Genomic DNA, 48333 nt, shown 5'->3' on the forward strand with positions numbered 1-48333 from the left:
AAACGCATATGGGCGCCACGTTCCGTAGGTGAAATTTCCGTTTCTATTCCGTTATCAAACTTAACCCGATAGTAATGTGGTTTGCCCACTTCGTTGCGATGGCTGAAACGACCGGCCCGTTCATCTTCCGAAACACGTAACTCGCCCACAATAGGCATCAATGAAAAAACGGCGTAATCATTCATCCAGGGGCTACATTGATGTACTTGCTGGAAACCTCTGATACTTGATGACGCGTATTTATATTTCCAGCCATCACCGTTTTTACCGGTCTGTGCTGAAAAAAAGTGTTGACCGAAAGGTAAACCGATTGTTGGATACGTGTTGCCGTAAGATAAGCCCGGTTCAGAATCCGTACCCTGCAACGTATTTACGTATTGCACAAGATCGGGTTCTTTCGCACCTGAAGCTATAGCCAAGCTAACAAAAAGAAAAAAGAGCAACCCAGTAATTTTCATTTGTCTATAGTTGATTAGTTAGTATAAGATTCAATTAAAAGTGCAAACAAATGCACATCCTTATTTACCCTTAAAGACACATTGCTTCTTTAAAAGGGGTAATGTATGCATATAATAATTTACTGATGGGTAGGCAGGGGCTTTAGATACAGCTAAAAAGATAAGCCGTTAAAAATTGATATTATACGTGTTTTTATTTTCGCACATCACAAAAGTACTATGCGTACTTCCTATACTTTTCACCGAACCCAGTTTATTGAAAACAAAATCCTGATAGTGCTTCATATCGCGCGCATAAACCTTTAACAGAAAATCGTAATCACCTGAAATATTGTAACATTCAACCACTTCGTTCAGTTGCATAATATCCTGCACAAAGTCACTGCCTATACTCTTATCGTGCTGTTTAAGCTTAATGTTGCAAAAAATAATCAAACCGTAATCAAGCTTTTCCGCATCGATCAACGCAATATATTTCTTTATGTATCCATTTGTTTCCAGTCGCTTTACCCGTTCAAAAACAGGTGATGGCGAAAGGTTTACCTTCGTTGCCAGTTCCTTAATCGTGAATTTAGCATCTGCACCAAGTAATTTGAGCAATTGAATATCCACATCGTCTAGTGTTTCCATAGAATAATTTCCTTTTAGGATGCTATTTTAAATATAGAAAAAGCTTAATATTCCAAAATATAGGCAAATATAGATTTTTATTCTTAAGTTACCCTATTTATAAAGCATTTAAAACTTAATATGTAGATTTGTACAGAATTTAGTCCTTTAGCCGATTAGATTTATTAAATAACAGTTCTTTTCTTTACTTATCAACCGGAAGGGGTTTTCGATGAAAATCGGGATTAAAAGGGAATCGTGTGAGAATCACGAGCTGTCGCGCAACTGTAAGTAACACACAAAGTTTCCGTCAATGAGGTCCACTGTCCGTCAAGAGGATGGGAAGGACGGCCGAAATGTTATAAGTCAGGAGACCTGCCTTTTACCGGATAGACAATGCTTTCGCGTAATAAAGCAGCGCTGATCTGAATTTTCGATGGCCGATAGTAATCTGCCTCAAGGGATGAGTATGGCTTTTTTTTCGTGGAAGTCTTGGAAAGTTTAGCAAAGGCACTTTTAATGGTTTTATTAAATTCATAAAAGAAATGCTGACGCAAAATCTCGGTTACCCGCGAATTGGTGGCCAAAGACAATTAAAAAAAGCCTGTGAGCAATATTGGGCAGGTAAAATTGATCGCAATGAACTCAATCAAGTAGCACGTAAGATCAAAGAAGAAAACTGGCAAACACAACGTGATGCCGGTATAGACCTTATCCCCTGCAATGACTTCAGTTTCTACGATCAGGTGCTCGATATGAGTCTGTTATTAGGCGTAATTCCACAACGTTATTCTGCCGTTTTATCCGATGTAAAAGGCAATAAGGAAATCGACCTTTATTTTGCCATGGCCCGCGGCTATCAAAAAGATGGTCTGGACATTACCGCGATGGAAATGACAAAATGGTTAGATACTAATTATCATTACATCGTGCCGGAATTTACCGCAGATCAGGACTTCCGTGTTTTCTACGAGAATATATTTGCCGAACATTACGCAGCCAAACAATTGTTGGGTTCAAAAGCAAAGCCTGTTTTACTGGGTCCTGTCAGCTATCTCTTGCTGGGCAAGGAGAAAGAAGCCGGATTCGAACGAATTGATTTGATCAAGAAATTAGTTCCTGTGTACATTGAGATTATCAACAGACTTAAACAACAAGGCGCTGAATGGGTTCAATTAGATGAGCCGTGCCTCGTTCTTGATCTTTCAAAGAAAGAAAAAGAAGCCTTTGATCTCGCTTACCGTAGCATTGCCAATCGTGTAAGTGGTGTTAAGCTTTTGCTAGCCACCTATTTTGACGCCTTGGCAGATAATACAGCATTAGCCGTCAATCTTCCTGTTACGGCCCTTCATATCGATCTGGTACGTGCACCGGAACAACTAGAAGAAGTATTGGCGCTGGCTCCGGCACACCTTCAACTTTCCCTGGGTGTAATTGACGGACGTAATGTTTGGAAAAATGATTATGAAAAATCATTGCACCAAATCGAAAAGGCCGTGGGAAAACTGGGTGCTGATCGTACAATCATAGCTCCCTCCTGCTCGTTGTTGCATAGTCCGATCGATCTAGACTTAGAAACTGCACTTGATCCGGAGATAAAAAACTGGATGGCTTTCGCGAAACAGAAGTTAAAAGAGGTCAGTGATTTACGGCAGATCATCAAAGGTAACGATGAAGCATTGCACATCAATAAACAAGCCATCGAAAGTCGCCGGTCATCAAGCAAAGTACATCAACAACAAGTAAAAGACCGTGTAGCGGCCATTACCGATGCAGATGCAAGTAGGTTAAGCGCCTTTCCCATTCGCCAACAAGTGCAGCACGAACGCTTTCAGTTACCATTGTTCCCAACCACCACCATTGGCTCCTTCCCGCAGACCGATGATATACGGCAATTGAGAGCTAACTTTAAGAAAGGTGCTTTAAGTTCAGCGCAATATGAAAAAGCCATCGAACAGGCCACCATCGATTCCATCCGTTGGCAAGAAGAAATAGGTATAGACGTGTTGGTGCATGGCGAATTCGAACGTAACGATATGGTGGAATATTTCGGAGAACAGTTGGATGGATTCCTGTTTACCAAAAATGGCTGGGTACAAAGCTACGGTAGCCGTTGCGTAAAGCCACCTGTTATTTTTGGTGATGTAAGCCGTCCGAATGACATGACTGTACGCTGGAGTCGTTTTGCTGCCGAGCAAACCGATAGGCCAATGAAGGGCATGTTAACCGGCCCGGTAACCATTTTGCAATGGTCATTTGTACGCGACGATCAGCCACGTGAAGTCACTACCAACCAGATTGCCTTGGCCATACGCGATGAAGTAGTGGCTCTCGAACAGGCGGGTATCGGTGTCGTACAGATAGACGAGCCCGCCATCCGTGAGGGGCTTCCCTTACGGATAGCCAAACGCCCTCATTATCTCGATTGGGCCGTAAAGGCCTTCCGCATCTCGGCAAGCGGCGTTCAAGACCGCACCCAAATACACACTCATATGTGTTACAGCGAATTCAATGACATTATCGAACATATAGCAGCCATGGATGCCGACGTCATCACGATCGAAACGTCCCGTTCGCAGATGGAGCTCTTGCAAGCCTTTGCCCATTTCGAATATCCGAATGAAATTGGACCCGGCGTCTACGATATCCATTCACCTCGCGTACCAAGCACAGAAGAGATGGTATTGCTGTTAGAAAAGGCAGCCGAATTATTACCTGCTCGTAATCTTTGGGTAAATCCCGACTGTGGATTGAAAACACGCAAATGGCCCGAAACCAAAGCTGCCCTGGAAAACATGGTAGCTGCAGCGAAACAGGCACGCGAACAGATTAATGTAGAAAATATAATCTAAGAATAAAGCGGGCGATGTTGCCCGCTTTATTAATTTTCGAAGATTAGATGATGACATATATTACGCGAAGGGCTTATTTCAATGCAGCTCATCGGATGTATCGAGATGACTGGACGAAGGCAAGGAATGAAGAAATATTCGGCAAATGCGCCAATCTTAATTGGCATGGACATAATTACGAGCTTTTCGTTACGGTTAAAGGTGAAATTAACGAAACAACAGTTTACCCGATCGACTTGAACGGACTAAAGGCCATTATCCACGAACAGGTAGTCGAAAAACTCGATCATAAAAATCTGAATCTGGATGTAGATTTTCTACAAGGAAAAATGGCCACAACAGAAATACTTTGCATAGAGATCTTTAAATGTTTAAAAGAACCGATTGAAAGGCATCAAGGCGTTTTTCTCCACTCAGTTAAACTCCATGAAACAGAAAACAACGCTGTTGAGTATTTCGGGGAGTAGAGAACGCAGAAATCTCGAGATCAACACATTATACTATGTTTCTAAATAAGATTAAAACCGGGGTGTCCGGCATTCTGACTTACGGCATTACACCTCCAAAAGAGGAAACCAGTACGCAGCGCATTGCTGAGATAGCGGAGAAAACCGTTGCACGCATCAAATCCCTGGATCTTGATGCGCTCATCGTTTATGATGTACAAGATGAATCTGCCCGTACAGCCAGTGAAAGGCCCTTCCCCTTTTTAAAAGCCTTAGATCCTTTTGACTTTGCACAACAATATCTCCAACAACTCCCCATTCCGAAAATCATCTATCGCCCTGCGGGGAAATACCGATCGGAAGAATTGTCAACTTGGCTGAACAAACTCAACAGGCATAACTTCTTTCCGGTTTTTGTAGGCTTACCGGCACCCGATTTTCCGGTCAAAACAAGTTTACCTGAGGCATACAAGCTATGGAGTCAATTGGCAGATCAGTCTGTAATGGGTGCCGTAACAATTCCCGAAAGACATGCCGCATTAAACGACGAAGATAAGCGCATATTGGACAAGCAGCGCTGTGGGGTATCTTATTTTATCTCCCAGTGTATCTTTGACGTAGATTATGCAAAGCAACTTATCGAAGATCTCTGTTATACCTGCAAAAAGGAAAACAAAAAAATACCTACCCTCCTCTTCACACTGAGTGTCTGCGGTTCAGAAAAAACATTGCGTTTTATGGAATGGTTGGGTATCCACATTCCTCAAAAATTAAAGAAAGAACTGTTGGAATCGGCCGATATGCTAAAAAGTTCTGTCAACATCTGTCTTGCAATCGCATCCACTCTGATGGAATTCTGTACAGAAAACTCGGTTCCGTTTGGCTTAAACATAGAAAGTGTGGCCATTAGAAAAGATGAAATCGAAGCATCAATTTATATAGTAGAACAGATCGCAGCGATGCTGGATGAAAATGGTATTCGAGCGAGTATCATCTCATCAGAAAAGAAGGATACCGGCAATAGATTCTATAAAAAAAAATTAATACCGATTTAACAAAGTAGCGCTATCTTTGATTTGTCTTCCAAGGGCAAGTAGTAATATCCAACCGAGTCACTTCCTCTAGAAGTGACTTTTTTTAACCAGTAAACTCAACCACCCAACGTCTCAACTACTCAATTACTTAACTATCACCGTCTCAACCAAAACCGAACAATAAGTGTTCGTATTCGGACAGTAGTGTAAAGGAAAAAAGGCCCTAAACAAGTCTTATCCATCATTTCTGCAGAATGGCTTTTTATTTGAGCTTAATTTAGCAATTAATAATCAGGCTATGTTTAAGCATTATTTTCGGATTGCGGTACGGTCAATCGCTCGTTATAAATCCTACGCAGCTATTAATATTTTCGGCTTGGCATTAGGACTTGCCTCCTGTATATTAATCTTTCTCATCGTCAGGAACGAGCTCAGTTACGATCAATACCATAAACAAGCAGACAGAACTTATCGGATAACCTCGCTGGGTTTAGATTATAATCCCAGTGTTTCATTTGCCGTCGCCCCTGCCCTTAGAAATGACTTTCCCGAACTAGCGCATGTTTCTCAATACTATTATTGGCGGGAAAGTATGATTGAAATCAACCAGGAGCGTCACATCCTTAAAGATATCGGTGCAGCCGACAATGAATTTGCCAAAATATTTGATTTAACCTGGTTGGCGGGCGATCCCAACACAGCCTTGGAAGCGCCGAACACGATTGTGCTTACACAAAGCCTTGCAAAACAATATTTTGGAGATCAGAACCCGATCGGACAGACCATCCGCATGGATAACGATTGGGAGCTGAAAGTAACCGGCCTTATTGAAGACCTTCCCAGCAATACCCACCTAACCTTTAAGTCGCTGGTCTCCTGGGCAACATTCCATGATAAAACCAGCAATTTTTGGTCCATACAAGGTGGGTACCTGTACGTTACCTTGCCCGAAAAATTATCTGCCGCCAACATCGAGCAGAAACTTCCTTCCTTTATTAAAAAGAATTGGGGCGAAGAAGTCGAAAAAGAAAAAGGCAAATTGTTATTACAGCCGCTAACCGATATACATTACGATCAACAGTATCTCAATCAAACCAGTATGCCGCGTTCTAAAAAGAGCATATATGGTTTAGCAATCGTTGGCCTCTTTATTTTAATAATCGCCTGTATCAATTTCGTCAACATGGCTACCGCTTTTGCTTTAAAACGCTCCAAAGATGTAGGCATCCGAAAAGTCATTGGTGCCAAAGCCATTCAGATCATTAAAAGCGCTCTTGCCGAAATTATCATTCAGGTAATCATCGCCTTAACATTCGCCGTGGGAAGCCTGCTGTTATTTATCCCTTATACCGAACGGTTTTTTGGCACCCGCATCAGTTCCGATCAGCTTTTACAGATAGACGTTTTCATTGGCCTCCTGCTAATTTCCATATGCGCGGTTCTGATCTCCGGTTTATATCCCGCGTTGATTCAATCGCGCTTTAACCAATTACAAATTTTAAAATCGTCTTTCTCAACAGCCGTTAAAGGAACTACTACTTTAAAAAGAGGCCTGATCGGGATCCAGTTTCTGGTGACTCAATTACTGATCATAAGCACCTTTATTGTTGCCAGACAAATGGATTTTTTTCTCAACAAAGACATTGGTTTTGATAAAGAATCCATCATCACTTTTGATATGGGAAAAAATCCCGAAGGATTGCGCCAGCTACTTTCCAGGCAACCAGGGGTTAAGGACTTCAGTTTTGCTTCTGTTGCGCCGGCTTACAATATCAACTATACGCCCTTTTCTGCTCCACACTTAGGTATGAATGAGGTTGATGTAACCGAAATGAAAGTAGTCGATGAAAATTATCTTTCCATGTTTAAACTGAAGATGTTAGCAGGACTGCCTATTGTCAAAAGCACGGGGCAGGACAGCCTCTTAAAAATTGTCGTAAATGAAACCTTTGTAAATCGGTTGGGGATACATAACCTCGAAGATGCCCTGGGCGAGCAGGTGATGGTGAATGATCGCCGTGCAGAGATCCAAGGCGTTATAGCTGATTTTCAAAGTGAATCAAAGCATAAAAAGATCCGGGCTTGTTTTCTTTATTATAATCCCGAAAGGTTCCACCAAGCAAGCGTAAAACTCCAATCGAACAATATAAAAGAGGCGATCGCATCTATCAACAAGGGGTGGTCTGCACTTAATCCCGAATCCCTATTTAATTATGAATTTCTTGATAATAAAATTGCTCGTTTGTACCGGCAAGAGCAAACACTTTATAATACATTCAAGGTTTTCACCTTCATCGCCATCCTTATCAGCTGCGTAGGCTTACTGGGTATGGTCTCTCTAATGGCCGTACAACGTGTAAAAGATATCGGTGTACGCAAGGTACTGGGTGCATCCGTGAAAAATATTGTATTGCTCTTTTTAAAAGATTTCGTTGTTTTAATCGGTATTGCTTTTATCATAGCCGTCCCCATTGCCTGGTATTCCATGCACAGTTGGCTGCAAGAATTTGCCTATCAGATTAACATAACACCCCTACACTTTATTGTCGGATTACTTGTTACGCTCTTCATCGCCGGAACTACCGTTTTTATCCGTAGTTTCATGGCCGCCACCAGCAATCCAATTAAAGCAATAAAAGAAGATTAGGCAGTTTGGTTATTGGTTGTTAGTTGTTAGTTATCAGTTGCGGGTAAACTCAACGATTCAACTACGCATCTTCATTGAAGAGCCATTTGCAATTCTCGCGAAGAAATCAGTATTTTGTTAGATGCCCGGTACCCAAAGTCTTGACGCATTTTATGCGCGCAAATTCGATAAAACTCCACCGCTTCCACCGAGCGGCGCAGGGGATTTTAACGTTTTCCGTTTAGCCGACAGCGGGAGCCGTAGTGCCCCTCCTTCCCCTTATGCTCGTTACGATTTTTACAAGGTCATGCTTATCCGCGGAAAACACCGTTGCCATTATGCTGATAAGAGTATCGCATTTGACGGTAGCACCCTCCTTTTTTTCAATCCGGCCGTCCCCTATCGTTTCGAACGTTTAGATGATCAATCCACCGGGTTCTTTTGTGTCTTTAAAGAATCCTTTTACACCGAAAACGTCAGAAACGGAATCCATGATTTACCGATGTTTGCACCCGGTGGTCAGCCTGCGTACACCTTAACCGAAAAGCAGGAACAAGAGGTAATTAGCCTATTTGAGAAGATGCTGAACGAAATTAACTCCGATTACCGCTTTAAATACGATCTGATGCGCAATTATGTATCCGAACTCATCCACCTAGCCCGAAAGATGGAACCGAGCGAACAGTTATACCATCACCCCGACACCAACGCACGAATCACCGCTATATTTACCGATTTACTCGAGCGACAGTTCCCAATTGAATCACCCGAACAGTATATCAAAATGCGCTCCGCTAGCGATTTCGCCAATAAATTAGGACTGCATGTGAACCACCTCAATCGTGCGGTTCGACTAACAACCGGGAAGACAACCACAACCCATATTGCCGAAAGGATGGCCGCCGAAGCCACGGCATTATTAAAGCACACCAACTGGAACGTATCCGAGATCAGTTATAGCCTAGGTTTTGCACAACCATCGCATTTCACCTACTTTTTCAAGAAGCAGACCAAGGTGACACCTACTTCCCTCCGACTTGTTTGAATTTCGATAGTATCCGTTTGATTCAGGTAAACAGCAGAGCTTGCAGCCATTATATCTTTGTCTTATGAATACAATGAATATGGAAAACAAAAAAGTATGGTTTGTTACGGGTGCATCCAAAGGCCTGGGGCTGGCATTAGTCAAACAATTACTACAAGCCGGGCACCGGGTAGCAGCAACCTCCCGTAATAGCGAAAGCCTGATCAATGCCGTTAATTTTACGGGTGACCGATTTCTACCACTGACAGTGGCCTTGGGCAACGACGAGCAGGTAGCAACCGCCATCCGGCAGACACATCAAACCTTTGGTCGGATAGACGTGGTTGTGAATAACGCCGGTTATGGAATCGGTGGCAGTATAGAAGAACTGACCGACCAAGAGACACGCGATAGTTTCGAGGTCAATGTATTTGGTATGATCAATGTCATCCGTCATGCACTGCCAATCTTGCGCGAACAGCGAGCTGGTCATATTATTAACATTGCTTCCATTGCCGGTATCGCCCCTGCTATCGGTTGGTCGGTTTACGGAGCGGCAAAACATGCCGTGATCGGTTTAAGTGAAGTGTTGGCCGACGATGTAAAATCCTTGGGTATCAAGGTAACCGTTATCGCACCCGGAGCCTTCCGCACTAACTTCCTGGAGGCAGATTCGTTGGTCTTATCGGAAAAGAAAATCGATGCTTACGCAGACATCCGTGCCTCGCATGAGCGTTATTCCAACATGAACGGTCAGCAAGCAGGTGATCCCGAAAAAGCAGCTAAAGTCATGATTGAGCTATCAGAGATGTCGGAGCCTCCTGTATACCTGCTTTTGGGCAGTGATGCCTATTCGCGCGCTTTTAGCAAACTCGATCTGCTCAGCTCAAGTTACAGACAATGGGAAGCTATAACCAAATCGACCGATTATTAATGACCAAGTCATGCATATATCGGATAATAAGATCCTGATTCCCGGCGGCGCCAATGGCGCCGCCATCCAAGATCATTTTAATAGACTGAATCCATCCTCCTTACCCATAGAAAAGTCCGTTTTTAGCAACGAAACAGCTTACCTTTTCTGATAAACTCGCACATAATCCACTTCAAAGCGATTAGGAAAGTGCGTATTTCCCAAATCGCCTCCGTTTATCCCCTCCATTGCCAGGTCCAGCAATATATAATGTGGTTGCTTAAACGGGTTGAAATTACTCCCATCGCGGTTCACCAGTTCATCCAGTGGTACTTTATTTAATAAAATATCATCTACATATAAAGCAATAGCCTCTTCGTCCCAATCCATTCGCCATACGTGAAATTTCGAGGCCCACTGCGAACCCCCTAATTCTTTTACCGCTTTCTTTTCACTGTACCATTTGGCCTGATAAGGCTTCTCCGTCCCGCAGGCAATGTTGGCTAAAATATTACCTTTGTAATATTCCATAATGTCAATTTCTCCATTGGAGGGCCAAGGCTTGGAAACACCTAAAGTCCAGAAAGCAGGCCAAAGCCCATCGCTGATATCAATACGTCCCCGCATTTCAAAACGTCCGTATTGCCAACTATGCAGATCGCGCGTATTCAGAGAGGCCGAAGTATGCGTTATGGTCGGCCTACGCTCATTCCATCGTTTGCTATTGGCAACATAATTTGGATTCGGTTTATGCTCCTTTCTTGCTTCAATAATCAGCATTCCCCCTTCGCACCAGGCATTCTCTTCTTGGTACCATTGGGTCTCTTCATTGCGCACGAAACCTTTTTCAAACTTCCAATTCATCACATTCGGAGCGCCATCCCGATTAAATTCATCAGACCATACCAAACGATAGCCTTCTTTTTCGTAGATTGTATGTTTATCTTGTGCAAAAGCACTGAAAAAACCAATCATAAAAATAGGTGTAAAATATACGTTGTGCTTATTCATTTTGTTTATTTCATTTAAGTCTGCACGATCTACCCAACGAAGTTAGTTATTAGTTACTGGTTATCGGTTGTTCGTATTCGTAATAACAGTCCTAGAAGTACAAATCAACGACTCAACTACCTAACGCCTCAACCACTCAACAATTTAACGTATATTTGTAACTAGAATAATCTGTTATGGAGACATTAGTAATTAAAATACGAGATAAAAATGCGATTAAGCTTATCCAAGATTTAGAATTGCTTAACCTTATTCAAATTGTAAGTGATAAAAGAAAGGCAAAAAAAGCGAAACTATCTGAAGCACTTGTCGGAAGTATTAGCAAAGAGGAAGCCGAAACTTATCAAAAAGCTGTTAAAACAATGCGAGAAGAATGGGAAAGAAGTTCTTATTAGATACCAATGCTATTATTGACTTTTGCTCATCTTTGCTTCCTGCAAAAGGTCAGAAATTAATTGCAAAAATAGTTGACGATGAGCCTATAATCTCTGTAATTAATAAAATAGAACTTTCGTCACTTAACGATATTCCACCCCCTATATTAGCCTTCTTAGATTTAGCTGATATTATACCATTGGACAATGACATTGTGAACCAAACGATACTACTACGTAAGAAATATAAATTGAAATTACCTGATGCAGTCATAGCAGCCTCTGCACTCATAAATGATTATACCATTGTTACACATAACGTAAAAGATTTCAACAATATAAAAGGATTAAAGATTCTTGACCCACACAATTAGTTGCGAGTTATGTTTAGTTATTAGTTACGGGTTATCGCTTGTTCGTATTCGTAATAACAGTCCTAGAAGTACAAATCAACTACTCAACTATTTAACCACTCAACCTTATTTTCATTTTGATAAGAGCCTATCATTTTGATAGGCTTTTTTATTTTTCATCTGATCCTGAAATCAGTATAAAATATTGTAAATAAGACCTTTAAATAAAAAAATCCATTCATGGCATATTATTGGACTATCGTGGGCAAATAAAAAACAAATGAAAAAAATCTCATCGGACGATATGTTCCAGATTATTGCGGCCGAGTTACCGGAAGCGACCGAAGAAATCCAAAAGCCCTCCACAAGGGAAAATCTTGCTGCATTGCTGCAGGGGGTAGTAAACTACCTCAGAGATCGCCTGGCCATGCACGAGATCGGAAAAGTTCGCTATACCATGGCTTTTATGGGATGGGTATATACCACGAGTGACGAGAAGGTTAGAGATCTCGTAGAAAATTTATTTATCCGCTCGTTTAATAGCCTTAAAAGGCACTGTAGCAAATTAGAGTGGGAAGAAATAGAAAGCAGCATCCCACAAAGGTTATTTTCCATCTATCTCGTTCAGCGCATTCATGAACATCCGGCGAAACCATAAATCATTTTAATTAAACCACCATGCAGACAATTATTTTAATTCTCATCGGACTGGTCATTTTTGGCCTTCTGATCAAAACGATCGATTACTTTGAAAAAATTTAGCTAACATGACACTACTATTCATCGTCGCCATTGCCGTGTTTCTGTACATGGTATATGTACTCTTGAAACCGGAAAAATTTTAGCACATCGCTATTTCAATTCAACGTTTTAGAAAAAATCAAATGAACACAGAAATATTAGGAATCGTTGCCATGTTCGGGATATCCGTTGCATTGGCCATTCCGTTCGGCAACTATATTGCCAAAGTCTACGGAGGTGAAAAAACCTTACTCGATCCCCTCTTTAATCCAATTGACAAGTTATTATTCAAGCTGGGGGGCATCAATCCACTAAAAGAGATGAACTGGAAGCAGCACATGCTTGCCTTGTTGGTCATCAATACCGTATGGTTCCTGCTCAGTATGTTGATTTTGACCAATCAACAGCATTTGCCATTAAATCCCGACGCCAATCCGGACATGTCGGCAGATCTCGCTTTCAATACCACCATTTCTTTTGTCGTAAATTGTAACCTGCAACATTACTCCGGCGAATCAGGTATCAGTTATCTTGGTCAGTTGTGGCTTATGTTCCTCCAGTTTGTGAGCGCAGCCACAGGGATGGCAGCAGCTGCCGCGGTCTTTGTCGCTTTCAGGGAAAAAACAACCGAAAAGCTCGGAAACTTTTACCAATTTTTTGTTAAATCTGCCACCCGGATCCTATTGCCTATTTCCTTTATCGTGGCGCTTATTCTCTTATTCAACGGTACGCCTCAAACATTCGAAGGGAAAGATACCATGATCTCTTTGCAGGGAGATACCGTACAAGTATCCCGAGGACCGGCAGCAGGTTTTATTGCCGTTAAACATGTTGGAACCAATGGCGGTGGTTTTTTCGGTGCCAACTCAACGCATCCATTTGAAAACCCAAACTATCTAACCAATATGACAGAAATGTTCGCACAATTGATCGTCCCGCTAGCGATGATCTTTGCGTTCGGCTATTTCATCCGTAAGAGAAAGTTAGCATGGATGATATTCGGTGTTATGACCGTTGGATTTTTGCTACTGGCCATCCCCAATATCAAGATGGAAATGGATGGTAATCCTGCCATTGCCGCATTAGGGATTGACGGATCGATGGGTGCAATGGAAGGCAAGGAAATCCGTTTCGGAGCCGCAGCGTCGGGTTTCTGGTCAATTGTAACCACCGTAATTTCAACGGGCTCCGTAAATGCCATGCATGACAGTACGATGCCCTTGTCAGGCATGAATGAACTGTTGGCCATGATCATCAATGCCTTTTATGGAGGATGTGGTGTCGGAATCCTTAATTTCTTCATTTACATTATTATCGCCGTCTTTGTAAGCGGTTTGATGGTCGGACGTACGCCTGAATTTCTAGGAAAAAAAATTGAGGCACGCGAGATGAAAATAGCCATGATCATTGCGCTTTTACATCCATTTCTGATTTTAGCTGCCACCGCACTGGCCGCAGCACTCCCCGGTTATACCGCTTCAACGCTTGCCAATCCCGGCTTTCACGGGTTCAGCGAAATGCTGTATGAATATACCTCTTCATCCGCAAATAATGGTAGTGGATTCGAAGGCCTCGGAGATAATACCCCATGGTGGAATATCAGCACGGGCATTGTACTCATTCTCTCCCGCTTCTTGCCGATCATAGGCCCCGTAGCCATCGCCGGCATACTAGCAGGAAAAAAATTCATTCCCGAAGGGGCCGGTACCCTAAAAACAGATACCGCCACTTTTGGCCTGATGATATTCGCTGTGATCATCATCATTGCCGCTTTGACATTCTTTCCCGCGCTTACATTAGGTCCGATTGCCGAGTATTTTACGTTGTACCAATAAGCGAGGAATGAAATGATCGGTATTTATAAACGATAACCTGACAGTAAAAAAGAAAAAAATGAAACCGAATAATAAAACATTGTTTCAGAGGGACCTTATAAAAGAAGCCTTTGGACAAGCCTTTGTAAAATTAAATCCAAAAATACTTTTCCGTAATCCGGTTATGTTCACGGTAGAAATCGGAACGGCGATTATGTTCTTTGTGTGCCTTTGGATTCTTGCAGGAGAAAAGAATCAAGGAGATTTCACCTATAACTTTATCGTTTTTCTTATCCTGCTCCTCACCTTGTTGTTCGCCAATTTTGCGGAAGCCATTGCGGAAGCACGCGGCAAAGCCCAAGCTGATAGTTTAAGAAAAACGAGGGAAGAAACACCTGCAAAACTACTCCTTCCAAACGGTGTTTATAAAACCGTTTACTCAACAGCACTCAAAAAAGACGACGTAGTGGTTTGCGACGCAGGCGATATTATCCCCAGCGATGGCGAAATCATTGAAGGAATGGCCACCATTGATGAAAGTGCAATTACCGGTGAATCCGCTCCCGTGATCCGGGAAGCAGGCGGCGATAAAAGCAGTGTAACCGGTGGGACAAAAGTCCTTTCCGATAAAATACATATCAAAGTAACTGCCATGCCCGGAGAAAGCTTTCTCGACAAAATGATTGCACTTGTAGAAGGAGCCAGTCGTCAGAAAACCCCGAATGAAATCGCGCTGACCATCCTTTTGGCCGGTTTTACGCTGGTATTTATTATTGTTTGCGTTACCTTAAAGCCTTTCGGTGATTATGCAGGAACGCCGATTTCCATTGCCGCATTTATTTCGCTCTTTGTATGCCTGATACCGACAACCATTGGTGGCCTATTAAGTGCTATCGGAATCGCCGGAATGGATCGGGCGCTACGGGCCAATGTAATCACCAAATCCGGAAAAGCAGTGGAAACTGCCGGTGATATCGATGTACTTTTATTAGACAAAACAGGAACCATCACCATCGGTAATCGTAAAGCGACTCATTTTCATCCGAACAAAAACGTGGAGCGATCACGTTTTCTGCAATCCCTGGTTTGGGCATCCGTGGCCGATCAAACGCCCGAAGGTAAGTCTATTTTAGAGCTCGCAAGTGGAAATCAATTCAATCATACTGCGGCCGAAATGGAGTTAATAGCAAAAGCGTTACAGCCCATGGAAGGTTTGGAATATATTGGCTTCACCGCAGAAACGAGAAGTTCAGGTGTCGATCTGCCCGATGGAAGAAAGATCCGTAAAGGTGCCTTCGATGCGATGCGAAAGTGGACCGAAAAAAGCGGCGGATCATTCCCGGAAGAAATGATCAAAAGAGTGGAGGCGATCTCAAACGATGGTGGAACACCGCTGGTTGTATGCGAGGAGCTTATGGAGAATAACCTTAAAACCGTTTCGGTGTTGGGCGTCGTAGAACTTCAGGACGTCATCAAACCCGGCATTCGGGAACGTTTCGAACGCCTGCGTGCGATGGGGATCAAAACAGTGATGGTAACCGGCGATAATCCACTGACGGCCAAATACATTGCGAACAAAGCAGGCGTAGACGATTTTATTGCGGAGGCCAAACCTGAGGATAAGATGGATTATATAAAGAAAGAACAGAATAGCGGGCGTTTGGTAGCGATGATGGGCGACGGAACGAATGATGCCCCTGCCCTTGCCCAAGCAGACGTCGGCGTGGCTATGAACAGCGGTACCCAAGCTGCCAAAGAGGCAGGCAATATGGTCGATCTGGACAATGACCCTACCAAATTGATCGAAGTCGTTGAAATAGGAAAACAATTGTTAATGACAAGAGGTACACTGACTACCTTTTCCATCGCTAATGACGTGGCCAAATACTTCGCCATTATTCCGGCGCTCTTTATTACAGCCATCCCGGCGCTTCAGCGGTTGAACATTATGCACTTACATAGTCCCGAAAGCGCTATTCTTTCGGCAGTTATTTTCAATGCGATTATTATTCCCTTCCTTATTCCGCTGGCACTGAAAGGTGTTGCCTATAAACCTATCGGTGCATCGGCCTTGTTGAGAAGGAACCTATTCATCTACGGCATCGGAGGGCTGATCGTTCCTTTTATAGGAATAAAGCTTATCGACATGCTTGTATCTTTCATGGTTTAAATATTAAAATAAAAAGTTATGAAATCACATATTATACAGGCGATCAGGTTAACCATCGTTACCATCGTTCTATTTTCAGGAATATATACACTTATTCTATATGGCATCGGCCAAGCTGCCCCCAACCAAGGTAAAGGAGAAGTAGTTGAATACAAAGGCAAAAAGTATTATGCCAATATTGGACAAGAATTCAATCAAGATCAATATTTCTGGTCAAGACCATCAGCAGTCGATTACAATGCCGCTGGCTCAGCGGGCAGCAACAAGGGTCCTTCCAATCCGGAATATTTAGAAGCGGTGAAAGCCCGAATCGACACGTTCTTAGTCCATAATCCCGGCATTACAAAGTCGCAGATTCCTGTTGATTTAGTTACCGCAAGCGGAAGTGGCCTCGATCCGAATATTTCCCTTCAGGCAGCCAAAGTACAAATAAAAAGAATCGCTAAAATCCGCCAAGTTCCCGAAAACAAACTTGCTGCACTGGTTGATCAGCATACGGAGAAACCCTTGTTAGGCTTGTTCGGACCTGAGAAAATCAATGTGCTTAAGCTGAACATAGCCTTGGACGAGTTGAAGTAATCCGTCATCCCAATAAACGTATCGCTAAAAAATAACAATAAATATGAAGATGTTTTTTACGGCAGCTTTGCTGCTTATGGGCGGAATTTGCCCGGCTTTTGCACAGGAAGAATCTCCCTTACAGATCAGCGGTTATGCAGAAGCTTATTACCTACAAGATTTTAACAGACCTTTAAACAATACACGCCCGGGATTTGTTTATAGCCATAATCGGACCAACGAGGTGACTATCAATCTTGCATTTTTGAAAGCAGGCTACAGTACAGAAAGGATAAGAGGGAATTTCGCCCTGGCCGCCGGTACCTATATGAATGCCAACTACGCTGCCGAACCGGGCGTACTACAGAATATATATGAAGCAAACATCGGATTCCGTATATCACAAAGACATGATCTGTGGATTGATGCCGGCATCATGCCCTCCCATATCGGTTTTGAAAGTGCCATCGGGAAGGACAATTGGACACTGACAAGAAGTATGATGGCAGACAATTCACCCTATTATGAAGCGGGTGCCAAAATCGGCTACAACAGTCCGAACGGTAAATGGTACCTATCGGCCCTCTACCTCAACGGATGGCAGCGGATCCAGCGTGTAGACGGAAATACAAGCCCATCCTTCGGTCATCAGCTTACTTTCAAACCGAACGATAAGATCACATTGAACAGCAGCTCTTTTATCGGTAATGATAAACCGGATAGTGTCAGGTTAATGCGTTATTTTCATAACTTTTACGCGCAATTTCAGTTTAATGCGAAATTCGGACTCGTCACCGGTTTCGACATCGGTTGGGAACAGCAAGAAAAAGGAAGTGATCACTACAATAATTGGTACACCGCTACACTGATTCTTAAGTACGATTTTAACGATCGTACCCGAATTGCCGCTCGAGGGGAATATTATCAAGATAAAAAAGGGGTCATCATTTCAACAGGAGCTCCCGGGGGATTCCGTACCTGGGGTTACTCAGCCAACGTAGATTATAAGATATTACCGAACTTATTATGGCGTACAGAATTCAGGAATCTGCAAGGCAGCGAAGATATTTTCGTAAAACGCAACGGAACGAACACAAATGGCAGTCCGTTTGCTATAACTGCTTTAGCTTTTAGTTTTTAATGATCTCCGATCCGCAAAAAAATGCGGATCGGTCGGTCAACGATCACTTGATCTTATCAAACAAATGGAAGAAACACGGCAACAGGCGGCACACTTTCTGGATCTTATCAAAAAATCCAGACAAGGCAAATTCAAGATATATATCGGGATGAGTGCCGGTGTGGGAAAAACCTACCGCATGCTTCAAGAAGCTGGGATGTTACTAAAAAACGGCATCGACGTAAAAGTCGCGTATGTGGAAACCCATCATCGTGCCGAAACGGAGGCCATGCTAAACGGACTACCGCTCATACCCCGACGTCGGCTATTTTATCGGGGCAAAGAGCTTGAGGAGCTGGATGTCCAAGCCGTACTCAACTTACGTCCGGAATTGGTGGTAATAGATGAGCTGGCACATAGCAATATCGAAGGCAGTAAAAATGAAAAGCGCTGGCAAGACGTAGTGGAAATTCTGGAGGCAGGTATTAACGTGATCAGTGCGGTGAACATCCAGCATATCGAAAGTTTAAACGAAGATGTACAGCGTATCACCGGCGTAGAAGTGAAAGAACGGATACCCGATAAGATTCTTTCACTTGCCGATGAGGTTGTCAATATCGATTTGACAGCTGATGAGCTGATTGCACGATTGAAAGAAGGCAAAATCTATACAGCAGATAAGATCGAAACGGCCTTACGCAATTTCTTTAAAAATGACCACATCCTGCAATTGCGAGAATTGGCACTGAAAGAAGTAGCTGCGCATGTAGAACGGAAAGTAGATGCCCTCGTCCCGCCATCCGCAGAATTGCGTCATGAACGATTTCTCGCCTGCATCAGTAGCAATGAGAAAAAGGCAAAAGGTGTCATCAGGAAGACCGCTCGCCTGGCCAGTTATTATAACGGTCAATGGTTTGTACTCTATGTACAGACCCCGCGAGAAGCAACGGATAAAATAGCATTGGATAAACAGCGCTACCTGATCAATAATCTCAAGTTGGCTGCCGAGCTCGGGGCTACAGTCATACAGGTCAAACAGCCGGACATTTCCGATGCTATCGTAGATCAAGCCGACAAGTATCGTATATCAACCGTGTGTATCGGTAAACCAAGGTTAAGCCTATTCAGAATTATCATCGCTACCGGTGTTTTTAACCGTTTGCTGAAGAATATGGCCAGTCGTCATATCGATCTCATTATCCTGTCGTAAGGCATCAATAAATTATTGCAATGAAAATCAAAACGAAACTGACATTGGGTGTAGGCCTTCTTTTTCTGCTGATTGTTACGCTTTCAGCCATGAGCATTTGGAGTGTTCAAAGATTAAAAAAAGATACCGCACAAATTTTGAAGGCCAACTATAACACGCTGACTTATTCGCGAAACATGCTGAAGGACCTGGATAATGTAACGAAAGACCCCCGATCGCTGGACAATTTTAAGGAAAATCTACGGAAACAGCTCGCCAACCTGACCGAACCAGGGGAAATGGAAGCATCCCAAAGCCTTTCAGATCATTTTAGCCAATTGGTAAAACAGCCGACCGACGAAAAACTACCTGTACTCATCAGGGAAGATGTCCTTCAGATTATGTCATTGAACATGTCGGCAATAGCTGCAAAAAGTGAATCAGCAATCAACACCTCCGAGGATGCCAATATCTGGATCGGAACCACCGGTGCCGTTTGTTTTCTGATTGCATTTACCCTCTTAATCAACCTGCCCGGAAACATTGGCGATCCTATCGCCCAACTAACGGCCAGTATCCGCGAAATAACCGCCCATAATTACCGCCAGCGTGTCCATTTTGAAGCGCACAGCGAATTTGGAGAACTGGCAACTTCGTTTAATACAATGGCAGAAAAGCTGGAAGAGTATGCCGGCACAAACCTGTCCCGGTTATTGATGGAAAAGAAAAGGATCGAGACACTGATCAATAACATGCGCGATCCGGTTATCGGCCTGGATGAAAACCAAACCGTATTGTTCGTTAACAACGAGGCACTGGGCATATTGGGTTTACAAAAGCAGGCAATCCTCGGGAAAAACATTCCCGAGCTAGCAGAGCGAAACGATCTTCTACGTACACTCATCCATGGCGAAAGCCCGGGTGATAAGCGCACCGCCCCTCCTATACGTATCTACGCCAACGGCAAAGAGAGTTTCTTTGAAAAAGAACTGATCCCCATCAAGATCGTTCCCACAGGCGAAAAAGACGAGCAGCTTATCGGAGCCGTCATCATGCTGAAAAACATCACCCCTTTCCGTGAGCTTGATCTGGCCAAAACCAACTTTATAGCCACGGTTTCCCATGAACTGAAAACACCCATTGCCTCCATAAAAATGGGCCTTCAGCTTTTGCAGAATAATGCTACAGGCAATCTAAATACAGAACAGCAACAATTGCTTCAAAGCATCGGTGATGATAGCGACCGCCTATTGCAGATAACCGGCGAGCTGCTCAACATGTCGCAGGTAGAAACGGGAAATATTCAGATGAATATACGGCAGAGCAAGGTGTCAGAAATTGTTAATTACGCAATCAACGCCACGCATACGGCCGCGGAGAACCGGCAATTACTGATAAAAACCGAGATCCCGGAAAACCCATCGATGGTAAAAGCCGATCCCGAAAAGGCAGCATGGGTACTTACCAATTTTCTCAGCAATGCCATCCGTTACTCACCCGAGCAAGGCGAAATTATCGTGCGTGTTTCGGAGGAAAACAACCAGGTAAAGATCAGTGTGCAAGATCATGGCCGAGGCATTGATACACGATATCAGCAACGGATTTTCGAACGTTATTTTCAAATGCCCGGAAGCAATCGAAGCGGTACGGGATTAGGGCTAGCCATTAGCAAAGAATTTATTGAAACACAGGGAGGTGAAATCGGTGTAGAGAGTACTGTTGGTCTGGGCAGTAATTTCTTTTTTTACTTACCCGTTGTTTGACCATCGGTTGGTTCATCATTTTAATGAAAGAATAAGCAAAGGGGGAGCTTTTATAAAGCTCCCCCTTTGTTGAATTTATTGGCGCAAAATAATGATTATCCGAATCGGAATAGGCATTGATCCACACCTGTCCAAAATAAATTTTGGGGACAAAAAATAGAAGGTTCTCGGCTATAAGAGGCGCTATTTTTATTGGGAAAACAAAAGTATCCCTGGGTGTTGGTGTAAATTTAATATGATTTAACACATAGATGAATTGTTTATATTAAAGGAACGATTATTTTACCTTCTTTCTTTTCATTAAGTTTTCGTTTTTTAAGGCATTCAAGCTTTCCCTAAAGGGAAGGTCCGCGAAATAAAGAAGCAAAGAGCCGACCGTAGGGAGTCCATGAACACCTTTGAAAAAAATGAAGTAGTGAATAAAATCGCCGCTTTAAAATTTACAGGAACGGATCGTGCCTCCCGGTGCTATTTGTAAATTTTGGAGGCGGCATTTTTTAGAACGAAGGGCTTTTACTTTTAACCGGACGTATTATTATCTTCAGCCCTAATGTAGCCCTGCGCGTGGGTAAAACGGCCTTGGAGAATACCGATGCAACGAGCAGTAAAGCATTTGCACGTCTGTTCATATGGCAATACGCAAGCGGATTGAGGAAGTGAAACGGCTCCAATACGCGCCATGAATGCTTTGCCATCAGGTGCAAGGTAAGCTACACGGCCTTGATGTTTGCCTCACTTTGCATCGAAGGTAAAGTGAGATGAAATTAAGAAAATAAAAATATGACTAAAATAATCCTTCTATTTTTTTAAGTAAAACCGACCAACGGAGCTCCCATATTTCCTAATTATTATTTAACGTCTTGGACGGATGTGGCATTGATCAACATCGATGTCATGGTATCTAGCAATGCGATATAACCTTTTATCCCCTCATCGATCTCCCGAAGATAGATATATTCATCTGCCATATGCGATCGGACAGAGTCTCCCGGACCGATTTTTATGGAAGGGATATCCAACCATCCCTGATCCGAACAGGTAGGTGACGCAAAGGTTTTCATTCCCAGAGCCAACCCCGCCTTTACAATCGGGTGTTCAATGGAAATGCGAGACGGGTTCATAATACTGGTGGCCACACGGAGCTCAGCAGACATATTAGCTTTCATCGTTTCGAGAACTTCATCTGCAGAATATGCTTCTGTCAATCGCACATCAACCGTAAAGATGCACTCATCCGGGATGATATTGGGTTGCAGCCCTCCTTTTATCTGTGTAGCAGACATTTTAACCGGTCCCAAAAGATCAGACTCTTTTGTAAACCGATATTGTTCAATCCACTGGATATCTCGCAACGCCTTTGAAATAGCATTATCGCCTTCTGTTCTCGCGGCATGCCCTGCCCGACCTTGAGCCCTGCAAGTGATTACCATGTTTCCCTTTTCAGCAATTGCCATTTGCATGTTGGTAGGTTCACCCACAATGGCCATATCAATCGAATGCAGGTGTGATAAAACCAGCTTTATCCCGTTTTGGCCCGAATTCTCTTCTTCTGCCGTTAGAGCAAGGCATAAATTGAATGGCAGCTCAGGTCGGCTATCAAAATGTAAAAACGCTGCGATCAACGAAACCAGGCAACCACCTGCATCATTTGATCCCAGACCATATAATTTCCCCTCTTCCAGAGCAGGGTGGTAAGGATCGCGTCTGTAACCACCGTTGGGCAACACCGTATCGTGGTGTGAGTTTAGTAAAACAGTTGCCTTCTTTGAGTTGAAGGCCCGATTATAAGCCCAGATGTTGTTGCCCACACTGTATACATTGATATCACGCGCCACCAGAAATGAACGTATTAGTTTTGCCGAATCTTTTTCCTCTCCGCTGGGGGAGGGTGTACTGATCAACGACTTCAACAGCGCTAAGCTGTCTTCATACAATTTTTCCGTTTCCATATGCTCTTAGGATTTAGGCGTTTGTTTCCACCTGCACGCGCATTGATTTTTTATCGGGACAGGGTTCCATGCTTCGGGGGTCGAAGCGCATTGCGGTGCAGAGACAGTTATGATAGCCCTTCTCTACCAGTAAGCCATAGTTTACGCAACTTTTGCAACCTGCCCAGAATTCGGGGTCATGTGTGATCTCTTCAAAGGTCACCGGCTCAAAGCCGAGCCTGCTATTCATCTTCATAACCGCTATTCCCGTGGTGATACTGAATACGCTCGCTAAGGGATATTTTTCGCGGGAAAGCGCAAAGACATGTTGTTTGATTGCAGATGCAACACCGGTATGTCGAAATTCCGGGGCAACGATCAGTCCGGAATTGGAAACGAATTTCCCATTCTCCCAAACCGTTATATAGGCAAATCCAACCCAATGTCCGCTAGCGGTAATGGCGATAATACCATTTCCTTCACACATACATCGTATCAGTGATTCAGGGTTACGCTTTGCTATTCCCGTGCCCCTCGCGCGAGCAGACTGTTCGGTTTCGACGATGATTTCATCCACAAATTTAATATCTGCCAGGCCCGCTTTGCGGACCGCTATCCATTCATCTTCCATATGCTGTTTAATACTCATTTATAAGTTACCGTATCTGCACCAAATGTGTTCCATTCGCTACACAAAACAAACAAAACACTGAAAAATAACAACTTATAAAAAAACAAACTTTATCAGCAACGGAATTATACTATCAAAATGATAAGCTTTTACTAAAATGAGAGGATTAACTATTTACTATAATATTTTTTTCGGAACCAAAAGGCAAGGTTAACAAGGGCAATTAGCGCCGGAACCTCTACCAAAGGGCCTATAACACCTGCAAAAGCCTGGCCTGAATTAATTCCGAACACGCCGATTGCTACCGCAATTGCAAGCTCAAAATTATTTCCGGTTGCTGTAAAAGCGATTGAAGTGTTTTTTGAATAGTCGGCTCCAAAACGTCTACCGATCATGAAACTGAAAATAAACATAAAAGTAAAATAAATTACCAACGGGATGGCTATCCGCACTACATCCATCGGAATCTGAACGATCAATTCACCCTTTAAACTAAACATGATCACGATGGTAAACAACAGGGCAATCAAGGTAATGGGAGATATAAAAGGAAGATATTTCTCCCGAAACCATTTCTCTCCCTTCATAGCTATTAATCCATAGCGGCTGATCAATCCCATGGCAAAAGGAATACCCAGATAAATCCCTACGCTTTTCGCTATTTCGCCAACGGTGATGTTTACTTCAGTCCCTTCAATTCCGAAGAAAGGAGGAAGTACTGTAATAAAAACATAGGCAAATACGCTATAGAACAGCACTTGAAATATACTATTAAGCGCTATGAGACCCGCAGCGTACTCCCGGTTTCCTTCGGCCAGTTCATTCCAAACCACCACCATGGCGATACAACGTGCCAAGCCGATCAGAATCAGACCGATCATATATTCCGGGTACCCCCTTAAAAAGGTGATGGCCAAAAAGAACATCAGCAGCGGGCCTATGACCCAATTCAGTATAAGGGAAACGCCGAGCACTTTACCATCTTTGAACACCTTACCCAGGTTTTCATACTTCACTTTTGCCAAAGGAGGATACATCATTAATAGCAAACCTATCGCCAAGGGTATATTGGTCGTACCGCTCGAATAAGCATTGATAGAAGCAGTTGTCGACGGGATAAAATAACCCATTCCGATACCGACTGCCATCGCGATAAAAATCCATAGCGTCAGATAGCGATCAAGAAAGTTTAGTTTTTTACGGCCGTTAATGGGGGTGCAACTATTCGTCGGCATCTCGTCCGTTATTTACATGTTTCTCGATAAAATCTTTCATATAGGTTTTCACCAGATCCCTTACCGCTCGGAATTCTTTAAGGACTTCTTCAGAGGTGCCCATAGCTTTGGCAGGATCGGGAAAGTTATGATGGAACTTCTGAGCCTTTGTTGGGAAATAAGGGCAGCTTTCCTTCGCATTGTCACATACCGTGATGACATAGTCAAAATCAATGTGACTGTATTCATCCACATGGTTGGAGGTGTGCCCCGAAATATCGATACCATCCTCCTTCATCACTTGAATCGCCTTCGGATTAACCCCATGCGTTTCAATACCCGCGCTGTACACTTCAGCCTTTCCCTGTGCGAAATAGCGTAAATAACCCTCTGCCAGCTGACTTCTGCAGCTATTGCCTGTACATAAAACCAATATTTTCTTCATTGTTTTTTTAATTAATCAATTCCTACCACTTTGCTCCGCCGTTCCATCAATATCGTATCGCGCCAGATACTTCCGTGCTTACCGATCTTTTCCCGATAACCGAGTTTTCGAAAGCCATGCTTTTTGTGTAAACGAATACTCGCTTCATTCTCCGGAAATATACCGGACTGAAGGGTCCACAGCCCCTGTTTTTCGCTACTTGCGATGAGTGCACTCATCAAGAAATCACCCACACCTTTTCCACGGTATCTTTCCTCTATGTATATACTTACTTCCGCTACACCCGCATAGACACAACGACTTGAAACGGGTGAAAGCGCTGCCCAGCCTGCTATATGGCCGTCAATACTTGCTAAAAAACGGGAATGTCCAAGGTGTGATCGGTTCCAATCCTCCCAACTCGGTGCTTCCGTTTGAAAGGTAGCATGGCCTGTAGCTATTCCTTGTAGATAAATAGATTCTACTGCGGGCCAGTCTGTTTCATTCATTATATTGAGTTCCATGGGTCTATTTTAGCAACATCCCGAACCTGGTGTACAGCCTTGAACGGCCACTAAATTGACCATCTCGCTCTTGCTTTCTTCTTCCTGAATCGGTGCACAGCATTCTTCACCTTGATCATTCGTACCACAACTACCACCACGTCCGATTGCTTTACATTGTGTCGCATCAGGAATAAGATTGACCAGCAGATCTTCACCATGCAAGGTCAAATCCGCCGGAAACATCTGCCGGGTATCAAATTCCGAATTGCCGAATTCAATCTTAACAATACCCGAAGGATTTAAAGGAAGCGATTTTTCCACCAACTCAATAATCGATAGCGCTTTACCCACCTTCATCGCTCTTCCCGAATCGCCCGTAGCCGGTTCCCAAAGTTGCACAATGATCTCCGTCCACGCATTCATCACGCCACCACAATCCACAGAAGTAATAGGAGCCTGTTTGATCTCTGTGATATGATAAGAAGCATCTACCCGCTTTTCTTCAGCATATTGAAACTGTAAAGTTGCTTCTGCATTTTTTGTCAATTGGGCTTTAAAATCACCCCAGCGCATCAAATTATTCTTACTCATAATATTGCAATTTAACGATATATTAATCCAAAATTTTTTAGCAGCACTCCGTATTCGGAACGTATCCCTCAAAAAAGGTACCTACCGTTTCTTTAAACAGTTTCCAATTTTCCGGGTGGATACAATAACATACACTTACTCCTTCAATAGTACCTTGTATCAGTCCTGCCGTTTTCAGTTCCTTTAAATGCTGAGAAATGGTGGCCTGCGCCAAACCAAGCTCTTCCACCAGATCCCCGTTGATACAGGTCTTAGAAGCCATGATGTATTGCAGAATAGCAATACGGGCGGGATGCGCCACTGCCTTCAGCAATACCGCTAATCTGTTCTGTTCTTCCGTAAATATTTCTGTCCTGGTAACACCCATGATCTGTTCTTATTTATTGCAATATTACGATAAATATTTTAAACCTGCAATAATTTGTTAGTTATTAACTGTTAGTTACTGGTTATTAGTTGTTAGTATCCGTAATACCAGTACTAGAAGTACAAATGAACGACTCAACTATTTAACTACTCAACCACTCAACCACTCACCTATACCTCCATCACAATTTTACCAAAAGGTCCGCGGTCCAAATGATCAAGTGCCAGAGGCAAATCAGTAATCGAATAGCATGTGTCGATGATCGGTTTTATTTTATGCTGATCGATTGCGCGGACCAACCTTTCCAAAGCTCGACGATGCCCGGTACCAATTCCCTGAATTTTCACATCCTTAAACAAGAGCGGCATGATCGGCGACGAAATCTCAAAGCCCTCCAACGCACCAATCAGGGAGATCGTTCCGCCAACTGCCACTGCAGCTGCCGCTTTTCCCAGATGCGCGCCTCCCACCAGTTCAAGGATGTGATCCGCCCCACGGTTTTGCGTAATGCGATGTACTCCCTCCGCCAAATCTTCCACCTGCCTATTAATCACGTGGTCCGCACCCACCATTCGTGCGCGCTCAAGTTTATCAGCCGTTCCGGAAACAATCACTTCCGCTCCGCACATTTTGGCAATTTGAACACCAAACAACGCAACCCCTCCCGTCCCTTCGATCAATACGGTTTTACCCGGACGTATTTCCCCGCGCTCCACCAAAGCGAACCAAGCCGTCAGTCCGGAACAGGGTAGCGTGCAGGCCTCCACATCACGCAGTGATTCAGGAGCATGCACAAACCAATCTTCAGAAAACACCACATATTGCGCCAAAACTCCGGGATAAAAACCACCCAATGTCCGATAAGCAGGTGTTTGAGCATCTCCCGGGCGGGCACCATCAACCCAATCCGGCGTAAATGCAGCGATAACCCGATCGCCAATTCCGAATCGGGTAGCATCCTTACCAAGACCAACAACCGTACCTGCAAGGTCAGAACCCGGGGTGAATGGAAATTGAATCGGTAATCCACGCCCGGTTTCAATGACCATCTTATCACGATAATTAAGAGACACGGCTGATACCTTCACCAAAACTTCACCGCTTTTGGGCTGCGGAATTGTCGCTTCTCTCCATACCAATTGTGCTCGTCCAATACCATCTAGTTGCCAGCTCTTCATTTTATGATCTCCCATTTTCAAATTTTAATGATCCAAAGGCAAAGTTATTCAGCTCAAAAAAGCTGTGCAATAACCGATAAATTTATCAGTACCTAACCACAGTACAATATTTTTTAATTTTGTACAATGGCAAATTACGAACGAAAAATCCCTATACTGGATTGCGGACATGAGTACACACGAAGGGTTCTTCACGGTAAGTGGAAAATCAGGATTTTACTTTATATAGCAGAAGGAATTAACCGCCCCAGCGAATTGGAACGCCATATTCCGCAAGCTACCCGAAGAGTGCTCGATGCACAATTGGCAGAGCTCTTCAAACATGGTATTATTGCCAAAACCATATTTGATGAATCCGTAAAACATGTTGAATACTACCTTACAGACTTAGGAAACTCGCTAATGCCTATTGTTGCGATGATGGGGAAATGGGGCAACACCCATATCGACAAGCTGCGGAAAGCGATCAATACATCGACCGCACTTGCCTAATCGTTAGTTGCTAGTTGTACTTGATGCATATGATCAACAAAATGAACAGAATGAATTGATCTTTTTGATAAACAGCTAATTATATTTATTTCCGACAATATAAACGTGCTTTTTCTTCATGCAATTGATATCATGACAAAAGACCAAGAATTCTATGCGCTGTTTCAGAACATGCAACGTCCCGTATACCCTTTCCCTAATCTGATCTCTCCTTTTGCAGAAGAGATGCGCGAGCTCTATTACCATTGGATTGATACGGATTATAATTTTCACTCTGAAAAAGCACGGGAAACCCACAAAAAACACGTACTCACCGACATAGCGGCTCGCGGTCTGCCCTTGTTGAAAACATTGGACGAATTATTTCCCATAGCAAGTTTCGCAGCTAATGGCGCAATGATGGATGATTATTTCGACCATTGCAATTACGAGGAGATGTATGCCATCCGAGCGCGGAGTATGGCCTTACTCAATGGACAAGAAAATGAAGAACCGACTGATTTCGGGATATTTCGTCAATTTTATTTAATCAGGCAGCGGGCTATTAAATGTGGCATGCCACCACGCTTATATGACAAATTTATAGCCAGCATCCATAACTTGTTAATAGGTTATCAGGATGAAAAGCGCTATATGTCCGCCGATACCATCCCCCCATTTCCGGTTTACTTAGTACTTCGCGAAGATACTAGCGGAGGTTTGCCTTTTTGCAAATACGTAGCGATGCAAAAAGACTTCCGAACGCTACCGGATGCCGTATTGGAACATCCCCATATTTTGCGTTTACATACCTTAGCGGCCCTGATGATCGGAGTACATAATGATCTTATTTCGCTGCCGAAGGAACTGAACCGGAAAGGAGATGTCATTAACATCGTAAAAGTGATACACCATGAAAATGATGTATCATGGGAAGAAGCCTATAAAATGGCACTGGATTTTCATGACAAGCTGCTGAACGAATTTACTCTATTGCACGAGCACCTACCTAATTTCGGGCCCTGGCAGGCACTTACCTATGATTATGTACTCACCATCGGAATTATGATACAAGGCGTATATGCTTGGCATACTAATGATAAAGCCCGTTATGTTCCCGGCGGTTACGTAGAACCGGAATATCAACGACCGGATCGTTGAGTAGTTGAGGTTAAGTAGGGAATTAGTTAAGTAGTTGATTTGTACTTCTAGGACTGGTATTACAGATACCAATAACTAACAACCAATAACTAACAACCAACAACTAATCACCAATAACTAATAACCGGTTTAGTTTGTTAAACATTTCAATCCAGCCCTGATAGGCACCTGTTTTCTTGGCTTCCTCTTCCGAAACTGCCTCGTGGATAGTCGCTTTTGTTTTATTACCTATAGATTCGAAGGTCACGGTAGTCAGGATTTCGCCCGGCCATTCTGCTGACGGAGCCACCGCATTCCCTTTCTCATCTGAAAGATGTATAGTAAAAACAAGCTTTTCAGGAGGCTGTATTTCCAAATAAACCCCGGCAACCCACGCGCTTCCATGCAATGGATGATGAATAGTGTAATGAAATCGTCCGCCCTCTTTCACTTCGATCGATTTGTATTCGATGGTACATCCATCCGGTGCGTACCAATACTTCAGCTTTTCCGGGTCAGTCCATGCCTTGAAAACTCGATCAATGGGTGCTTCAAATAGGTGGCTTATGAACAGTTCTTTTTCTTTAGATTTCATGATTCTTATTTTTTGTATCCGTTAAAAATTTATCCAATTTCTCAAAGCGTTGATTCCATCGCTTACGTGAAGCATTCACCCAATCAACTACTTCATCCAATTGATCCAACCGCGCTTCACAAAATTGTTCTCGACCTTTCTGCGTAAGCGATACCATACCGCATTCACTTAGTACTTTAAGGTGTTTGGCAATCCCCTGCCGGGTAATTCCCGAATCCGCTACAATTTGACCAATATTTAAAGCCCCTCCCGATAACTTCTGAATGATCATTCTTCTCGTCGGGTCAGCAATCGCTTGAAAAACGTCTCTTCTTTCTATCATTATACAACCATTTGGTTGTGCAAATATATATACAACCGAATGGTTGTGCAAATTTTTCTTTCACTTTTAATGACCAACAACTCATCATCAGAATTAGTTAATAAGTTGAGTAGTTGAGACGAACCAATAGCTAACAACCGATTCGGCTACAGCAATCTGACTTTCGGCTACATATGTTTTTTGTTCATACAAGAACTTTGTATCAACAAAACAGTTAAAAGATGAACATATTTGTAACAGGAGCATCAGGCTTCATCGGTTCTGCAATAGTCAACGAATTGATCCTCGCAGGACATCAGGTTATTGGCTTGGCACGTTCGGAAGCATCGGCAAAAATTATCCGTGACGCAGGCGCAACAGTTTTATTGGGAACGCTCGAAGACTTGGATATTTTGAGACAAGGCGCTTCGCAGGCAGACGGTGTTATTCACACGGCTTTTATCCACGATTTTACACAATACTTAAAGGCAGGTGAAGTGGATAAAATCGCCATCAATACCATGGGAACTGCCTTGGCAGGTACCCATAAACCTCTGGTGGTCACTTCCGGTATGCTGGGTTTATCCACCACCAACGGCTTTATTACGGAAGAAAGTTCGGCTGAAAATTCTCCCCGAACATCAGAAACTACGGCCTTGGCATTAGTAGAAGAAGGAATTCATGCTTCTTCAGTTCGTTTACCTCCGTCTGTTCATGATAAAGGAGATAAAGGCTTTATTCCCTTTATTATTGGGCAGGCACGCAAGCATGGTGTCTCTGCCTATCCCGAAGAAGGGAAAAACCATTGGTCTGCAGTACATCGTTTAGATGCTGCCAAAGCGTTCCGCCTGGCGGTAGAAAAAGCGGCAAAAGGAGGCATATACAATGTGGTGGGCGATCAGGCCGTTGCAACCAAAACAATTGCTGAGCTGATCGGTAAACAATTGGATCTACCGGTTCGATCCGTTTCAGGAGAGGCTATTGCAACGCATTTTGACTGGATGAGCCGTTTCATTACCTTTGAAGGTGCTGCTATCGGAGCCAAAACGCAAGAACAATTGGATTGGAAACCCACACATATCGGTTTACTGGAAGATATGCAGGAAAATTATTTCTAAATTTTAAAACATCGTTCGTCATTGCTGCGTTTCAGGCAATGACGAACGATCTTAAAAAATCCAAATCGAAAATGGAAAACAAGTCCCCCATCCGATTAAAGACTATCAGTGAATTTCACAAGTCGCGCGGTTTAGCACAGCCCCAGCATCCGCTCATCAGTATTGTCGATTTTGGCACCATTCCACGTACTGCCGATATCAGCGATAAAAGCTGGGTGTTTGACTTTTATCAACTATCACTAAAAAGAGGTATCGATTTCAAGATGAAATACGGACAACAGGCATACGATTTTGACGAAGGGGTTATGGGCTTTGTTGCGCCGAATCAGGTTTTTAAAATCGAACACGGACCGCGTTCTACCCAAGTCCGTTCGGGTTGGATGTTGCTTGTTCATCCCGATTTTTTATGGGATACCCCACTCGCAAAAACCATTAAGCAATATGAATATTTTGATTATGCCATTAACGAAGCGTTATTTTTATCGGAAAAAGAAGAAGCAACCCTGAACGGAATTATCGAGAATATCCGTCAGGAATATCATGCAAATATAGACAAGTTCAGCAAACAGATCATTATTTCGCAAATTGAAACCTTGCTGTCCTATTCCGAAAGGTTTTACCACCGCCAATTCATCACAAGAGAAAAAAACAATCATCAGGTTCTGCATCGCCTGGAAGAGCTTTTAAATCATTATTTTGATCAGGGGAATTTAATTTCGACCGGCTTACCAACGGTTCAGGATGTTGCCGATCAACTGCATGTTTCCCAACGATATTTAAGTACGCTGCTCAAAATGCTTACCGGGCAGAGTACCCAACAGCATATTCACAATAAACTGATCGAAAAAGCGAAAGAAAAGCTTTCGACTACCGATTTATCGGTTTCTGAAATTGCTTATGCACTTGGTTTCGAACATTCACAATCATTCAGCAAACTGTTTAAATCCAAAACGGATTTATCACCAATCGAATTTAGGCAATCGTTTAATTGAGAAAAAACAGGATTATTTTTTCTCAATTAAATTTTATTACCGCTTCCCTACTCAACTACTTTCCTACTCAAGTACCAGACGCCTCGCATAACGGGCGTCTGATGTTCGGGACAGTCATTTATACTTTCACGTGATTTTAAAAACATAAGCCGGTTGCTTTTTATCCACCGTATCTGAAAACGTAACTTCCAGACCAGTTGTTGTTTGCTTAAACCTAGCCTTACTCTTGGCACCCAAAAGCTGTACATTACTAGCGCGATAGTTCTCAGTACTTAAACTTTTGATTAAGCAACTCCCTGTTTCAGGCCAGCCCATTACAATGGCGTACAATACATTCCCTTTGATAGTGAATCTCACGTCTTCAGCCGTAAAGGGCTTATTTTTACCTTCGTTGAACCCCTGTGCCGACAAAGGCGCAGCATTTTCCATAGCGGGCCCCTCTCCAAAAACAGTCCAAGGCCTTGTACCAATTATGCTTTCGCTGTTTATGCTCATCCAGGAGGCAATTCCTTCGACCGTTTTGAGGGCTTCCGAATCAATGGAACCATCTCCTCTGAGCGGCACGCTCAAAAGAAGGTTCCCATTTTTACTTACCACATCAGCTAGCATATGGATAACCGTTTTGGCACTTTTATAACTTTTATTTTCATAGATGCGCCGATCATAGTGCCAGGCACCTATGCAGGTGCAGGTTTGCCATGGCTCCTTCTCTATCTGATTACTTTGCCCTCTCTCAATATCCCAAACCATGCATTTTCGTTGTTGCTCGTCGAGAATTTTCCCATTAATTACCGCCTCCAATTTACCATTGTGCTTTTGCTGACTGACATTGTAATAATGGGCTGCAATCCTTAAACCGGCATCATCTATCGGCCATAATGGTAATGCCGTATCATCGAAATAAATCAAGTCGGGCTCGTACTTATCAATAAGTTCGATCGTCCGATCGTGGAAATTATTGCAATAGTTTTTGGTAGGTACGTTTACGCCGTTACCCCAATTCCATTGACGGTGAATCATTCCATCATCTCTGCTATTTTCGCTTAATGGATGGTTTTGTGCATAGAGCTCCTGTGGGTCAAATCCATCCCACCATTTATTATGTCCATCAGCTTTGGTGATATTTCCGTCATAAGGTATATCTTTCAGCGGCCCTTTTTTGTCTGCACGTTGCGCTGTTTCATACCAAGTCCATGCATGTGCAGCGTGAACACTCACACCAAAACGTAAACCGCGCTTTTTGGCGGCCTTCGCCCAGCCTGCCATTAAATCTCTTTTGGGTCCCATCTTTGTAACATTCCATGGTTGGTGACTGCTGTCGTAGAGATCCATATTGTCGTGGTGGTTGGCTAAAGCCACAAAATACTGAGCTCCTGCACGCTTGTAAAGATCCAACAACATTTCGGGATCCCATTTGTCTGCTTTCCATTCATTGATTACATCTTTGAATCCGAATTTCGAAGGATGACCGTACTTTTGCACGTGGTATTTATATTGATCACTTCCCTCCTGATACATCCCTCGCGCGTACCAGTCACCTCGTTCAGGTTGGCACTGGGGCCCCCAATGTGCCCAAATACCAAACTTTGCCTCACGGAACCAATCTGGAACCTCATACTGTTCCAATGACTGCCATTCCGGTTTAAAATCGACTTTCGCTATCGGCGCATGGCTATGCAAGGTATTCAAGTTTGACCCGGCGATAGATTTACTCAACCAAAGCGAAGGGATAGCCATTCCCAGGGTTTTTATTACAGTTCTTCTTTTCATTTTTTTTCTTAATGTGTTTGTACTAGCATAAAGTGGCGTACAAGATAAATCAGTAACCTGCGTTTTGCGTAAGATTTCCGTTGATCTGGAGTTCAGACAAAGGAATGGGCCATAACTCATTCACACCCGCCTTGAAATTGCGCCGCTGATAGATCAGATAACCTTCATCATCCACAGGAAAATCCTTATATTCAGCAGGATTATCGGTTAATTTCATTCCCGTGAACTGCCTATTGAGTTCTTGTGCGGCAATACCCCATCGCAGCACATCAAAATACCGTAAGCCTTCAAATGCAAATTCAACCCGACGTTCCCGCCTGATCACCGACCGCAGGGAATCTATCCCCGTGAAGGTAATCTTAGGCATGGCAACATTCTGCCTTCCCCTCACCAAGTTGATCGTCGCATCCAAAAGCGGTTGGTCAATAGGGTCGCCAGCTTCCAGCTTAGATTCAAGGAAACTCAATAAAACCTCTGAATAACGGATAATCGCCCAGTTGCCCCCAAAATTCATCAGGTTTCCGTCGAAACTTTCGTCCATGAATTTCCGTATGCAGTAACCGCTCCAATTATATCGATTAAATCTATCCGGTGAGGTTGTACCAGGGCGCGCAATATAGGTCTGCCCTTTAAATACACTCCTATCGGAAATCAAAACCGTATAATCGAGGCGTGGATCCCTGTTTTCGTAAGGATCAGATGGATTGTATAGGCTAGATTCGCCAACCGGTTTTCCGTCTGTGCATTCAAATGCCTTCACCAATTCATTGTAGGGAGAAAACTGATGCCATCCTCCCCAAGTTTCCGGATAAAGGTATTGAGGCAAAACATGTCCATATACATCTTCCTGATATTGTGAAGTGAGCACAAATTCATCGGAGGCCACGTTACTGGCCGAATACAACTTGGTAAAGTCAGCGTAAATATGATATACATCAAACGCGATGATCTTTTTATAGCTCTCTGCAGCTTCCACCCATTTTTGACGTGCCATTTGCAAACGGCCCAAGATGGCCAGTGCTGCACCTGCTGTAATCCGCCCCTGTTCACTTGCAGGTCTGCTTGCCGGCAGAACTGCCGCACTTTCAATCAGCTCTGCTTCTGCAAAATCCCAAACTTCATCACGCGATGCCCGGATAACGTTGTTTGCTTCCTCGATGCTCAATACCTTGGTAACCAAGGGTACACCTCCGAAATAAAGCGCCAGATTGAAATATTCATAAGCCCTTAAGGTTTTGACTTCACCTATCATGGAAGTTTTCAGGCTTTCATCCATTTGCACTTCGCCGATATGATCCAGAAAGTTGTTGCAGGCTGCCAGCTTTTGATACGAATTTTTCCAATAGCCTTCGGTTACCCAATAAGCCGAGTTTAACGTACCATCCGTTACTCTATCCGGAATCAGCTCCTTTTCCGATCCGTTACCCGCCATCAGATCGAGGTACAGGAGGCTCCTTGGTGTCCAAAAGTCTTCGCCCTTCCATCCAGCTCCCGTGCTATAACAACCCACCAATGCCAGTTGGGCATCTTTTTCTGTTTTCCAGAAAGTAGCATCCGAGGCAGCATCCAGGGGTTGCTTGTCGAAAAAATCCTTGCTGCATGCTCCAAGAAATGCGCATGTGGCCAAAAACAGGTAGCATAACCCCTTTTGACCAAAATATGTGAATTTCATTATTATCTTCATGTTATTCATTATCAATTGTTAAAAATTAACATTCAATCCAAAAGTATATACGCTGGTTATCGGATAAAAAGGTGTGTTATCGCCCGTGTCTTGTCCCATCTCCGGATCCCAGCCCTGATAAAAGCTGCTGAGGGAAAATAAATTCTGTCCGCTGAAGAAAATACGTAGTCTATCCAATCGCATTTTTCTAGTGATTTTCTCCGGGAAAGAATACCCCAGCTGAATGTTCTTCAGGCGAAGAAAACTTGCATTCCGATTCCAGAATGTGGAAGGCATAATCGTTCCGGAACCCATATTTAGGCTACTCAATTTAATATATTCTGCATTTCGATCAGGATTCTCTGCCGTCCATCTATTTTCCGCCTGCCACCGCTGAATCTGTCCGCCGTTATAAAATGCGAACGCTTGGTAAGAACCCATCTGGCGATCAAAACCAGCCAATCCCTGAAATAGAACAGACAGATCCACACCTTGGTAATCAAACCGAAGGGTAGCACCATAGCTAAACTTGGGTACGGTATTGCCGATAATCGTTCGGTCATATGTAGGATCCACTACTCCATCGGGTATGCCATTGGGGCCGCTTATATCGGCGTATCGAACAAAACCGGGCTGGGCCGCATAGGGTTGTGTGGGATAGGTTGCAATATCGTTTTCGTCTATAAAAAGTCCGTCGGCTACATAACCATAAATAGCTCCCAACGGTTGCCCCACAAACAAATTCTTTGCAATATCCTGCGTTAGACCATCTGCCAATTTTGTTACTCGGTTTTTCGTATAGGTAAAATTCGGACTAAAGCCGATATTCAACTTCCCGATAGAGGTACGATAATCTATCAGGAATTCAAATCCGTTGTTTCGTACAGAAGCGGCGTTTACCTCAGATGGTGTCAATCCCAGCACGCTTGAAACCGTTAAATTATATAGAATATCGCGTGTACGCTTATCAAAATAGTCAATTACGAAGGCGAGTTTTCCTTGCATAAGCGAGAAATCGAGACCGACTCCTCTCACCTCTGTTGTCTCCCATGTAATATCGCTATTTGCCAAGGTGGTTAAACGCGCACCTGGGACCAGTACACCTCCGATCGGATAATTGTTGCCCAAGCTCAGCACATTCTGATAAGGATAATTACCAATGTTCTGATTTCCCAAGGTACCCCACGATGCACGCAATTTCAGATTATCGACCCCACTTACATGATCCTTAAAAAAAGGTTCTTCGGAGATCCGCCAAGCGGCAGAAACAGAAGGAAACAGGCCCCAACGCCCCTCGCTGGGAAAACGGGAAGTCCCGTCATACCGTGCATTCACCTCAAAAAGATAACGATCTGCCAATATATAGTTTACCCGACCAAAAAATGAGCGCAGGGCCCATTCGGCCGCTGAGCCAGACGATTGCATATTGGCAGATGACCCTGCATTTAGCTCGTGTAATAGATTGCTCGGAAAATCGTCACGGAAAGCGGTTGTCCAATCGGAGCGGAATTTTTCTTCAGCATAACCTGCTAACGCATTGATTGCATGCTTCCCATAAGTCTTATTAAACTGCAGTAACGATTGAAGTGTTAATAACGAGTTATCGCCCGAATTAACGGTTAGATTATTCGGACCAACCCGCTTATTTTGATCAAAAATAAAATCAGACGCAAAGCTATTGTTCGTAAAATTATTATAATTGTATCCTGCTTTACCACTCCAGATAAGCCCGGGTACTATTTCCCAGGCAAGTTCGGCTCCTCCTAAAAAAAACTTATTTGCGCGGTTCACGAAAGATTCGCTCGAAAGCCAGGCTTCCGGGCTGTAGTTGTCCTGGTAACCAAAGGTACCGTCAGACTTCCTGCCTGCATAAATGGGGCCCTGTCTGACAGCGAAACCGATCATATTCATCATTTCACCATCAAATTGTCTTGGCTCATTAGTTTGTGCACTATTACCCGTCATATTGACCTTCAGTGTAAGATTATCCAATATTTTACTATCCGAATTCAACATGAAGTTATAACGACGATAATTATTTTTAGCAACAACACCATCTTGATCCAGGTAACCAAAAGAAAATAGATACGAATTCTTATCCGAACCACCGGAAAAAGAAACGTTGTGATTCATCTGAAAGCCCGAGCCCGATGACAGCAGGTTTTTCAGGTGCGGTACGTTCGGATAATTGTCGGGATCAACGCCCGACCGGAACTTATCAATCTCTTCAGATGTATAGCTTAAGGCCTGTCCCATGTTGCGATTTGCTTCATTGAAAAGTTCCGCATATTCGGCCGAGCCGACAAAATCAGGGAGCTCTGTCACTTTTTGCCAGCCAACCGTATTATTGTACGAAACGCGAAGGCGACCACTTGTACCCCGTTTCGTCTCGATCAGAATAACCCCGTTTGCACCCCGAGTACCATATATGGAGGCTGACGCAGCGTCTTTTAATACTGAAATACTCTTTATGTTATTGGGATCGATATCATTCATCGAAGCGGCCAGACCATCAATCAGTACCAATGGATCGTTCCCGGCGCCCGAAAAAGTACCCTGCCCTCTGATGCGTATCGAAGCTGCATCATTTCCGGGACGTCCTGCGCTCTGAGAAACCGAGACCCCGCTTGCTAAACCAGCCAATGCCTGAGAAGCCTGGGTAATAGGCCGATCTTCGATGTCGGTCGCAGAAACGGACGAAACGGAACCGGTTAAATTCACCTTCCTCTGCGTGCCATAACCAACTACCACCACTTCGTCCAAGTCCGTAGAAGACTCGATTAATCTAACGTGTATAAATCCCTTGTTATTTACCGGTATCTCTTGCTGCTCATAACCGATATAGGTAAAAACCAGTACCGCATCGCCCGACACATCAGACAAGGTAAAGTTTCCCTTTTCGTCTGTCACAGCGCTTCTGCTCGTTCCCTTTACATGCACACTGATACCCGGTAACGGATTTCCATCGCCGGCCGAAACGACAGCCCCCTTAACGATATTTTGAAGGGTAGCCTTTTGTTTTTCCCCGGGCGAATTTGGTTGGTATCTTACGGCAATTACATTTCCATCGATTTCTTTAAAATCAAGCTTAGTTTGCCTACTGATTTCTTCCAAGATAGTTTTCAAGGGAGCTTCCTTGACGTTAAGAACTACTTGCAGCGGTACGGAAAGCAAATCCTTTTTATAGGTAAAGGAGACATTGACTTGCTTTTCAATTATATGAAAAGCATCCTGAATATGATCGGTTTTCAGGTTTATAGAGACCTTTTTGGAAGCTACCGTTTGAGAAAGAGCAATTTCCGCCTTTAACACAGAAAACGAAAAACAGATCAAAAATAAAGGCAATCCAAACCCAAACGACATAAGTACGAGTTTTCGTTGATTAGTTTTTTTCATTATATTAGATTGTTTGATTAAAAGTTGAACAGCGTCACTGTTGTGCCTGTGGAAAGAAGCAACAGCGACGAATCAGGATGGTCGTTATTTCTAAAATAGCGGCCATTAAATTTAATGTGCATCTACATATATTAATAAGGTTTATAATGTTAATGTATTAGTTAGCGATCAGTCATCGATAGCAGAATATGCTCCCCTTTTTTCTCGTACCCAATATTTAAGGAAAACTTCATGGCCTCCAAAAGTGTATTTAATGATGTGTTTTTATAGCGACCGATCATTTGAAGTTTTCCAATATCCGGATGACTTAATTTAATTTTAACATTGTACTTTCTTTGGATGGCCGGCAAGATTTCAGCGAGGCTATTGCCGTCAAAAACAATGTCACCTAGCTTCCAGGCCAATACGGTTTCCAGATTTTGATTCTTTAATACACGCGCTTTCGATTTTTCACTGTAAATAATCAGGTCATTTTTCGTTAATAGCCACTCTTTCTCATCATTAACGTCTTTTACGCCTACCTTACCGGTTTTTACCGCGACCGTGAATTTTTCATCTTTATATGACTTCACGTTAAAGGAAGTTCCATAGACTTTGACCCGCTTTTGTTCCGTTTCTATCACAAAAGGTACCTTTGCATTGTGTGCCACATCGAAAAATGCTTCCCCACTTATTTTAACTTTCCGCTCGCTGCCGTCAAATTGTTTGGGATATTCTATTTTCGAACCGGCATTGAGCCAAACCTGCGTTCCATCCGAAAGTAAAACGGAATCGATCTGACCTAATACAACGTCTTTTGCAATGGATACCGGATTTGTAGATTCCGCTTTCGGGGCCTTGTTATGAGGTAGAAAAAGCCACAAAGAAGTAACACATAGCAGTATACTCGCTGCTACGCCAATTTGCCGGCGTATCCTTTCCCTGTTTTTTTTACGAATCGTGGAAAGTTCGCGGCTTAGGTCGTCCCTCAGTTGATCTTCCATCAAGGAGTCCAACTCACCGGATTCCAATAATCTAAAAAAAAGTGCAGCTTCAGATCTACTGGCAGTTCCGCTGAGGTAACGATGTATTAATGTTTTATAAAAATCCAGGTCTTCCATAATCGCTTATAGAAGTAAAGACAAAAAAAAATGAAAATAGGCCACCCCTCTTTTCACTTTTTATTTTCTATAGAATAGACTTCAGGAGTAAAAATAGCACGAGGGGTAAATGCAGATCATGCTGTAAATACTTTTTTAAGGTATTTATGCACCGAATCATATGCTTTTTTACGGCACTTTTGGAAACACCCAACATTTTTGAAGACTCTTCGTAACTTTTCCCTTCAACCCTGCAGAGCTCAAACACCCGCTTTGTTTGTGCCGGCAACCGATTGAGTATTTCCTGAAGCTTTATTTGGTATTCTTTATCAATAACATGTTGGTCAACACTATTGATACCCGATTCGAAACGCGCTAAAATTTGTTGCTGTCGGGTAAAGTCCGTTGCAATCTTGTGTAAATAGTTGAGTGTATAGTTTTTTACGACAATGAATAAGTAGGATTCAAGCGATAAAACGTCGATAAGTTTGGATCTATCTGTCCAAATTTTCGCAAAAATTTCCTGCACCACATCTTCAACCAGATCCTCTGTTTTAATGTAGCGCTTAACTACGCGTAAAACAACCGGGTGATAAGCCTTATAGAACAGACTAAAGGCACTATGGTCTCCACAGCTAATAGCCTCCAAAACATCTTTACTTATTTTGTTAGATGCCATAGCCCATTTATCTCCAAATTGTTCTTAGGTCCACAGAAATTTCGGTTTATGTGTCAAATATACACATAAAATTCACCTATGCAAATAGGCTTTAACCCATATTACTGTCGCTGCACTGGTTATTCGTTACCGGTGATTTGTTATTCGTAGCCACACTTCTAGAGGCAATACTACTTAACGTCTCAACTACTTCCCTATCCTACGATTCAACGTCGTTGACTAATTGACCGACTAGCTAATTGGCTAATTAAACGAGACACGCAAACAAGTCAATCAAGAGGCTCGGAACTGAATGATGAAGCTGGCAATCCATTGCTGCCAAATAGAGAGGCCTGAGCAGCATCATAATAAGCATATCGCACTCCTTTCGGTGCATCTACTTGATCGCTTACCACCACAACGATGTCTCCCTCAATTTCCCCTACGGCAGGTTTCCATTCGCCATCACCATCCAACAATTCAAAATTCGTCAATGCCTTATTTTTGGAATCCAGTTTACCACTCGTATTTTCAAAATAAACAAGCACTTTCCGCTTTTTTACTTTAAATCCCTTATAAACCGGTCCGGAATATATTACAGTTTTCTCTTGATAGGTCTTGTTTAACGCCCAAAGGGCTAGTCGTTTTCCTACTTCTTCTTTATTAGCCGGATGAATGTTATGTGGATTTCCGATATCGAGCGTTATGGCCATCCCGGTGCCTGCTACCTTCTTCAAGGTTCTACGTTGCGCGTCTCGCAGCGCTGCAGCGTCAATAGCGTCTCCCGCATATTTAAAAGGCGCTATCTGAACAAAATAGAATGGAAAGTCTCCTCTACCCCAAGCTTCTCTCCAGTTATTGATCATTAGCGGAAACAATGTTAAGTATTGCTTAGCTCTCCCGACATTAGATTCTCCCTGATACCAAATAGCACCCCGTATGGCGTACGGTATCAATGGGGCAAGCATGCCGTTGTATAAAACAGATGGTTGATTTGGCTGCTCGTCCATCATGACCTTTGGTTTAGTTGCCGCAACCTTATAACGCCAATCCCCGCTAAGTCGAATACCTTCTGCTTTCTTACCATCAGCGGGATAGAGTATCATTTGTTCCTTTTTACCGTACATACCCCCATTACCGCCATTATCAATTATTTTCACCGTGATGGTATTGCTTCCCTCTTTTACCAACTCACCCGGTATAGTATATTCTCGATCCATGATCCAGGTCAAACCTTTAACCGTGCTGTCAATCAGTTCACCATTAAAATAGGTGTAATCGAAATCATCTATGAGACCAAGCGATAGTTTCAGTGGCTTTCCTTTCCATGCTTGCGGAATATCAACAGAACGTTTAAACCAAACAATTCCATCAAAATCTGCCAAACCTTTATTCTCCCAAAATGCGGGTACCTCCATTAACGGCCAATTGAGATAGGTATTATCCTTCGCATAAGTATCCTTTCGATCAGTCAGCGCCCTGCTCCATATTGCCTCATTGAGGCTATCACGTGATAAAACCGCTGATGCAAATCGGTTAATGGAGTCGATCCGATTTAATTCTTTATCAAAATCTCCCATCGTTTGCAACGCCTCTTTACCTGTCCAAGCCTCTGCGATTGTACCACCCCAACTACTGTGAATCAAACCTATAGGCACCTTCAAACGCTCATGCAATTGCCGTCCAAAGTAGTAAGCGGTTGCACTAAAAGCGGCAACGCTATTCGGTGAGCAAACTAGCCAAGTCCCTTTAAGTGCTGTTTGGGGAGAGAAAGCAACCTTCTTTTCTACAGTAAATAATCGGATAGACGGGTAATTTGCTCCTTTAATTGCTTCAAGCGAGCCGTCAACCGGTTGATTAGGCCAACCTTGCATGGGCATTTCCATATTTGACTGCCCCGAACATATCCAAACTTCACCAATTAAAACATTCTTGAATTTTTTTGTTTCAGCCGCCTCAACCGTAACCGTGAACGGTCCGCCGGCACCAGGGGTTGGCAACTTCAACAACCACTTCCCCTGCATGTCGGCCTTAACCCGTATCGATTTTTCCGACCAACTTCCTTTTACTTCGACCTGCTCGCCTGGTTTGGCATTGCCCCAAAAGGCAACATCCGTACGTTGTTGCAACACCATATTATCACTAAAAATAGCGGGCATTTTCAATTGTGCAAAAGCATTTTCATTGAGGGTAATGATTACGAGTAGTATCAAACAAAGCTTTTTCATTCTTTTAGTTAAATAATTTTATTGTGTTATTTCTTTTTAGTTAGGAGTTTTTGAATGGCTTTCTCAACCAAAGGTTCCATAATTTTATATCCTGCCAAATTCGGATGAACACCATCTTCACTTAACTTATCCTTTAAGCCCTGTCTTTCATCAAGCATTGCATGATAATAATCAACAAAGGGGTATCCCTCTTTTTTTGCAAAGGCTTTAAGTACCTGATTTAATTCACGGATAGACTGTACAGGATTTATCTCGGGATGCCAGGAAAAACGCAATGCAGGTAAAACAGCGCAAATAATCACTTGAATATTGTTGGCCCTGGCAATTTCTGTCATCGACATGATATTACCCGCTACGTTTTCAATTTTAGTAGGTCCGGTATTTTCCGCGATATCATTAATTCCAGCCAGGATCACAACAACATCAGGTTTAAGATCAACAACGTCCTGCCTAAACCGAACCAACAACTGCGGACTTGTTTGCCCACCGATACCTCGGTTTATATAACCGGACGAGGTAAAAAATGAAGGATCTTTTTCCAACCAACCTTCTGTAATTGAATTGCCGATGAAAACGACTCTTTTCTGCTTTCCTTTGGGCATCAGATTCTTGTTATCCTGCTCATAACGATTTAACCATGCCCAATCGTTTCGCAACCTATCGTCAAGCATTTTCAACCAGTTATCCCAAGCCTCTTTTCTTTTTAAGGCATCTGTTTTATCTTCTTTTACCGGCACTAATAAGCCATTACCCGCCAGCCAATGCTTTATCTCCTGCACAATAGCCCCTCGCGTAACCGCTGCGGCATGTAAATGTAATTCAACCGCTCGGCCTTCCTTAACCCAATGATGATAACGTTTAATTGCTTGCTTATTTTTAGCTTGGGCAATCGTCATCATAGCGCTTCCTTTCGGCAGATCCGCAGGCCACAATGCCAAATTAATTAGCCCATCAGCGCCTAAACCAGACAAGTCACTGTTCATTTGAATTTCTGCTCCCATTGTTAGCAAGCAAATTTTTTTATCCGATAGCGAATACTTGCTAGATTGACTTTCGAAAACCTGCATACAGGAGTGAATATCCCCTTCAGTAAACTCCGCTTTGTAAGACGGTTTCATTACAGCAACCCCAAAATGCCTAATCGAATCCATTAGAATATCTAGTTGTGCCTTATGAGCAGCAGTTGCCAAAATAATCACCGAAGTACCAGAAGGCTGTATTAACGAATCAGGCGGAAAAAACAAAACCGAATCCTGCTTTTCTGCTTTCGATGGGGCAATCAGCGTAGATGGTAATGGGGTACACAATGTTGCACGTCCCCAGGTACTTTCTAAAGCAACAAAAAAAGCGACATATAAAATCAAAAACTTCTTCAACATCTAATAATTATTATAAGATTCTACTAATACCTGTACGCGGTCATCCCCCAACAATTTTTTATCAAAGACAATTTCTATATCTTTCTTTTCGCCAGGCATCAAGCTGAAATAGTCATCATTCGTTATCATGGGTAAAATCCGTTCTCCGGTAGAAACCTTAACAGCCTGTACCTTCACCGCAAAGGCCACCGTTCCAGCAGATTTTGGATTCACAACGGTTCCTGTTACCCTTATCCTATCCTTCGCTTTCTTAATGCTAAACGCGTGCTTAAGTTTTACGGCTTTCAGATCATTCAAACTGGTGTAATCACCTGAAGTCGTGCCCCGCCAATATAAATTATCACTTATTATCTTCCCGCTTTTATCTACTAAAGATAACTTGATAAAATGAACGGGCGATAAACGTGTTCGGCGGTCATTATATACATTAAGCTCGTATAAGGAATAACCGTATTCGGTTGCTCTTTTTAACCCTAATACGCGTATATACCGCGCACGGGTCGGTACGAATTTAAACGACTCTGTTCCACCCTTTCCGGCGCCCACCTCTTGTAAGGTCTTCCAGCTTTTAGCGTCGTCAGAAACCTGCAACCGATAAGAAGCCGCATATGCTTCTTCCCAAACCAGATCGATTTGCCGAAAGGTGGTTTCTTTTCCTAAATCCACGTACACCCACTCGTCGTCACTATAGGCGCTGGTCCACCTGCTACCACTACTCCCGTCCGTTAATGCCTCCGTCCTTGATTCATCGGCAACCGAAGAAGCGGTTACTAACTTTCCAAGTGCTAAATTATCCAGATCAAAATTTAGATGAAATACCCCGGTGACTTCACCTGGCTTCGTTTGTGCATTTTGTTTTCTTGAAAAATCCTTCACCGCCTTACCATCCATATTGTACACATCAAACCTGACATCTAAATCTTCAACAAATTGCCCACTCGTATTCACGATTTCCACTTCATTATTCGCTTGATTCCATAACACATGCAGTGGTTCACACGCTTTTTTAACGCCCCAGTAAGCGCCGTTTAGGTCATAATAATAATCATACGTTTGCCACACCAATGATGGATATGCCGATTGACTCATCCAAGTCATAATACCCGTTGCTCCTTTTCCCATATTCGCTAGCCAACCCTCATACATTGCCTTGTTCACTTCCATATTTAAAAGCTGCGCCTTCCTACAAAAATCCTCAATCCCTTTGGGCAATCCGTAATGGCTGGCAATAGTTTTTTCGTAAATATCAGGCCCGGCATTACCGGCACGCGGTCCGAAGAAATGCTTATCCCATAGTTCATTACGTGGCCACCACTTATCTGCCGGCATGAATTTTTTGAAACTTTCAAATGTTGTAAATACTGCTGTACCAATTTCCGTACGAAATCCCCAGCCTTTCTCACCACCGAAACCTCCCGGATACTTCGTAAAATACCATTGCGGATCAAAATTACGCCACGGGCCACTACCACTTAAGCCATTTTCATGTGAATTAGCTTGATAAAGCCGGTCTCCACCATCATATACCTTCACATTCTCAGCCAACCAGTTATTGAGGGGAGGCAAAGGTGTGCCTTCATTATCTCCACACCATATGGCAATTGAAGGATGATTGCGCAGTCGTTTAATTTTGTTAACAGCATTTTTATTAAAAGCAAACACATCACGGGGCAGGTTCGGATGCGAGTTCAACCAGAAATCATCCCAAACCATAATACCGTACCGATCACAAGCCGCGTAAAACTCATTGTCGGTCACTGAGCCGATCCAGTTGCGAACCATGTTTAGATTCATTTCTTTGTGTAGCTTTAGCTTAAGATCATATTCATCATCACGGCAACGCAAAAGATATTCAGACATTCCCCAGTTACCCCCCTTTACGAAAATCGGTCGACCATTAATGTTGATTTGTAATTTCCCGTCGGGATAATCATAGGTATATTTTTTTATGCCGAAAGTGACCGGTTGAATTTCCTTACTGCCTTCGTTGTCTACAAATTCCAATATACATTGATATAAGTTTGGCTCACCATAACCATTTGGCCACCATAACTTCGGATCTTCCAAGATTAACTGGCTTATCTGATGAGCATCTAAACGAATATGTTTCACCTCTTGAGAATCCAATTCCACTTTATGGGAAAATTGGATATTTCCTGGCATAATCGTACCGTTTAACATTCCATTTTTACGTTCAGGTGCTTCATTAACCAAATCCAAATCGATGGAAACCGTGGCCTCTTTTAAATCTGATAAATCAGGTATATCCGTCCGGATCCAAGGATCAACTATTCTAACCTTACCGGTCAATTTGAGGTAAACATTATCGGTAATTCCCATATTTAAACCTGGTACGTAGGGCATCCAATCCCAGCTGGCACTGGCCATATAAGCAGGCATTGCATAATTCGCTATCGGCGTATGGGGCCAGTATACTTTAACAAGTAGCACATTCGGCTTGGTTGTATTGACAATAGCAGAAATATCGAATAAACCATCATCCATAAAACCATCCAATTGTCCTAACAAGGTTCCGTTCAGATAGATATCACCTTTTCTATTGATTCCCTCGAAATTCAACCAAAGTTTTTTTGTCGTTTCAAAATTCTTGGGTGTATTGAATGATGTCCGATACCAAAAATCTCTGTCATATTTCCCTTTATCAATTTGGTAGATATTATCGCCGAAGTTTGGATCGGCTTCTTTACCGGCTTCAACATAAGACACGAAAGCCGTTCCGGGAACGATCGCCGGAATCCAGTCATCTTGATTAAAGCTGCCCATTGTTAAATCTAAGTTCTCGCCCGCACCTTCAACAGGTTTCAAAAACCATTTGACGCCCGATTTACTATCTAAACTTATCTCATCCTGCGCCAGTATGTTGTTTTTGTTCAAGAAAAAAGCAGCTATGAGCACAACTACTTGAAAAATTAGTCGCATCTTAAGGTTTCATTTTGGTTAAAGAAAACGGTCTGTCTTGATCGCTCCCGGCCCTTTCCCGATTTGGTTTATCACTCATCACCAGTTTCAACTCTCCCCCATTTATGATATCCCGATAATCTATCCAGTTCTTTTCAAAAGGCTTTCCGTTCAACGTGGCCGACGCAATGTATACGTTTGCCGGACTGTTGTTCGTTGCATTGATCGTGAATTTCTTACCATCCTCCAGGGTAATCGTTGCTTTGCGGAAAACCGGGCTTCCAATATTATACTGCGTANGCAATGTATACGTTTGCCGGACTGTTGTTCGTTGCATTGATCGTGAATTTCTTACCATCCTCCAGGGTAATCGTTGCTTTGCGGAAAACCGGGCTTCCAATATTATACTGCGTAGTTCCAGGACATACGCTGTAGAGGCCGAGGGCGCTGATTACATACCATGATGACATCTGTCCCTGATCTTCATCACCCGGAAATCCCTTCTCGGTAGCATTATACAATTGTTGCATGATTTTCCGGACACGGTATTGGGTTTTCCAAGGCTGCCCGGCGTAATTATACGCATAAGCCACATGTTGAACAGGTTGGTTACCATGCGCATACTGCCCCATGTTGGCCAGTACCATTTCGCGCATTTCATGGATCTCCTGCCCATATGTCCCTACTTTAAATCCCGAATGCATGGTAAAAAACGTATCCAGCTTGTTCA

43 protein-coding genes, 1 pseudogene and 1 riboswitch are annotated in these 48333 nt (G+C 43.1%); of the genes and pseudogenes, 20 read left to right on the forward strand and 24 right to left on the reverse strand.

The window, feature by feature from the left end; translation table 11 throughout:
- Together RYH73_RS25405 and RYH73_RS25410 are read right to left on the reverse strand one after the other, a co-directional pair.
- Positions 1–458, reverse strand: a pseudogene (locus RYH73_RS25405) (GH92 family glycosyl hydrolase); the annotation flags it as partial.
- Positions 459–626: 168 nt separating this feature from the next.
- Positions 627–1088, reverse strand: a complete 462-nt coding sequence (locus RYH73_RS25410) for an Lrp/AsnC family transcriptional regulator (RefSeq protein WP_335316240.1) — start codon at positions 1086–1088, stop codon at positions 627–629.
- Positions 1089–1273: 185 nt separating this feature from the next.
- A riboswitch (cobalamin riboswitch) is annotated at positions 1274–1464 on the forward strand.
- A gap of 148 nt (positions 1465–1612) precedes the next feature.
- Here RYH73_RS25410 and metE point away from each other — a divergent pair.
- From metE to RYH73_RS25440, 6 genes are all read left to right on the forward strand, one after another.
- On the forward strand, positions 1613–3919 hold the full coding sequence (metE, locus tag RYH73_RS25415; RefSeq protein ID WP_335316241.1) for a 5-methyltetrahydropteroyltriglutamate--homocysteine S-methyltransferase: 2307 nt from the start codon (positions 1613–1615) through the stop codon (positions 3917–3919).
- Positions 3920–3969: 50 nt separating this feature from the next.
- Positions 3970–4386: a 6-pyruvoyl trahydropterin synthase family protein gene (locus tag RYH73_RS25420; protein ID WP_335316281.1), complete on the forward strand. Its 417-nt coding sequence runs from the start codon at positions 3970–3972 to the stop codon at positions 4384–4386.
- Between the two features lie 35 nt (positions 4387–4421).
- Positions 4422–5420 (forward strand): methylenetetrahydrofolate reductase, encoded by a 999-nt coding sequence (locus RYH73_RS25425; protein ID WP_335316242.1) that lies wholly within the window; start codon positions 4422–4424, stop codon positions 5418–5420.
- A 277-nt stretch (positions 5421–5697) separates the two neighbouring features.
- Entirely contained in the window at positions 5698–8046 is a 2349-nt protein-coding gene (locus RYH73_RS25430; RefSeq protein ID WP_335316243.1) for an ABC transporter permease, read from the forward strand.
- 121 nt (positions 8047–8167) lie between these two features.
- Positions 8168–9070: a helix-turn-helix domain-containing protein gene (locus tag RYH73_RS25435; RefSeq protein ID WP_335316244.1), complete on the forward strand. Its 903-nt coding sequence runs from the start codon at positions 8168–8170 to the stop codon at positions 9068–9070.
- Between the two features lie 64 nt (positions 9071–9134).
- Complete coding sequence (locus RYH73_RS25440) at positions 9135–9983, forward strand: oxidoreductase (RefSeq protein WP_335316245.1); 849 nt, start codon at positions 9135–9137, stop codon at positions 9981–9983.
- 138 nt (positions 9984–10121) lie between these two features.
- On the opposite strand, the gene RYH73_RS25445 is transcribed toward RYH73_RS25440, so the two are convergent.
- Positions 10122–10973: a glycoside hydrolase family 16 protein gene (locus RYH73_RS25445; protein ID WP_335316246.1), complete on the reverse strand. Its 852-nt coding sequence runs from the start codon at positions 10971–10973 to the stop codon at positions 10122–10124.
- Positions 10974–11149: 176 nt separating this feature from the next.
- On the opposite strand from RYH73_RS25445, the gene RYH73_RS25450 reads away from it, so the two are divergent.
- The 10 genes from RYH73_RS25450 to RYH73_RS25490 all read left to right on the forward strand — a co-directional run bounded on the left by RYH73_RS25450 (position 11150) and on the right by RYH73_RS25490 (position 21055).
- Positions 11150–11368: a hypothetical protein gene (locus RYH73_RS25450; RefSeq protein WP_335316247.1), complete on the forward strand. Its 219-nt coding sequence runs from the start codon at positions 11150–11152 to the stop codon at positions 11366–11368.
- Entirely contained in the window at positions 11347–11721 is a 375-nt protein-coding gene (locus RYH73_RS25455; RefSeq protein WP_335316248.1) for a type II toxin-antitoxin system VapC family toxin, read from the forward strand. Before RYH73_RS25450 ends, RYH73_RS25455 begins: the two co-directional genes overlap by 22 nt.
- 259 nt (positions 11722–11980) lie before the next feature.
- Positions 11981–12358 (forward strand): DUF7674 family protein, encoded by a 378-nt coding sequence (locus tag RYH73_RS25460; protein WP_335316249.1) that lies wholly within the window; start codon positions 11981–11983, stop codon positions 12356–12358.
- A gap of 109 nt (positions 12359–12467) precedes the next feature.
- Positions 12468–12545, forward strand: coding sequence for a potassium-transporting ATPase subunit F (locus tag RYH73_RS26740; protein ID WP_442946147.1), 78 nt, complete (start codon positions 12468–12470; stop codon positions 12543–12545).
- A gap of 39 nt (positions 12546–12584) precedes the next feature.
- A complete protein-coding gene (gene kdpA, locus RYH73_RS25465; RefSeq protein ID WP_335316250.1) occupies positions 12585–14276 on the forward strand; it encodes a potassium-transporting ATPase subunit KdpA in 1692 nt (563 codons plus the stop codon).
- A 58-nt stretch (positions 14277–14334) separates the two neighbouring features.
- The gene (gene kdpB / locus RYH73_RS25470) at positions 14335–16425 is read left to right on the forward strand and encodes a potassium-transporting ATPase subunit KdpB (RefSeq protein ID WP_335316251.1); all 2091 of its coding nucleotides are present in this window, start codon (positions 14335–14337) and stop codon (positions 16423–16425) included.
- Between the two features lie 18 nt (positions 16426–16443).
- Entirely contained in the window at positions 16444–17004 is a 561-nt protein-coding gene (locus tag RYH73_RS25475; RefSeq protein ID WP_335316252.1) for a K(+)-transporting ATPase subunit C, read from the forward strand.
- 43 nt (positions 17005–17047) lie between these two features.
- Positions 17048–18124: a porin gene (locus RYH73_RS25480; RefSeq protein ID WP_335316253.1), complete on the forward strand. Its 1077-nt coding sequence runs from the start codon at positions 17048–17050 to the stop codon at positions 18122–18124.
- Between the two features lie 64 nt (positions 18125–18188).
- The gene (locus RYH73_RS25485) at positions 18189–19313 is read left to right on the forward strand and encodes a sensor protein KdpD (protein WP_335316254.1); all 1125 of its coding nucleotides are present in this window, start codon (positions 18189–18191) and stop codon (positions 19311–19313) included.
- Between the two features lie 20 nt (positions 19314–19333).
- Complete coding sequence (locus tag RYH73_RS25490; protein ID WP_335316255.1) at positions 19334–21055, forward strand: HAMP domain-containing sensor histidine kinase; 1722 nt, start codon at positions 19334–19336, stop codon at positions 21053–21055.
- A gap of 497 nt (positions 21056–21552) precedes the next feature.
- Here the strand turns inward: RYH73_RS25490 and RYH73_RS25495 are convergent, their stop codons facing one another.
- The 9 genes from RYH73_RS25495 to RYH73_RS25535 form a co-directional block, all read right to left on the reverse strand.
- Positions 21553–21750 (reverse strand): hypothetical protein, encoded by a 198-nt coding sequence (locus RYH73_RS25495; protein ID WP_335316256.1) that lies wholly within the window; start codon positions 21748–21750, stop codon positions 21553–21555.
- Between the two features lie 153 nt (positions 21751–21903).
- Positions 21904–23004: a M20/M25/M40 family metallo-hydrolase gene (locus RYH73_RS25500; protein WP_335316257.1), complete on the reverse strand. Its 1101-nt coding sequence runs from the start codon at positions 23002–23004 to the stop codon at positions 21904–21906.
- A 13-nt stretch (positions 23005–23017) separates the two neighbouring features.
- Positions 23018–23632 carry a GNAT family N-acetyltransferase gene (locus RYH73_RS25505; RefSeq protein WP_335316258.1) on the reverse strand — a complete coding sequence of 205 codons (615 nt, stop codon included), beginning with the start codon at positions 23630–23632 and terminating at the stop codon, positions 23018–23020.
- Between the two features lie 152 nt (positions 23633–23784).
- Positions 23785–24849, reverse strand: a complete 1065-nt coding sequence (arsB, locus tag RYH73_RS25510; protein WP_335316259.1) for an ACR3 family arsenite efflux transporter — start codon at positions 24847–24849, stop codon at positions 23785–23787.
- Positions 24836–25273: an arsenate reductase ArsC gene (locus RYH73_RS25515; RefSeq protein ID WP_335316260.1), complete on the reverse strand. Its 438-nt coding sequence runs from the start codon at positions 25271–25273 to the stop codon at positions 24836–24838. Before RYH73_RS25515 ends, arsB begins: the two co-directional genes overlap by 14 nt.
- Before the next feature lie 11 nt (positions 25274–25284).
- Complete coding sequence (locus tag RYH73_RS25520) at positions 25285–25776, reverse strand: GNAT family N-acetyltransferase (protein ID WP_335316261.1); 492 nt, start codon at positions 25774–25776, stop codon at positions 25285–25287.
- A gap of 9 nt (positions 25777–25785) precedes the next feature.
- A complete protein-coding gene (locus tag RYH73_RS25525) occupies positions 25786–26349 on the reverse strand; it encodes a DUF6428 family protein (protein ID WP_335316262.1) in 564 nt (187 codons plus the stop codon).
- Positions 26350–26386: 37 nt separating this feature from the next.
- Positions 26387–26716 carry an ArsR/SmtB family transcription factor gene (locus tag RYH73_RS25530; protein WP_335316263.1) on the reverse strand — a complete coding sequence of 110 codons (330 nt, stop codon included), beginning with the start codon at positions 26714–26716 and terminating at the stop codon, positions 26387–26389.
- 170 nt (positions 26717–26886) lie between these two features.
- On the reverse strand, positions 26887–27909 hold the full coding sequence (locus RYH73_RS25535) for a zinc-dependent alcohol dehydrogenase family protein (protein ID WP_335316264.1): 1023 nt from the start codon (positions 27907–27909) through the stop codon (positions 26887–26889).
- 111 nt (positions 27910–28020) lie between these two features.
- On the opposite strand from RYH73_RS25535, the gene RYH73_RS25540 reads away from it, so the two are divergent.
- Together RYH73_RS25540 and RYH73_RS25545 are read left to right on the forward strand one after the other, a co-directional pair.
- Positions 28021–28386: a winged helix-turn-helix transcriptional regulator gene (locus tag RYH73_RS25540; protein ID WP_335316265.1), complete on the forward strand. Its 366-nt coding sequence runs from the start codon at positions 28021–28023 to the stop codon at positions 28384–28386.
- Between the two features lie 132 nt (positions 28387–28518).
- On the forward strand, positions 28519–29526 hold the full coding sequence (locus RYH73_RS25545) for a terpene synthase family protein (protein WP_335316266.1): 1008 nt from the start codon (positions 28519–28521) through the stop codon (positions 29524–29526).
- Positions 29527–29629: 103 nt separating this feature from the next.
- Here RYH73_RS25545 and RYH73_RS25550 read toward each other — a convergent pair whose 3' ends face one another.
- Entirely contained in the window at positions 29630–30100 is a 471-nt protein-coding gene (locus tag RYH73_RS25550) for an SRPBCC family protein (protein ID WP_335316267.1), read from the reverse strand.
- Complete coding sequence (locus RYH73_RS25555; RefSeq protein WP_335316268.1) at positions 30090–30422, reverse strand: ArsR/SmtB family transcription factor; 333 nt, start codon at positions 30420–30422, stop codon at positions 30090–30092. Before RYH73_RS25555 ends, RYH73_RS25550 begins: the two co-directional genes overlap by 11 nt.
- A 221-nt stretch (positions 30423–30643) precedes the next feature.
- On the opposite strand from RYH73_RS25555, the gene RYH73_RS25560 reads away from it, so the two are divergent.
- Entirely contained in the window at positions 30644–31519 is an 876-nt protein-coding gene (locus RYH73_RS25560; RefSeq protein WP_335316269.1) for an SDR family oxidoreductase, read from the forward strand.
- Positions 31520–31590: 71 nt separating this feature from the next.
- Complete coding sequence (locus tag RYH73_RS25565) at positions 31591–32511, forward strand: helix-turn-helix domain-containing protein (protein WP_335316270.1); 921 nt, start codon at positions 31591–31593, stop codon at positions 32509–32511.
- Positions 32512–32637: 126 nt separating this feature from the next.
- On the opposite strand, the gene RYH73_RS25570 is transcribed toward RYH73_RS25565, so the two are convergent.
- The 10 genes from RYH73_RS25570 to RYH73_RS25615 form a co-directional block, all read right to left on the reverse strand.
- Positions 32638–34281: an alpha-L-fucosidase gene (locus RYH73_RS25570; RefSeq protein WP_335316271.1), complete on the reverse strand. Its 1644-nt coding sequence runs from the start codon at positions 34279–34281 to the stop codon at positions 32638–32640.
- Positions 34282–34330: 49 nt separating this feature from the next.
- Positions 34331–35953 carry a RagB/SusD family nutrient uptake outer membrane protein gene (locus RYH73_RS25575; protein ID WP_335316272.1) on the reverse strand — a complete coding sequence of 541 codons (1623 nt, stop codon included), beginning with the start codon at positions 35951–35953 and terminating at the stop codon, positions 34331–34333.
- A gap of 30 nt (positions 35954–35983) precedes the next feature.
- Entirely contained in the window at positions 35984–39340 is a 3357-nt protein-coding gene (locus tag RYH73_RS25580) for a SusC/RagA family TonB-linked outer membrane protein (protein ID WP_335316273.1), read from the reverse strand.
- Positions 39341–39501: 161 nt separating this feature from the next.
- On the reverse strand, positions 39502–40440 hold the full coding sequence (locus RYH73_RS25585) for a FecR family protein (protein ID WP_335316274.1): 939 nt from the start codon (positions 40438–40440) through the stop codon (positions 39502–39504).
- A gap of 67 nt (positions 40441–40507) precedes the next feature.
- Positions 40508–41098: an RNA polymerase sigma factor gene (locus tag RYH73_RS25590; RefSeq protein ID WP_335316275.1), complete on the reverse strand. Its 591-nt coding sequence runs from the start codon at positions 41096–41098 to the stop codon at positions 40508–40510.
- Between the two features lie 269 nt (positions 41099–41367).
- Entirely contained in the window at positions 41368–43305 is a 1938-nt protein-coding gene (locus RYH73_RS25595) for a sialate O-acetylesterase (RefSeq protein ID WP_335316276.1), read from the reverse strand.
- Between the two features lie 26 nt (positions 43306–43331).
- Positions 43332–44684, reverse strand: a complete 1353-nt coding sequence (locus RYH73_RS25600; RefSeq protein ID WP_335316277.1) for an SGNH/GDSL hydrolase family protein — start codon at positions 44682–44684, stop codon at positions 43332–43334.
- Complete coding sequence (locus RYH73_RS25605) at positions 44685–47624, reverse strand: discoidin domain-containing protein (RefSeq protein WP_335316278.1); 2940 nt, start codon at positions 47622–47624, stop codon at positions 44685–44687. It abuts the gene before it with no gap.
- Position 47625: 1 nt separating this feature from the next.
- Complete coding sequence (locus tag RYH73_RS25610; RefSeq protein ID WP_442946146.1) at positions 47626–47961, reverse strand: glycoside hydrolase domain-containing protein; 336 nt, start codon at positions 47959–47961, stop codon at positions 47626–47628.
- Positions 47891–48307 carry a glycoside hydrolase domain-containing protein gene (locus RYH73_RS25615; protein WP_442946148.1) on the reverse strand — a complete coding sequence of 139 codons (417 nt, stop codon included), beginning with the start codon at positions 48305–48307 and terminating at the stop codon, positions 47891–47893. Before RYH73_RS25615 ends, RYH73_RS25610 begins: the two co-directional genes overlap by 71 nt.
- Positions 48308–48333: the final 26 nt, after the last annotated feature.

Origin of the sequence: Olivibacter sp. CPCC 100613, from assembly GCF_036959255.1 — a bacterium.
Classification (GTDB): Bacteria; Bacteroidota; Bacteroidia; order Sphingobacteriales; family Sphingobacteriaceae; genus Olivibacter.

What these genes read in the sequence shown, in the direction of transcription:
- RYH73_RS25485 (WP_335316254.1), top strand. Translation starts at nt 18,189, where the DNA reads ATGGAAGAAACACGGCAACAGGCGGCACACTTTCTGGATCTTATCAAA.
- RYH73_RS25460 (WP_335316249.1), top strand. Translation starts at nt 11,981, where the DNA reads ATGAAAAAAATCTCATCGGACGATATGTTCCAGATTATTGCGGCCGAG.
- RYH73_RS25440 (WP_335316245.1), top strand. Translation starts at nt 9,135, where the DNA reads ATGAATACAATGAATATGGAAAACAAAAAAGTATGGTTTGTTACGGGT.
- RYH73_RS25430 (WP_335316243.1), top strand. Translation starts at nt 5,698, where the DNA reads ATGTTTAAGCATTATTTTCGGATTGCGGTACGGTCAATCGCTCGTTAT.
- RYH73_RS25585 (WP_335316274.1), bottom strand. Translation starts at nt 40,440, where the DNA reads ATGGAAGACCTGGATTTTTATAAAACATTAATACATCGTTACCTCAGC.
- RYH73_RS25575 (WP_335316272.1), bottom strand. Translation starts at nt 35,953, where the DNA reads ATGAAATTCACATATTTTGGTCAAAAGGGGTTATGCTACCTGTTTTTG.
- RYH73_RS25495 (WP_335316256.1), bottom strand. Translation starts at nt 21,750, where the DNA reads ATGGCAAAGCATTCATGGCGCGTATTGGAGCCGTTTCACTTCCTCAAT.
- RYH73_RS25445 (WP_335316246.1), bottom strand. Translation starts at nt 10,973, where the DNA reads ATGAATAAGCACAACGTATATTTTACACCTATTTTTATGATTGGTTTT.
- RYH73_RS25425 (WP_335316242.1), top strand. Translation starts at nt 4,422, where the DNA reads ATGTTTCTAAATAAGATTAAAACCGGGGTGTCCGGCATTCTGACTTAC.
- RYH73_RS26740 (WP_442946147.1), top strand. Translation starts at nt 12,468, where the DNA reads ATGACACTACTATTCATCGTCGCCATTGCCGTGTTTCTGTACATGGTA.
- RYH73_RS25530 (WP_335316263.1), bottom strand. Translation starts at nt 26,716, where the DNA reads ATGGGTGTTACCAGGACAGAAATATTTACGGAAGAACAGAACAGATTA.
- RYH73_RS25540 (WP_335316265.1), top strand. Translation starts at nt 28,021, where the DNA reads ATGGCAAATTACGAACGAAAAATCCCTATACTGGATTGCGGACATGAG.
- metE (WP_335316241.1), top strand. Translation starts at nt 1,613, where the DNA reads ATGCTGACGCAAAATCTCGGTTACCCGCGAATTGGTGGCCAAAGACAA.
- RYH73_RS25455 (WP_335316248.1), top strand. Translation starts at nt 11,347, where the DNA reads ATGGGAAAGAAGTTCTTATTAGATACCAATGCTATTATTGACTTTTGC.
- RYH73_RS25500 (WP_335316257.1), bottom strand. Translation starts at nt 23,004, where the DNA reads ATGGAAACGGAAAAATTGTATGAAGACAGCTTAGCGCTGTTGAAGTCG.
- RYH73_RS25600 (WP_335316277.1), bottom strand. Translation starts at nt 44,684, where the DNA reads ATGTTGAAGAAGTTTTTGATTTTATATGTCGCTTTTTTTGTTGCTTTA.
- RYH73_RS25435 (WP_335316244.1), top strand. Translation starts at nt 8,168, where the DNA reads ATGCCCGGTACCCAAAGTCTTGACGCATTTTATGCGCGCAAATTCGAT.
- RYH73_RS25505 (WP_335316258.1), bottom strand. Translation starts at nt 23,632, where the DNA reads ATGAGTATTAAACAGCATATGGAAGATGAATGGATAGCGGTCCGCAAA.
- RYH73_RS25550 (WP_335316267.1), bottom strand. Translation starts at nt 30,100, where the DNA reads ATGAAATCTAAAGAAAAAGAACTGTTCATAAGCCACCTATTTGAAGCA.
- RYH73_RS25525 (WP_335316262.1), bottom strand. Translation starts at nt 26,349, where the DNA reads ATGAGTAAGAATAATTTGATGCGCTGGGGTGATTTTAAAGCCCAATTG.
- kdpA (WP_335316250.1), top strand. Translation starts at nt 12,585, where the DNA reads ATGAACACAGAAATATTAGGAATCGTTGCCATGTTCGGGATATCCGTT.
- RYH73_RS25570 (WP_335316271.1), bottom strand. Translation starts at nt 34,281, where the DNA reads ATGAAAAGAAGAACTGTAATAAAAACCCTGGGAATGGCTATCCCTTCG.
- RYH73_RS25590 (WP_335316275.1), bottom strand. Translation starts at nt 41,098, where the DNA reads ATGGCATCTAACAAAATAAGTAAAGATGTTTTGGAGGCTATTAGCTGT.
- RYH73_RS25450 (WP_335316247.1), top strand. Translation starts at nt 11,150, where the DNA reads ATGGAGACATTAGTAATTAAAATACGAGATAAAAATGCGATTAAGCTT.
- RYH73_RS25515 (WP_335316260.1), bottom strand. Translation starts at nt 25,273, where the DNA reads ATGAAGAAAATATTGGTTTTATGTACAGGCAATAGCTGCAGAAGTCAG.
- RYH73_RS25580 (WP_335316273.1), bottom strand. Translation starts at nt 39,340, where the DNA reads ATGAAAAAAACTAATCAACGAAAACTCGTACTTATGTCGTTTGGGTTT.
- RYH73_RS25490 (WP_335316255.1), top strand. Translation starts at nt 19,334, where the DNA reads ATGAAAATCAAAACGAAACTGACATTGGGTGTAGGCCTTCTTTTTCTG.
- RYH73_RS25555 (WP_335316268.1), bottom strand. Translation starts at nt 30,422, where the DNA reads ATGATAGAAAGAAGAGACGTTTTTCAAGCGATTGCTGACCCGACGAGA.
- RYH73_RS25560 (WP_335316269.1), top strand. Translation starts at nt 30,644, where the DNA reads ATGAACATATTTGTAACAGGAGCATCAGGCTTCATCGGTTCTGCAATA.
- kdpB (WP_335316251.1), top strand. Translation starts at nt 14,335, where the DNA reads ATGAAACCGAATAATAAAACATTGTTTCAGAGGGACCTTATAAAAGAA.
- RYH73_RS25420 (WP_335316281.1), top strand. Translation starts at nt 3,970, where the DNA reads ATGACATATATTACGCGAAGGGCTTATTTCAATGCAGCTCATCGGATG.
- RYH73_RS25605 (WP_335316278.1), bottom strand. Translation starts at nt 47,624, where the DNA reads ATGCGACTAATTTTTCAAGTAGTTGTGCTCATAGCTGCTTTTTTCTTG.
- RYH73_RS25535 (WP_335316264.1), bottom strand. Translation starts at nt 27,909, where the DNA reads ATGGGAGATCATAAAATGAAGAGCTGGCAACTAGATGGTATTGGACGA.
- RYH73_RS25565 (WP_335316270.1), top strand. Translation starts at nt 31,591, where the DNA reads ATGGAAAACAAGTCCCCCATCCGATTAAAGACTATCAGTGAATTTCAC.
- RYH73_RS25475 (WP_335316252.1), top strand. Translation starts at nt 16,444, where the DNA reads ATGAAATCACATATTATACAGGCGATCAGGTTAACCATCGTTACCATC.
- RYH73_RS25545 (WP_335316266.1), top strand. Translation starts at nt 28,519, where the DNA reads ATGACAAAAGACCAAGAATTCTATGCGCTGTTTCAGAACATGCAACGT.
- RYH73_RS25410 (WP_335316240.1), bottom strand. Translation starts at nt 1,088, where the DNA reads ATGGAAACACTAGACGATGTGGATATTCAATTGCTCAAATTACTTGGT.
- arsB (WP_335316259.1), bottom strand. Translation starts at nt 24,849, where the DNA reads ATGCCGACGAATAGTTGCACCCCCATTAACGGCCGTAAAAAACTAAAC.
- RYH73_RS25595 (WP_335316276.1), bottom strand. Translation starts at nt 43,305, where the DNA reads ATGAAAAAGCTTTGTTTGATACTACTCGTAATCATTACCCTCAATGAA.
- RYH73_RS25480 (WP_335316253.1), top strand. Translation starts at nt 17,048, where the DNA reads ATGAAGATGTTTTTTACGGCAGCTTTGCTGCTTATGGGCGGAATTTGC.
- RYH73_RS25520 (WP_335316261.1), bottom strand. Translation starts at nt 25,776, where the DNA reads ATGGAACTCAATATAATGAATGAAACAGACTGGCCCGCAGTAGAATCT.